The organism is Pelagimonas sp. KU-00592-HH (assembly GCF_040369695.1).
Taxonomy (GTDB): Bacteria; Pseudomonadota; Alphaproteobacteria; order Rhodobacterales; family Rhodobacteraceae; genus Shimia.
The window spans coordinates 1,174,642-1,230,923 of sequence record NZ_BAABWM010000001.1 but is presented as its reverse complement, the minus strand read 5'-3'; the positions used below and the strand labels follow the sequence as shown (position 1 = coordinate 1,230,923).

General features: G+C 60.5%; 55 protein-coding genes (1 of these 55 running past the window's edge). 30 read left to right on the top strand and 25 right to left on the bottom strand.

Going from position 1 to position 56,282, the window contains the following annotated elements:
- Positions 1 to 39 precede the first annotated feature (39 nt).
- Positions 40 to 771: a phosphonate metabolism transcriptional regulator PhnF gene (gene phnF, locus ABWV42_RS05965; protein ID WP_353339296.1), complete on the bottom strand. Its 732-nt coding sequence runs from the start codon at positions 769 to 771 to the stop codon at positions 40 to 42.
- A 102-nt stretch (positions 772 to 873) separates the two neighbouring features.
- On the opposite strand from phnF, the gene phnG reads away from it, so the two are divergent.
- From phnG to phnN, 7 genes are read left to right on the top strand one after another with little or no spacing between them, the layout of a single operon-like run.
- On the top strand, positions 874 to 1,317 hold the full coding sequence (gene phnG, locus ABWV42_RS05960) for a phosphonate C-P lyase system protein PhnG (RefSeq protein ID WP_353339295.1): 444 nt from the start codon (positions 874 to 876) through the stop codon (positions 1,315 to 1,317).
- Complete coding sequence (phnH, locus tag ABWV42_RS05955; RefSeq protein WP_353339294.1) at positions 1,317 to 1,883, top strand: phosphonate C-P lyase system protein PhnH; 567 nt, start codon at positions 1,317 to 1,319, stop codon at positions 1,881 to 1,883. Before phnG ends, phnH begins: the two co-directional genes overlap by 1 nt.
- Positions 1,883 to 2,968 (top strand): carbon-phosphorus lyase complex subunit, encoded by a 1,086-nt coding sequence (locus ABWV42_RS05950; protein ID WP_353339293.1) that lies wholly within the window; start codon positions 1,883 to 1,885, stop codon positions 2,966 to 2,968. Before phnH ends, ABWV42_RS05950 begins: the two co-directional genes overlap by 1 nt.
- On the top strand, positions 2,965 to 3,834 hold the full coding sequence (locus tag ABWV42_RS05945) for an alpha-D-ribose 1-methylphosphonate 5-phosphate C-P-lyase PhnJ (RefSeq protein WP_353339292.1): 870 nt from the start codon (positions 2,965 to 2,967) through the stop codon (positions 3,832 to 3,834). Before ABWV42_RS05950 ends, ABWV42_RS05945 begins: the two co-directional genes overlap by 4 nt.
- Entirely contained in the window at positions 3,831 to 4,601 is a 771-nt protein-coding gene (gene phnK / locus ABWV42_RS05940; RefSeq protein WP_255107488.1) for a phosphonate C-P lyase system protein PhnK, read from the top strand. Before ABWV42_RS05945 ends, phnK begins: the two co-directional genes overlap by 4 nt.
- A 10-nt stretch (positions 4,602 to 4,611) precedes the next feature.
- Positions 4,612 to 5,292 (top strand): phosphonate C-P lyase system protein PhnL, encoded by a 681-nt coding sequence (gene phnL, locus ABWV42_RS05935; protein WP_353339290.1) that lies wholly within the window; start codon positions 4,612 to 4,614, stop codon positions 5,290 to 5,292.
- Positions 5,292 to 5,834, top strand: coding sequence for a phosphonate metabolism protein/1,5-bisphosphokinase (PRPP-forming) PhnN (phnN, locus tag ABWV42_RS05930; RefSeq protein WP_353339289.1), 543 nt, complete (start codon positions 5,292 to 5,294; stop codon positions 5,832 to 5,834). Before phnL ends, phnN begins: the two co-directional genes overlap by 1 nt.
- Here the strand turns inward: phnN and ABWV42_RS05925 are convergent.
- Positions 5,816 to 6,514 (bottom strand): DUF1045 domain-containing protein, encoded by a 699-nt coding sequence (locus ABWV42_RS05925; protein WP_353339288.1) that lies wholly within the window; start codon positions 6,512 to 6,514, stop codon positions 5,816 to 5,818. The genes phnN and ABWV42_RS05925 overlap by 19 nt on opposite strands.
- A 49-nt stretch (positions 6,515 to 6,563) precedes the next feature.
- Between ABWV42_RS05925 and ABWV42_RS05920 the strand changes: the two genes are divergently transcribed.
- Entirely contained in the window at positions 6,564 to 7,709 is a 1,146-nt protein-coding gene (locus ABWV42_RS05920; RefSeq protein ID WP_353339287.1) for an alpha-D-ribose 1-methylphosphonate 5-triphosphate diphosphatase, read from the top strand.
- 31 nt (positions 7,710 to 7,740) lie between these two features.
- Here the strand turns inward: ABWV42_RS05920 and ABWV42_RS05915 are convergent, their stop codons facing one another.
- The 11 genes from ABWV42_RS05915 to ABWV42_RS05865 form a co-directional block, all read right to left on the bottom strand.
- Positions 7,741 to 10,404, bottom strand: a complete 2,664-nt coding sequence (locus ABWV42_RS05915) for a molybdopterin-dependent oxidoreductase (RefSeq protein ID WP_353339521.1) — start codon at positions 10,402 to 10,404, stop codon at positions 7,741 to 7,743.
- Positions 10,404 to 10,736, bottom strand: coding sequence for a nitrite reductase small subunit NirD (gene nirD, locus ABWV42_RS05910; protein ID WP_353339286.1), 333 nt, complete (start codon positions 10,734 to 10,736; stop codon positions 10,404 to 10,406). Before nirD ends, ABWV42_RS05915 begins: the two co-directional genes overlap by 1 nt.
- Positions 10,733 to 13,180 (bottom strand): nitrite reductase large subunit NirB, encoded by a 2,448-nt coding sequence (gene nirB, locus ABWV42_RS05905; RefSeq protein WP_353339285.1) that lies wholly within the window; start codon positions 13,178 to 13,180, stop codon positions 10,733 to 10,735. Before nirB ends, nirD begins: the two co-directional genes overlap by 4 nt.
- Before the next feature lie 2 nt (positions 13,181 to 13,182).
- Positions 13,183 to 13,602, bottom strand: coding sequence for a globin family protein (locus ABWV42_RS05900; RefSeq protein ID WP_353339284.1), 420 nt, complete (start codon positions 13,600 to 13,602; stop codon positions 13,183 to 13,185).
- A 5-nt stretch (positions 13,603 to 13,607) separates the two neighbouring features.
- Positions 13,608 to 15,296 (bottom strand): ABC transporter ATP-binding protein, encoded by a 1,689-nt coding sequence (locus tag ABWV42_RS05895; RefSeq protein WP_353339283.1) that lies wholly within the window; start codon positions 15,294 to 15,296, stop codon positions 13,608 to 13,610.
- A 5-nt stretch (positions 15,297 to 15,301) separates the two neighbouring features.
- Positions 15,302 to 16,375 (bottom strand): ABC transporter permease, encoded by a 1,074-nt coding sequence (locus ABWV42_RS05890; protein ID WP_255107471.1) that lies wholly within the window; start codon positions 16,373 to 16,375, stop codon positions 15,302 to 15,304.
- 106 nt (positions 16,376 to 16,481) lie between these two features.
- On the bottom strand, positions 16,482 to 17,846 hold the full coding sequence (locus ABWV42_RS05885; RefSeq protein WP_255107469.1) for a CmpA/NrtA family ABC transporter substrate-binding protein: 1,365 nt from the start codon (positions 17,844 to 17,846) through the stop codon (positions 16,482 to 16,484).
- Between the two features lie 262 nt (positions 17,847 to 18,108).
- Positions 18,109 to 19,284, bottom strand: coding sequence for a CmpA/NrtA family ABC transporter substrate-binding protein (locus tag ABWV42_RS05880; protein ID WP_353339282.1), 1,176 nt, complete (start codon positions 19,282 to 19,284; stop codon positions 18,109 to 18,111).
- Positions 19,281 to 19,865 carry an ANTAR domain-containing response regulator gene (locus tag ABWV42_RS05875; RefSeq protein WP_255107465.1) on the bottom strand — a complete coding sequence of 195 codons (585 nt, stop codon included), beginning with the start codon at positions 19,863 to 19,865 and terminating at the stop codon, positions 19,281 to 19,283. Before ABWV42_RS05875 ends, ABWV42_RS05880 begins: the two co-directional genes overlap by 4 nt.
- 150 nt (positions 19,866 to 20,015) lie before the next feature.
- Positions 20,016 to 20,756, bottom strand: a complete 741-nt coding sequence (locus tag ABWV42_RS05870; protein ID WP_353339281.1) for an SDR family oxidoreductase — start codon at positions 20,754 to 20,756, stop codon at positions 20,016 to 20,018.
- A 118-nt stretch (positions 20,757 to 20,874) separates the two neighbouring features.
- On the bottom strand, positions 20,875 to 21,708 hold the full coding sequence (locus tag ABWV42_RS05865; protein ID WP_353339280.1) for an alkaline phosphatase family protein: 834 nt from the start codon (positions 21,706 to 21,708) through the stop codon (positions 20,875 to 20,877).
- 450 nt (positions 21,709 to 22,158) lie between these two features.
- Here ABWV42_RS05865 and ilvD point away from each other — a divergent pair, with 450 nt between their 5' ends.
- The 4 genes from ilvD to hisG all read left to right on the top strand — a co-directional run bounded on the left by ilvD (position 22,159) and on the right by hisG (position 27,501).
- Complete coding sequence (ilvD, locus tag ABWV42_RS05860) at positions 22,159 to 24,009, top strand: dihydroxy-acid dehydratase (RefSeq protein ID WP_353339279.1); 1,851 nt, start codon at positions 22,159 to 22,161, stop codon at positions 24,007 to 24,009.
- Positions 24,010 to 24,221: 212 nt separating this feature from the next.
- Positions 24,222 to 25,712, top strand: a complete 1,491-nt coding sequence (gene hisS / locus ABWV42_RS05855; protein WP_353339278.1) for a histidine--tRNA ligase — start codon at positions 24,222 to 24,224, stop codon at positions 25,710 to 25,712.
- Complete coding sequence (locus ABWV42_RS05850; protein WP_255107457.1) at positions 25,712 to 26,797, top strand: ATP phosphoribosyltransferase regulatory subunit; 1,086 nt, start codon at positions 25,712 to 25,714, stop codon at positions 26,795 to 26,797. Before hisS ends, ABWV42_RS05850 begins: the two co-directional genes overlap by 1 nt.
- Entirely contained in the window at positions 26,794 to 27,501 is a 708-nt protein-coding gene (gene hisG, locus ABWV42_RS05845; RefSeq protein WP_255107456.1) for an ATP phosphoribosyltransferase, read from the top strand. Before ABWV42_RS05850 ends, hisG begins: the two co-directional genes overlap by 4 nt.
- Here the strand turns inward: hisG and ABWV42_RS05840 are convergent.
- A complete protein-coding gene (locus tag ABWV42_RS05840; RefSeq protein WP_353339275.1) occupies positions 27,498 to 27,929 on the bottom strand; it encodes a DUF1489 family protein in 432 nt (143 codons plus the stop codon). The two genes, hisG and ABWV42_RS05840, sit on opposite strands and share 4 nt — an antisense overlap.
- A gap of 201 nt (positions 27,930 to 28,130) precedes the next feature.
- Here ABWV42_RS05840 and ABWV42_RS05835 point away from each other — a divergent pair, with 201 nt between their 5' ends.
- Entirely contained in the window at positions 28,131 to 30,410 is a 2,280-nt protein-coding gene (locus ABWV42_RS05835) for an adenosylcobalamin-dependent ribonucleoside-diphosphate reductase (RefSeq protein WP_353339274.1), read from the top strand.
- A 72-nt stretch (positions 30,411 to 30,482) separates the two neighbouring features.
- On the opposite strand, the gene ABWV42_RS05830 is transcribed toward ABWV42_RS05835, so the two are convergent.
- From ABWV42_RS05830 to ABWV42_RS05785, 10 genes are all read right to left on the bottom strand, one after another.
- Positions 30,483 to 31,409 (bottom strand): 3-hydroxyacyl-CoA dehydrogenase NAD-binding domain-containing protein, encoded by a 927-nt coding sequence (locus tag ABWV42_RS05830; RefSeq protein ID WP_353339273.1) that lies wholly within the window; start codon positions 31,407 to 31,409, stop codon positions 30,483 to 30,485.
- A complete protein-coding gene (locus tag ABWV42_RS05825; protein ID WP_353339272.1) occupies positions 31,409 to 32,158 on the bottom strand; it encodes an SDR family NAD(P)-dependent oxidoreductase in 750 nt (249 codons plus the stop codon). Before ABWV42_RS05825 ends, ABWV42_RS05830 begins: the two co-directional genes overlap by 1 nt.
- Positions 32,151 to 33,572 (bottom strand): aminobutyraldehyde dehydrogenase, encoded by a 1,422-nt coding sequence (locus tag ABWV42_RS05820; RefSeq protein WP_353339271.1) that lies wholly within the window; start codon positions 33,570 to 33,572, stop codon positions 32,151 to 32,153. The genes ABWV42_RS05825 and ABWV42_RS05820 overlap by 8 nt, the downstream gene beginning before the upstream one ends.
- A 17-nt stretch (positions 33,573 to 33,589) precedes the next feature.
- Positions 33,590 to 34,519, bottom strand: coding sequence for a 3,5-dioxohexanoate:acetyl-CoA acetone transferase (kce, locus tag ABWV42_RS05815; protein ID WP_353339270.1), 930 nt, complete (start codon positions 34,517 to 34,519; stop codon positions 33,590 to 33,592).
- Positions 34,516 to 34,926, bottom strand: coding sequence for a cupin domain-containing protein (locus tag ABWV42_RS05810; protein ID WP_353339269.1), 411 nt, complete (start codon positions 34,924 to 34,926; stop codon positions 34,516 to 34,518). The genes kce and ABWV42_RS05810 overlap by 4 nt, the downstream gene beginning before the upstream one ends.
- Positions 34,927 to 34,940: 14 nt before the next feature.
- Positions 34,941 to 35,735 carry an SDR family NAD(P)-dependent oxidoreductase gene (locus ABWV42_RS05805; protein WP_353339268.1) on the bottom strand — a complete coding sequence of 265 codons (795 nt, stop codon included), beginning with the start codon at positions 35,733 to 35,735 and terminating at the stop codon, positions 34,941 to 34,943.
- Positions 35,732 to 37,267 (bottom strand): choline-sulfatase, encoded by a 1,536-nt coding sequence (gene betC, locus ABWV42_RS05800; RefSeq protein ID WP_353339267.1) that lies wholly within the window; start codon positions 37,265 to 37,267, stop codon positions 35,732 to 35,734. The genes ABWV42_RS05805 and betC overlap by 4 nt, the downstream gene beginning before the upstream one ends.
- A gap of 84 nt (positions 37,268 to 37,351) precedes the next feature.
- Positions 37,352 to 38,491 carry an aromatic ring-hydroxylating oxygenase subunit alpha gene (locus ABWV42_RS05795; protein ID WP_353339265.1) on the bottom strand — a complete coding sequence of 380 codons (1,140 nt, stop codon included), beginning with the start codon at positions 38,489 to 38,491 and terminating at the stop codon, positions 37,352 to 37,354.
- A gap of 111 nt (positions 38,492 to 38,602) precedes the next feature.
- Positions 38,603 to 39,622 (bottom strand): GlxA family transcriptional regulator, encoded by a 1,020-nt coding sequence (locus tag ABWV42_RS05790; protein ID WP_353339264.1) that lies wholly within the window; start codon positions 39,620 to 39,622, stop codon positions 38,603 to 38,605.
- Positions 39,623 to 39,783: 161 nt separating this feature from the next.
- Positions 39,784 to 39,984: a DUF1127 domain-containing protein gene (locus tag ABWV42_RS05785; protein ID WP_255107439.1), complete on the bottom strand. Its 201-nt coding sequence runs from the start codon at positions 39,982 to 39,984 to the stop codon at positions 39,784 to 39,786.
- Between the two features lie 329 nt (positions 39,985 to 40,313).
- On the opposite strand from ABWV42_RS05785, the gene ruvC reads away from it, so the two are divergent.
- The 16 genes from ruvC to ABWV42_RS05705 all read left to right on the top strand — a co-directional run bounded on the left by ruvC (position 40,314) and on the right by ABWV42_RS05705 (position 54,083).
- Entirely contained in the window at positions 40,314 to 40,820 is a 507-nt protein-coding gene (gene ruvC / locus ABWV42_RS05780) for a crossover junction endodeoxyribonuclease RuvC (protein ID WP_353339263.1), read from the top strand.
- Positions 40,817 to 41,497 carry a Holliday junction branch migration protein RuvA gene (gene ruvA / locus ABWV42_RS05775; protein WP_353339262.1) on the top strand — a complete coding sequence of 227 codons (681 nt, stop codon included), beginning with the start codon at positions 40,817 to 40,819 and terminating at the stop codon, positions 41,495 to 41,497. The genes ruvC and ruvA overlap by 4 nt, the downstream gene beginning before the upstream one ends.
- A gap of 3 nt (positions 41,498 to 41,500) precedes the next feature.
- Positions 41,501 to 42,526, top strand: a complete 1,026-nt coding sequence (gene ruvB / locus ABWV42_RS05770) for a Holliday junction branch migration DNA helicase RuvB (protein ID WP_353339261.1) — start codon at positions 41,501 to 41,503, stop codon at positions 42,524 to 42,526.
- Between the two features lie 144 nt (positions 42,527 to 42,670).
- Entirely contained in the window at positions 42,671 to 43,300 is a 630-nt protein-coding gene (locus tag ABWV42_RS05765) for a hypothetical protein (RefSeq protein WP_353339260.1), read from the top strand.
- Complete coding sequence (thpR, locus tag ABWV42_RS05760) at positions 43,300 to 43,842, top strand: RNA 2',3'-cyclic phosphodiesterase (RefSeq protein WP_353339259.1); 543 nt, start codon at positions 43,300 to 43,302, stop codon at positions 43,840 to 43,842. The genes ABWV42_RS05765 and thpR overlap by 1 nt, the downstream gene beginning before the upstream one ends.
- Before the next feature lie 61 nt (positions 43,843 to 43,903).
- Positions 43,904 to 44,293, top strand: coding sequence for a tol-pal system-associated acyl-CoA thioesterase (gene ybgC / locus ABWV42_RS05755; protein ID WP_353339258.1), 390 nt, complete (start codon positions 43,904 to 43,906; stop codon positions 44,291 to 44,293).
- Positions 44,294 to 44,406: 113 nt separating this feature from the next.
- Complete coding sequence (gene tolQ / locus ABWV42_RS05750; RefSeq protein WP_255107424.1) at positions 44,407 to 45,081, top strand: protein TolQ; 675 nt, start codon at positions 44,407 to 44,409, stop codon at positions 45,079 to 45,081.
- A gap of 3 nt (positions 45,082 to 45,084) precedes the next feature.
- Positions 45,085 to 45,561, top strand: coding sequence for a protein TolR (gene tolR / locus ABWV42_RS05745; RefSeq protein ID WP_353339257.1), 477 nt, complete (start codon positions 45,085 to 45,087; stop codon positions 45,559 to 45,561).
- 7 nt (positions 45,562 to 45,568) lie between these two features.
- The gene (tolA, locus tag ABWV42_RS05740; protein ID WP_353339256.1) at positions 45,569 to 46,630 is read left to right on the top strand and encodes a cell envelope integrity protein TolA; all 1,062 of its coding nucleotides are present in this window, start codon (positions 45,569 to 45,571) and stop codon (positions 46,628 to 46,630) included.
- Complete coding sequence (gene tolB, locus ABWV42_RS05735; protein ID WP_353339255.1) at positions 46,627 to 47,946, top strand: Tol-Pal system beta propeller repeat protein TolB; 1,320 nt, start codon at positions 46,627 to 46,629, stop codon at positions 47,944 to 47,946. The genes tolA and tolB overlap by 4 nt, the downstream gene beginning before the upstream one ends.
- A gap of 73 nt (positions 47,947 to 48,019) precedes the next feature.
- Complete coding sequence (pal, locus tag ABWV42_RS05730; RefSeq protein ID WP_255107416.1) at positions 48,020 to 48,535, top strand: peptidoglycan-associated lipoprotein Pal; 516 nt, start codon at positions 48,020 to 48,022, stop codon at positions 48,533 to 48,535.
- 13 nt (positions 48,536 to 48,548) lie between these two features.
- Positions 48,549 to 49,370, top strand: coding sequence for a tetratricopeptide repeat protein (locus tag ABWV42_RS05725; protein WP_353339254.1), 822 nt, complete (start codon positions 48,549 to 48,551; stop codon positions 49,368 to 49,370).
- Positions 49,367 to 50,614, top strand: a complete 1,248-nt coding sequence (gene tilS / locus ABWV42_RS05720; protein ID WP_353339253.1) for a tRNA lysidine(34) synthetase TilS — start codon at positions 49,367 to 49,369, stop codon at positions 50,612 to 50,614. Before ABWV42_RS05725 ends, tilS begins: the two co-directional genes overlap by 4 nt.
- Before the next feature lie 97 nt (positions 50,615 to 50,711).
- Positions 50,712 to 52,631, top strand: a complete 1,920-nt coding sequence (gene ftsH, locus ABWV42_RS05715; RefSeq protein ID WP_255107411.1) for an ATP-dependent zinc metalloprotease FtsH — start codon at positions 50,712 to 50,714, stop codon at positions 52,629 to 52,631.
- 85 nt (positions 52,632 to 52,716) lie between these two features.
- Complete coding sequence (locus tag ABWV42_RS05710) at positions 52,717 to 53,472, top strand: methyltransferase domain-containing protein (protein WP_502930939.1); 756 nt, start codon at positions 52,717 to 52,719, stop codon at positions 53,470 to 53,472.
- Positions 53,473 to 53,498: 26 nt separating this feature from the next.
- Entirely contained in the window at positions 53,499 to 54,083 is a 585-nt protein-coding gene (locus tag ABWV42_RS05705) for an MOSC domain-containing protein (protein ID WP_353339251.1), read from the top strand.
- A 73-nt stretch (positions 54,084 to 54,156) separates the two neighbouring features.
- Here ABWV42_RS05705 and ABWV42_RS05700 read toward each other — a convergent pair whose 3' ends face one another.
- On the bottom strand, positions 54,157 to 55,128 hold the full coding sequence (locus ABWV42_RS05700; protein WP_353339250.1) for a calcium-binding protein: 972 nt from the start codon (positions 55,126 to 55,128) through the stop codon (positions 54,157 to 54,159).
- 271 nt (positions 55,129 to 55,399) lie between these two features.
- Between ABWV42_RS05700 and ABWV42_RS05695 the strand changes: the two genes are divergently transcribed.
- A protein-coding gene (locus ABWV42_RS05695; RefSeq protein ID WP_353339249.1) for a formate--tetrahydrofolate ligase crosses the window boundary here: on the top strand, positions 55,400 to 56,282 show its 5' portion. The gene runs 794 nt beyond the window's last position; 883 of the gene's 1,677 nt are visible here — the first part of the coding sequence; the start codon lies at positions 55,400 to 55,402; the stop codon falls past the right edge of the window.

Below are 56,282 nucleotides of genomic sequence, written 5' to 3'. Positions count from 1 at the left end.
TGTCTAGTATGTCGCCTACGTGACAGGACGCCCAATGTTTTATGGCGCATCCGCCTCTGCAAGGGTCAGGGTTACCCGGTCTCCGGCGAACCACGAGACGCCGTATTCGATCGGGTTTCCATCGGGATCGACGTTGATGCCGACGGTGCGCAGGATCGGATCGCCTTCTTGAATGCGCAGGTGCAGCGCCTGGGTTGCGGTTGCCCGTTTCGCGGTCAGGCGCGTGGAAATGCGAGTGTAGTCAAGGATGCCACAGGCGTTCAATGCCGCCGTAACTGAATTCGAAAAGGTGATGTGATCGAGCATTTCGGGGAAGCGATCGGCGGGGAAGGCGCTTTTGAAGACGCAGATCGGCTGACCGTCTGCAAGGGACAGGCCTTCGTAGACATGAACCGGATCGCCCTTGTTCAGTTGCAGGGCCTCTGCCTCGCGCAGATCGGCGGCGCGTGTCTCGACCGAGAGCGTCTGTTTGGAGGGCAGGCGGCCTGACTTTTGGAGATTGCGGTGAAAGCGGACCCGTTTGCCGATGGGATAATCGGTGGGAGTTTGCGCCACGAAGACACCGGAGCCCCGCCGTGAATGCACAAGGCCGGATTCGGCCATGTCCTTCAACGCATGGCGCACGGTGTGGCGGTTTACGCCAAAGCGCGAGGAAAGCTCGGCCTCGGTTGGCAGCTTGTCGCCGGGGCCATAGCGGCCTTCGGCGATGTCGGCGGTGAGGCTGCGGGAAATGGATTCCCAAACGGGTGTCTTTTTCTGGAAGCGGTTCATGTCATCAAAGTTTCACGGATGCCGGGATTGTGCGACTCATCGGTCTGGGGTTATTATTTGTCTAGTTGTATAGTAAAATAGACAAATCGACAAGGTGTCTAGATGACCCCAGAAACAAATCGTCGCGCATGGATGAGCCTCTTGGCCAAAGCGCCTGCTGAACGGCTCAGGGTGTTGTGGGATGCGCAATCCTTTGCGCCGGAATTCAATTGGCTTCGTGCGCCGGAAATCGGCGCGACCATGGTGCGTGGGCGTACCGGCGGGACCGGGGCGCCCTTCAATCTCGGAGAAATGACCGTGACCCGGTGTTCGCTGCAGCTTGCCAGCGGTGAGGTCGGGCATGGCTATGTTCAGGGCCGTGACAAGGACAAGGCCAAGCTTGCCGCGCTGGTGGATGCGTTGATGCAGGGGGACAAGGCGGATGTCGTGAAGGCGGCGGTGCTCGAGCCTCTGGAGAAAGCGATGCTGGACGCCAGGGAAACGCGGGCAGCCAAGGCCGCGGCCACCAAGGTTGATTTCTTCACGATGGTACGGGGGGAAGACTGATGAACGCCGATGTATTGAAAGGCGGTTTTGCCAATGCGCCGGTGGATTCGGCCCATGCCTTTCGCGTGCTGATGAACGTGATGGCACGGCCGGGCACGATCGAGGATTTGGCGGGGGCCGTTCCGCCGGCTCCGCTGTCTGTGGCGGCGGGGGTTCTGATCCTCACGTTGTGTGATCCCGAAACGCCTGTTGCCTTGTGCGGTGCCGTGGATTGCGCGGCAGTACGCGACTGGATTTCGTTCCACGTCGGTGCGCCGGTTGTGGCGCCGGAACAGGCAATGTTCGCGGTTGGGCGCTGGGAAGACCTTGGGGTGCTGGATCGGTTTGCAATCGGTACGCCGGAATATCCGGACCGCTCGGCCACTCTGATTGTCGAGATGGACACTTTGGACAGCAACGGCGCGACACTGAGCGGGCCGGGCATCAAGGAGACATCTTCGCTGTCCCTGCCTGACGTGGCCGTGTTCCAGAAGAATGCGATGCTGTTCCCGCTGGGGCTTGATTTCTACTTTACCGAAGGCAGCCGCGTTGCCGCGCTGCCCCGCACAACAAAGGTGGTTGCCTGATGTATGTTGCCGTGAAAGGTGGCGAGCGCGCCATTGACAATGCGCATGCCTGGTTGGCCGAGGAGCGCCGTGGCAGTCTGGATGTGGCGGAACTTTCGATTGCTCAGATCCGTGAGCAGCTGGCGTTGGCCGTGAACCGGGTGATGGCGGAAGGGTCGCTGTATGATCCTGATCTTGCGGCCCTTGCGATCAAGCAGGCGCGCGGGGACATGATCGAGGCGATCTTTCTGATCCGGGCCTATCGCACGACCCTGCCGCGGTTTGGCTACTCCAATCCGATTGATACTGCCGGGATGGCTTGTGATCGCCGGATTTCCGCGACCTTCAAGGATGCGCCGGGCGGGCAGGTTCTTGGGCCGACTTTCGACTATACCCACCGTCTTTTGGATTTTGCATTGGCGGCGGAAGGCGAGGTGCCCGAAGCGCCGCAGGGTGAGGCGCGTACGGAGCCGACGCCGCATATCACCGGTTTCCTGAACCGCGAAGGCTTGATCCAGACTGAAGACGAAAATGATGACGTGCCGGGTGACCTGACCCGTGAACCGCTGGAGCTGCCGGCCGATCGCGCCTTGCGCCTTCAGTCGCTGACGCGTGGGGACGAGGGGTTTGTGCTGGGCATGGCTTATTCGACCCAGCGTGGCTATGCCCGCAACCACGCCTTTGTCGGCGAATTGCGCATCGGCAAGGTCGAGGTCGAGATGGACATCCCCGAGTTGGGCTTTGCCATCGACATCGGCGAGATCGAGGTCACGGAATGCGAGACGGTGAACCAGTTTGCCGGTTCAAAGACCGAGCCGCCGCAGTTCACACGCGGCTATGGGCTTGTGTTCGGTCAGTCCGAACGCAAGTCGATTTCGATGGCCCTGGTTGACCGGGCGCTTCGCTGGAAAGAGTTGGGCGAGGACAACATGGGCGCGCCGGCGCAGGACGAAGAGTTCGTTCTGTATCACTCGGACAATATCCAGGCGACGGGCTTTCTCGAGCACATCAAGCTGCCGCACTACGTGGACTTCCAGTCTGAACTTGAACTGATCCGCAAGCTGCGTCGCGAGGCGATGGGCGAAGTACAGGAGGCTGCGGAATGAGCGACTATAACTTTGCCTATCTGGATGAGCAGACCAAGCGGATGATCCGTCGGGCCATCCTCAAGGGGTTGGCCATTCCCGGCTATCAGGTGCCGTTTGCCAGCCGCGAGATGCCGATGCCCTATGGGTGGGGCACGGGCGGCGTGCAGGTGTCGGCGGCAACGCTGACGCCCGACGACAACATGAAGGTGATTGATCAGGGGGCCGATGACACGACAAATGCCGTTTCGATCCGCAAGTTCTTTGAAAAGACTGCCGGAGTTGCGACGACCGAGGAGACGGCCGAGGCAAGCGTGATCCAGACCCGTCACCGCATTCCGGAAGAGCCGCTGCGCGAAGACCAGATCCTTGTGTATCAGGTGCCGATCCCGGAGCCCTTGCGGTTTCTGGAGCCGTCCGAGGTGGAAACCCGCAAGATGCACAGCCTTGAGGAATACGGGTTGATGCATGTGAAGCTTTACGAGGACATCAGCCGCCACGGTGCGATTGCGACCTCTTATGCCTATCCGGTGAAAGTGGAGGGGCGTTACGTGATGGACCCGTCGCCCATCCCGAAGTTTGACAATCCAAAGATGGAAATGGCGGCCATTCAGCTGTTCGGTGCAGGACGAGAGCAGCGCATCTATGCGGTGCCGCCCTATACGCAAGTCGTCAGCCTTGATTTCGATGACTACCCGTTCGAAGCCACCAAGGCCGATGCGGCCTGTGATCTGTGTGGGGCTGAGGATAGCTATCTTGATGAAGTGATCATGGATGACGCGGGCGGTCGCATGTTTGTCTGCTCTGACACGGATTACTGTTGTTCGCGCCGCAAGGCCGGGTTCGTGGGCGCAAAAGGGACAGCCTTTGAGGAGGACGCAGCATGACACCGCTGCTCAAGGTTCAGAATATCGCAAAGTTCTATGGCGGGCGGATTGGTTGCACCGATGTGAGCTTTGATCTTTATCCCGGCGAAGTTATGGGCATCGTTGGTGAGAGCGGGTCAGGCAAGTCGACCCTGCTCAACTGTCTGGCGGGGCATCTCGCGCCGGATCGCGGCGAGGTTTTGTTCGAAACCCGCAGCGAAGGCATGAAGGACACGGTCACCATGTCCGAGCCGGAGCGGCGGATGCTGTCGCGCACCGATTGGGCCTTTGTGCATCAACATGCGCGCGACGGTCTGCGGATGAACGTGTCGGCAGGTGGCAACGTGGGCGAGCGGCTGATGGCGGTTGGCGCGCGTCACTATGGCGACATTCGTGACCAGGCGATTGATTGGCTGGGGCGGGTCGAGATCAACGAAAGCCGTGTTGATGACCGCCCGACGCAGTTCTCGGGCGGGATGCAGCAGCGATTGCAGATTGCCCGTAACCTTGTGACGGGGCCGCGTCTTGTTTTCATGGACGAGCCTACCGGCGGCCTGGATGTTTCCGTGCAGGCGCGCCTCTTGGACCTTTTGCGCGGGTTGGTGCGCGAGATGGGGCTGAGCGCGATTATCGTGACCCACGATCTGGCGGTTGTGCGCCTTCTTGCGGACAGGTTGATGGTGATGAAGGACGGTCACGTGGTTGAAACCGGCCTGACTGATCAGGTTCTGGATGATCCGCAACACGCCTATACACAGCTGCTTGTCAGCTCGGTTCTGCAAGTCTGAGGGTGAGATCATGATTGAAATTACCAATCTTTCCAAAACGTTCACGCTGCACAATCAGGGCGGTGTGGTGATCCCTGTGATGCAGGGGGCAAACCTTAGCGTGGCGCGCGGGCAATGCGTGGCGCTGACGGGGGCTTCGGGGGCCGGCAAGTCGACCCTGATGCGGATGATCTATGGGAACTATCTGGCGGCGTCGGGCAGCATCCTTGTGGATGGTGTGGACGTCACCAAGGCCGAGCCGCGAGAGATCCTGCAATTGCGGCGCGAAACGCTTGGTTATGTCAGCCAGTTTCTGCGGGTGGTGCCGCGCGTGGCGACCATTGACGTGGTGGCCGAGCCGCTTTTGGCGGTGGGCGTGGATGGGGATGTTGCAAGAGCGCGGGCGCGTGACCTTCTGAGCCGGTTGCGTATCCCCGAGCGCCTGTGGTCGTTGAGCCCGACGTCGTTTTCCGGTGGGGAACAGCAGCGGGTGAACATCGCACGCGGGTTCGCGCACGAATATCCCGCGATGCTTTTGGACGAGCCCACGGCGAGCCTTGATGCGGCCAATCGCGAAACTGTTCTGACGCTGATTGAGGAAGCCAAGGCGCGGGGGGCTGCGATCGTTGGTATCTTCCACGACGAAGCCGCACGTGACCGTGTGTGCGACCGCGAGATCGACGTGTCGGTCTATACGCCGCAGGCCGCCTGATGACGGCGCGATTAATAGCGGTGGTCGGCCCTTCCGGGGTGGGCAAGGACACGGTGATGGAAGCCGTGGCCAGCGCCGTGCCCGGCGTGTCCTTGGTGCGCCGCGTGATTACGCGACCGAGCCAGGCCGGTGGCGAAGATTTTGACGGTGTCAGCCGGGAAGAGTTCGACCGCCGGGTGGCGTCTGGCGCTTTCTGTTTGTGGTGGGATGCGCATGGCCTGTCCTATGGCATCCCGCGCAGCGAAGTTGAGGGCAAGCCGGATGGCAGTGTGGCGCTCGTGAACCTCTCGCGGGCCGTGCTGGACAGCGCGCGGGAGACGTTTGACGGGTTCCGCGTGTTGTCATTGATCGCGTCGCCCGAAACGCTTGCCGCGCGGCTTGGCGCACGCGGCAGAGAGAGCGCGGAAGACATCGCGCGTCGTCTTGAGAGGGCAGGGCTTAACCGTCCCGAAGGGGACGACGTGATCGAGGTTTGGAATGATGGCGCTCTGGAAGAGACCGTCGCCACCATCCTTGCTGCGCTCTACCCGGAGAGGGTGTAGCGGTGGATTTCGTGGAACATCCCATTCTCGTCTTCGCCAACCAGCGTGAGGTCGCCAACCGTGAAGGGCGTGGGCAGACATGCCGCGATGTGAGGCTGAAGAGCGGCTTTCGTCGTCTCGGCATCCTTGCGTCCCAAACGGCCGGTGAGGGTGATGTGAAAGCGGAATTCGTCCATCACGTAAGGATAGCCCCATTGCATCAGGAGGTCTTCCTGTCGGGGCGAGAGGTTGGCCTTGCGGCGGCGTTCAAGTTCGGCCTCGGACGGGCTTGCGCGGAAGGCGTCAAGCTGTTGCACCACGGACCCCGCGAGATCGGCCAGCGGGGTTTGATTGCCCTTGATCGTCAGCGCCAGGAAACCGCCGAGGCGCGTGAGTTCAAGACCCTCAAGAGACACGGCTGGCAACTGCGCGGCGAGGTCGGAGAAACCCGCCTTGAGCCCGTCTGCGGTCGTGCCTTCGGCCAGTCTGAATGGGGGTTTGATCGTCCCGTGAAGACCATATTTGCGCGGCGTGGCCGTTATCTCGGAGATTGGGGCGGGCAGCCCGGCAATCTCGGGATGCGGCACGGCGCAACCCGTTTCAATGTCCCAGCCCAACCATTGCGCGCCAAAAGTGGCAAGCGCGCCATTGGGGGGCGTGTAATAGATAGCGTATCTGCTAAATTGCGGCTTATCGTGCACCGGGGCCTCCATTGTTTACCCGCCACTGCCAAAACAGCGTAACATCCTGATGACACAAGACATGATCCTCGCCAATGCCACTTTGGTTCTGCCTGATGAGACCATACGGGGCAGTATCGTTGTTAAGGACGGCATGATTGCCGCGGTCGATAGCGGCACAGCGGTGCCTGCCGGCGCGGAAGACTGCGAAGGCGATTTCGTCGCGCCCGGTCTTATCGAACTGCATACCGACAACCTTGAGCGCCATATCCATCCGCGCCCCAAGGTTGACTGGCCACATCAGGCCGCGATCGTCGCACATGATGCAGAGCTGGCCAGTGTCGGTATCACCACGGTGTTCGATGCGATCCGGGTTGGGTCGATCATTTCCGATCCGAACAAGAAGTACGGCAAGTACGCGCGCCAGATGGCGAGCGAAATCCTGTCGATGCGCGAACATGGCGGGTTGAAGATCAGCCACCACCTGCATCTGCGGGCCGAGACCTGTTCGGAGACCCTGATCGACGAGCTTGCGGAATTTGGCCCGGAGGATCGTGTTGGCATCGTCAGCCTGATGGACCACACGCCGGGGCAGCGTCAGTTCACGGACATGTCCAAGTTCGAATCCTACATTCGCGGCAAATACGCGATGCCCGCTGACGGGTTTTCGGAATATTGCGATTTCCTGTTCGGTCTGCGCGAGAAGCTTGGCGAAAAACACGAGAAGGCGACGGTGGATGCAGCCAAGCGGTTTGGCGCGGTCCTGGCAAGCCATGATGACACCACCTCGGAACAGGTGGCGGTTTCGGCAAGCTATGGCATCCATTTGGCAGAGTTCCCGACCACGGTTGAGGCGGCGAAAGCATGTCGCGAGAACCAGATCGCCAATATCATGGGCGGACCCAACCTTGTGCGGGGCGGTTCGCATTCGGGGAACGTGGCGGCGATTGATCTGGCGGATCTCGACCTGCTCGACATTATTTCGTCGGACTATGTGCCTGCTTCTCTGTTGCTGAGCGCGGTTCAGTTGGGGCAGCATTGGGGCGATATGGCCAAGGGGCTGGCGACGGTGACGGCGACGCCCGCGAAGATGACCGAACTGCATGATCGGGGGCGTCTTGAGACCGGGATGCAGGGGGATTTGATCCGTTTCCGACTGACCGAGGGCGTTCCAGCGCTGCGTGCGGTCTGGAGCAAGGGCAACCGCGTGGCGTGATGGCAAGCCCCGCCAAAGGGCGGGGCCTGTCTTATTCCGCGGCGATCTTGGAGTGGGCCGCCTGTAGAATGGCCGCGAGCTCGGGGCGGCATGAGCCGCAATTCGAGCCCGCTTCCAAAGCGATACCAATCTGTTCGACGGTCATCAGGTTCTGTGCGGTGATGGCATCGGTGATGGTGTTGATACCCACGTTGAAACAGGCGCAGACGGTTGCCCCGGGGTCGGGCTGATCGGCACCGGGGAAACCTGCAAGGACGGCGGTGTCCGCATCACCCAATCGGCCGGAAACCCAGCTGCGCGCCACGGAGACCGGGGTTGGCGACGCGAAAAGGGCGCCGACCAGTTGGCCATCCTGATGGAGGGCGACGCGGGCCGTGCCTTTCTTCGGGTCGATCACGCTGGAGACTTCGGCATCCGTGGCGGCGAACAGGGATCGCGCATAGGCCTCCCAGTCGTCGGGGATGGTGTTGTCGGCCAGTTCCGTGCGCCAGCCGCCGGAATGGCGGGCCTTGGCCCAGTAGGTGGTGTCGGGGTCGATCGACTGCGCCGAGATTGCGAACCCATACCAGGCCGGGTTCAGCGGTTCGATGTGCACACGGGCCGCCTTGGAATCGGGCTGGCCCGAGATGGCATCGGTCTGGTTGTTCACGAGGCTGCTGATGCGTCCGTTGCCGGTGTATTCCGACGTCCAGTGGATCGGTGCGAAAACGCTGCCCTGTTGTACGCGGTCCGTGACCAGCACACGCAGGATCGCCGAACCCTGCGGGGAAGAGGCACGGGCGAGCGAGGCCGGTGACAGGCCGATGGCCACCGCGTCTTGTGGGTGTACCTCGAGAAAAGGTTCGCCCATGTGGCTGTTCAGGCGCGGCGACTTGGCCGTGCGGGTCATGGTGTGCCATTGGTCGCGGATGCGGCCTGTGTTGAGGCGGAAGGTGTTTGCCGTTTCCGATGCGGCCGGCGATTGCGAGACCGCCAGCATGTTGGCGCGGCCGGAGGGGGTGAAGAACTTGCCATCGCTGAACATACGCGAGCTTTGGCTGTCTTTGGTGGGGATGGGCCAGCGCGTAGGCGCGAACAGCGCGTAGTCTTTGTCGCTCAGGTCGCTTAGTCCCGAAATGTCAAAATCACGTCCGTGGCCAGCGGCGAGACCGGAAAGCGCCGCGTATTCGCGGAAAATTTCCGCCGGGGTTTCGTAGGCGAAGGCATCCGCCCACCCCATGCGGCGGGCCACGTCGCTGATGATGTCCCAGTCGTGGCGGGAGTCTCCGACCGGCGCGGTGATCGGGCGCTGGCGCGAGATCATGCGTTCCGAATTTGTGACGGTGCCATCCTTTTCCCCCCAGCCGGTGGCCGGAAGCACCACATCGGCAAGGCGGGCGGTGTCGGTTGTGTTCGAGAGGTCGGAGACGACAACGAAGTCGCAGCCGGAGATGGCATCGCGCACGGCATCTGCATCGGGCATGGAAACCGCAGGGTTGGTGCACATGACCCAAAGCGCCTTGATGTCTCCGCGCCCGACGGCTTCGAAGAGATCGACAGCTTTCAGACCTGCGACCTCAGGCATGGCGGGGGCATCCCAGAAATCACGCACGGTCATGCGATGGGCCGGGTTTTCAATGTCGAGGTGGCAGGCAAGCATGTTGGCCAGACCGCCAACTTCGCGCCCGCCCATGGCGTTGGGCTGGCCGGTTACGCTGAACGGTCCCATGCCGGGCTTGCCGATGCGGCCGGTGGCCAGGTGGCAGTTCAGGATCGCGTTGACCTTGTCGGTCCCCTGCGAAGACTGGTTTACGCCCTGGCTGAAGATCGTAACGGTTTTTTCGGTACCGATCCAAAGGCTCAGGAAGCGCGTGATGTCTTCGTGGCGCAGGCCTGTGGCGGCTACGGAATCCGAGCTGGCGGCGTTGAGGGCGTCTTCGAAACCGGTGACGTGATTGGCAATGAATTCGCTGTCGAGGGCGCCTTGCTGGTGGATTTCCGACAGCAGGTGATTGAAAAGCGCGACATCGGTGCCGGGGGCGATTGGAAGGTGCAGATCGGCAATGTCGCAGGTCGCGGTGCGACGCGGGTCGATGTTGATGACCTTCATCGACGGGCGCGCCTTTTTGGCCGCGACAATGCGTTGATAGAGCACCGGGTGGCACCAGGCGAGGTTGGACCCGACAAGCGTGATCAGGTCGGCCTGTTCGAGATCTTCATAGATGCCGGGAACGGTATCGGTGCCGAAAGCGCGTTTGTGGCCAGCAACAGTCGAGGCCATGCAGAGACGGGAATTGGTGTCGATATTGGCCGAGCCGATGAAGCCTTTCATCAGCTTGTTGGCGACATAGTAATCTTCGGTCAGGAGTTGTCCGGAGACATAAAACGCGACGCTGTCGGGACCGTGTTTGGCGATGGTGTCCTTGAACCGGTGGGCGACAAGATCAAGCGCGCTGTCCCAGTCGGTGCTTTGTCCGTCCACTTGCGGTGCAAGGAGGCGGCCGTCGGGTGACAGAGTCTCTCCGAGAGCCGAGCCCTTCGAGCAGAGACGGCCCAGATTGGCAGGGTGTGCAGGGTCGCCCTTGATCTTGGGGTCGCCGGCATCGGATTGGGATGCCAGAACCCCGCAACCCACGCCACAATAGGGGCAGGTGGTGCAGACCGTTGTGCCAGCAGTAATGTCCGAAACGGCGGCGGGAAAGTCTGCACCGTCCATCATGCGGCGACCCGGTTGGAAAGTTGCGAAACGTCCAGAAGGATACGACCGTCAACAACGCGGGCGGCGTAGGTGTCGATCTGGCCTTCGTCCGCACCCTGTGCTTCGCCGGTTTCAAGGCTGAAAACCCAGTTGTGCAGTGGGCAGGTGACCTTGCGGTCGTGGACGATGCCTTCGGACAGCGGGCCGCCCTTGTGGGGGCAGCGGTCCGCTGTTGCAAAGACTTCGTTTTCTGCCGTCCGGAACACGGCGACGCAGCCAACCTTGGTTTTCACGATGCGGGCACCGCGCTCGGGGATGTCGTTGATGCTTCCGATGTCGAGCCAGGTCATTCTGCGGCCTCCAGTGTCAGATCAGCCAGCGGCGCATAGGTCGCGGCCTTTTGGGGTTGTGCGTGTTCGGCCCAAGGGTCCGTGCGATAGACGCTTTGCGAGAGGTCGAAGCGGGCGACGAGCGCCTTGCGGTTCTCGAGGTCGTCGACCACCTGTTCCTTGCACCAATCAAGGCCGACCTTGGCGACCCACTTGAACACGCGGTCGAGGTACTTGGCCTGTTCGCGGTAAAGCTGGGTAAAGGCCGTGATGATCTCGATCGCTTCTTCCTCGGTGTCGACCTTGGTCAGGGCTTCGGTTTCCTTGACCTCCATGCCGGCCGCGCCAGCCACAGAGATTTCGTAGCCGGAGTCGACACAGATGACGCCGATGTCCTTGCAGGTGGCTTCGGCGCAGTTGCGCGGGCAGCCGGAAACGCCGAGCTTGAGTTTGTGCGGTGTCCAGGACCCCCAGAGTTCCTTTTCCAGCTTGATGCCGAGGCCGGTGGAATCCTGGGTGGCGACGCGGCAATGGTCGGTGCCGACACAGGTCTTCACGGTGCGAAGGCCCTTGGAATAGGCGTGTCCCGAAACCATGCCTGCCTGATTGAGGTCATACCAGATTGCCGGGAGGTCTTCCTTGCGCACGCCGAGAAGGTCGATGCGCTGACCACCCGTTACCTTGACCGTTGGCACGTTATACTTGTCCGCAGCATCGGCAATGGCACGCAGTTCGTCCGGCGTGGTGACGCCGCCCCACATGCGGGGGACAACGGAATAGGTGCCGTCTTTCTGGATGTTGGCGTGGTTGCGTTCGTTCACGAAGCGTGATTGCGGATCGTCCTGATATTCCACGGGCCAGTCGGCGAGCAGGTAGTAGTTGATCGCCGGGCGGCAGACGTGGCAGCCATTGGGCGTGGACCAGCCCAGCTCCTGCCAGACCGCGGCCTGCGACTTGAGTTCCTGCGACTTGATCAGGCGGCGCACATCTTCGTGGCTGAGATCGGTGCAGCCGCAGACAGATTGTGCTGCGGGGATGACGAAATCATCGCCAAGCGTGGAGGCAAGCACCTGTTCGACCAGGCCGGTGCAGGTACCGCAAGATCCGCTGGCCTTGGTTTGGGCGCGCACGTCTTCGAGGGTCGTAGCACCGCCATTGATGGCGTCAACGATCTGACCTTTGCATACGCCGTTGCAGCCGCAGATTTCTGCGTCAGCCGGTAAGGCTGCAACGGCCGCCATAGGGTCCACGGCGGCTCCCCCCTGGTAGGCGGGGCCAAAGATCAGGGTGTCACGCATGTCCGAAACATCGGTGCCATCCTTGATGAGACCGAAGAACCAGCTACCGTCAGCGGTGTCGCCGTACATCACGGCACCGATCAGCCGGTCGTTTTCAAGGACCAAGCGCTTGTAGACACCGCGGGCGGGATCACGGAAGACGATGTCTTCGCGGCCTTCGGCATCGGCAAAGTCGCCTGCGCTGAAGAGGTCACATCCCGTTACCTTGAGCTTGGTGGAGACCTCCTTGTTCACGAAGGCGGCGTCTTCCTGCATGAGGGTCTTGGCGATGACCTTGGCCTGATCATAGAGCGGGGCGACGAGGCCGAAGATGGCACCGTTGTGCTCCACGCATTCCCCAACAGCGAGGATGTCGGGATCAGAGGTGACCATCTGGTCGTTGACGAGGATACCCTTGTCCGTGTCCAGGCCGACCGATTGTGCCAGCGCGACATTGGGGCGGATGCCCACGGCCATGACCAGAAGGTCACAGGGCAATTCCGTGCCGTCATCAAGTAGAAGCGCCTTGACCTTGCCATCCTCGCCAAGGATTTCCTTGGAGTTGGCCGAGCACATGACGGTGATGCCCTTGTCTACCAGAGCCTTGCGCAGCAGGTACCCGGCGGCTTCGTCCAGTTGGCGCTCCATCAGGTGGCCCATGATGTGCACGACAGTGACCTCGACCCCGCGCGCTTTCAGACCGGCGGCGGCTTCAAGCCCGAGAAGGCCGCCGCCGATCACCACGGCGCGGGCGCCGGGCTGCTCGGAAAGGGCGATCATGCGGTTGGTGTCTTCCAGATCGCGGTAGGCGATGACCCCGTCGAGATCATGTCCGGGAAGCGGGATGATGAACGGGTTCGAGCCGGTGCCGAACATCAGCTTGTCGTAGGCCAGCACATCGCCGTTTTCCGCAGTGACGGTCTTTGCCTGACGGTCGATCGACACGATACGCTCGCCGAACCGGCAGGTGACGCCGTTTTCCTCGTACCACTCGGCGGTATGGGTGACGATCTCTTCGAAGGTCTTCTCGCCGGAGAGGACGGGCGACAGCATGATGCGGTTGTAGTTGCCGCGCGGTTCCGCGTTGAACAGGGTGACGTCGTAGGCGTCGGGTGCCTGTTCGATAAGGTGCTCCAGTGCACGGCCCGAAGCCATGCCAGCACCAATGATGATCAGTTTCTTTTTCATGATTACTCCGCTGCCGTCTTGTAGGCGGCACTTGTCATCACGCCTGCAAGGGTCGTGTAGGCGGTTGTCCAGGCGGCTTCGGTTTCAGCGTCGAAATCGTCGCCCAGCCCGGTTTTGAGCGTGTAGAGCAGCGCTGCCCCCACGGGTTCATAGTCTTCAGCTTTCACACCGTATTCGACATGTTTGATCGCCAGTTGCTCGGCAACGGGTACGATCTTGTCCAGATCGCGCAGGCTATTTACGACCACGCCAAGGGTGGTCATCAGCTTCATGCCCTGTTCGTCTATGTCACCCGTGAAATAGGGCTTCACATTCGGGGCGATCTCGAACAGGCGCGCATAGAAAATCTCTGCGGCTTGTGCTGTGATCGGGGCGACCTTTTTGAAGCTGTCCTGGACCAATGCGATCTGGGTTTCTTCCATGTGTCTTACTCCGCTGCGATGGCTTTGCTTTCGGCCTTTGGCTTGGGCTTTGCGCCGTGTTCATACTCCTCGAGGAAGTCGAGCACTTCCTGGCGGAATTCGTAGTAGTCGGGGTGTTGCAGCAGGGCCTTGCGGCTGCGCGGACGCGGCAGGTCAACATCGACGATCTTGCCGATCGTGGCCTGCGGGCCGTTGGTCATCATGACAACGCGGTCAGCCAGAAGGATGGCTTCGTCGACGTCGTGCGTGACGCAGATCGCGGTTACCTTGGTGCGGTCCCAGACTTCCATGAGAACTTCCTGCAACTCCCAGCGGGTAAGGCTGTCGAGCATGCCGAAGGGTTCGTCCAGCAAGAGCAGTTTGGGGGAAAGGGCAAAGGCGCGGGCGATGCCGACGCGCTGCTTCATGCCGTTCGACATGGAGTGCGCGGGGCGGTCCATCGCGTCGCCCAAGCCAACGCGTTCGAGGTAGTATTCTACCACGTCCTGACGCTCTGCCTGGCTGGCGCGGGGATAGACCTTGTCGACGCCAATCGCCACGTTTTCCTTGGCGGTGAGCCAGGGGAAGAGGTTGGGGGATTGGAAGACCACCGCGCGTTCGGGATCAGCCCCGACAACGCCGCGACCATCAAGATTGATCACGCCTTTGGAAATCTCGTTCAATCCGGCGGCCATCGTGAGAACCGTCGATTTACCGCAGCCCGAGTGACCGATCAGCGAGATGAACTCGCCTTTTTCGAGCTTGAGATCGAAGTCTTCGACAACGGTCAGCGGGCCCTTGGGGGTCGGGTAGATCTTATGCAGCTGCGAGAACTCGAGATACTTGTCGGTCCGCGTGCTTTCCTTGGCCTTCACGTCGGCCTGAGCCTTGGGCAGGTTGTGGATGGCGGTGACATTGGGCAGTTCCTTGGTCACGTCGGCCTTGGCCTCGATCCCCACGTCCATCAGGTACTTGGTGATGTCGGCGCGCAGTTGCTTGAAGCCGTCGTGGTGGTTCATTTCCATCCGGTCGCGCGGGCGGGGAATGGACACGCGGAACTCTTCGCCCAGGGTGCCGTCCGGGTTCAGGGCGATGATGCGGTCGGCAAGGATGATGGCCTCGTCCACGTCATTGGTGATGAGAACGCAGGTTTTCTTGTCGGCCTGCCAGATCGCTTCGATCTCGTCCGCGAGATTGGCGCGGGTCAGGGCGTCAAGCGCCGAGAGCGGCTCGTCCAGCAGCAGAACCTCGGGGTTCATGGCGAGTGCACGGGCGACGTTCACGCGCTGGCGCATACCGCCCGACAGTTCGGCGGGGCGACGTGCGGTGGCGTGGGATAGGCCGACCATGTCGACATAGTGGGCAACCTTTTCGGCTTTCTCGGCCTTGGGCATGTTCGGGAAGACCGAGTCGAGCGCCAGGGAGACGTTGCCGTTGACCGTAAGCCAGGGCATGAGCGAGTAGCTTTGGAAGATGACACCGCGTTCAGGGCCGGGGCCGGTGATCGGTTGGCCCTTGAAGGTCGCAGCGCCGGTCGAAGGTTGTTCGAGGCCTGCCATCAGGTTGATCAGAGTGGTTTTGCCGGTGCCGGAGAAGCCCAGCAGAACCAGGAATTCGCCTTCCTCGACCTCGAGATTGATGTTTTTCAGGACCTCGGTGCGGGCTGTGCCCTCACCGAAGCTTTTGCTGACGTTGTCGAATTTCAGAATGCTCATTGCGATCACCGGTTCGAGCTGAAGGTGAAGAGCGACTGGATGGCGTACATCAGACGATCAAGCAGGAAGCCGATGATGCCGATGGTGAAGACGGCCACCATGATCTTGGCCAGCGAGCTGGACGAGCCGTTCTGGAATTCGTCCCAGACGAATTTGCCGAGACCGGGGTTCTGGGCCAGCATTTCGGCGGCGATCAGCACCATCCAGCCAACACCGAGCGACAGGCGCAGGCCGGTAAAGATAAGCGGCAGGGCAGAGGGCAGGACCAGCTTGGTGATCTTGGTCCAGGTGTTCATTTTCAGAACCTTGGAGACGTTCACCAGATCCTTGTCGATGGAGGCCACACCTAGGGAGGTGTTGATCAGGGTCGGCCAGAGCGAACACAGGGTCACGGTGATCGCCGAGTTCAGGAAGGATTTCGAGAACAGGCCGTCATCCACGGTGTAGGTCGCCGAGACAACCATCGTCACGATGGGCAGCCAGGCCAACGGGGAGACCGGTTTGAAGATCTGGATCAGGGGGTTGATGGCGGCGTTGGCGGTCAGGCTCAGACCTGCGAGGATGCCCAGCGGGATCGCGACAATCGAACCGATCAGGAAGCCGAAGAAGACGGTTTTGATCGAGGTCCAGATCTGATCGTAGTAGGACGGCGCGCCGGTGTAGGCGATGTTCTTGACCTTCTCGGGCTGGCCCTTCTCAATGTATTTCTGGTTGCGGGCTTCGAGGCGGTCATAGAATTTGGCCTCTTTCGCGGCCTTTGCCTGCGCGTCCTCGTGCAGGTTGACGGCTTCGGACCAGACCTGTGCCGGACCGGGAACCGCGCCGAGAGATGTTTGAACGGTGGGTGCGAGCGACCCCCACAGGAACAGGAAGGCACAGATCGCCAGCAGCGGAACTCCAAGCAGGCGCCAGATTTCCTTGACCTGGGCGCGCGGGTTGTCACCGGCGAGGGCTTTCAAAACGGGTGTGAGGAAGCTGAGGCCAAGGACCTGGAACCAGGTGTCGGCCTTGTTGATGCGGGTAAACAGACGGGCGCGGCGGGCTTCCCGTTCTGCGAAATCGGGATCTACGGTTGTCATGGGCTTGCTTTCTGTTGGGGGAGGCGCGGCTCCCGTCGCGGGGCGGGTCAGACCCGCTCGCTTGCCCTCCCCCTGTGAGGGGGAGGGAATTGTGGCTCGCTAGAGATCAGCCTTGGACCTCGGTGCCGACGACTTTCTGTTGGCCTTTCAGACCAATCGGCAGGCTGTCGAGGTAGGCGTTCGGGGTTTTGCCGTCATAGGCAATGCCGTCGATGATGTCTTCGGCCGGGGTCGGTGCCTTGTAGCCGTCGCTATCCCAGGGGAAGTCGGCTTCATTGGCGAGACCTTCTTCAACCAGGAGCTTGGCAGCTTCGAGGTAGATTTCGGGCTTGTAGACCGATTTGGCGACCTCGTCATACCAGCTGTCCGGCTTGGCCTCGGCGATTTGACCCCAGCGGCGCATCTGGGTCAGGTACCAGACGGCGTCCGAATAGAACGGGTAGGTCGCGTTGTAGCGGAAGAACACATTGAAGTCAGGAACTTCACGCTTGTCACCCTTTTCGTATTCGAAGGTGCCGGTCATCGAGTTGGCGATCACTTCATAGTCGGCGCCCACGTACTCCGGTTGCGACAGGATCTTCACGGCTTCGGGACGGTTGGCGTTGTCGTTCTCGTCAAGCCACATCGCGGCGCGGATCAGGGCCTTGACCACGGCGAGGGTGGTGTTCGGGTATTCTTCGGCGAATTCTGCGGTGATGCCGAAGACTTTCTCGGGGTTGTTTTTCCAGAGTTCGTAGTCGGTGATGACCGGAACGCCGATGCCTTTGAAGACGGCCTGCTGGTTCCAGGGCTCACCTACGCAGTAGCCGTAGATGGTGCCGGCTTCCATGGTGGCGGGCATTTGCGGCGGCGGGGTCACCGACAGGAGAACGTCTGCGCCGATCTGGCCGGTGATGTTTTCGGGGCTGTAGAAGCCGGGCTCGAGGCCACCAGCTGCGAGCCAGTAGCGCAGTTCATAGTTGTGGGTCGAAACCGGGAAAACCATGCCCATGTTGAAGGGCTTGCCTTCGGATTTGTACTTTTCGACAACCGGTGCGAGCGACTTGGCCGAGATCGGGTGGATCGGCTTGCCTTCGGCGTCATGGGGAATGTGCGGCTTCATCTCTTCCCAGATCTGGTTGGATACGGTGATGCCGTTTCCGTTCAGGTCCATCGAGAAGGGGGTGATGATGTGCGCCTCGGTACCGAAACCGATGGTGGCCGCCAGCGGCTGGCCTGCAAGCATGTGCGCGCCGTCGAGTTGGCCGTCGATCACACCATCCAGCAGCACTTTCCAGTTGGCTTGTGCTTCCAGCGTCACGAAGAGGCCTTCGTCGTCAAAGAAGCCCTGTTCATAGGCGACGGCCAGAGGTGCCATGTCGGTCAGCTTGATGAAGCCGAAGGTCAGTTCGTCTTTTTCGAGTTCCAGTTCTGCCATTGCGGGTGTGACCATCATGGTGGTCGCCGCGAGGATGGATGCAATCCGTTTCATGTGTCTTTCCTCGATGTGGCCCTGTTCGCGGGCGGTAAAAAAACAAAAAAGCCGCTGACGCACACTGCCCTTCGAAGGCAGCGGGTCGAGCGGCTTTGCTCAGCGTTCCCAAGTCTATGGGAGGAGGTGACAACGGAACGCCATTGCTCCGTCTTGGGACCATTAAGGCGATTGAAGTGTCGGCGAACAAGGTTGGGGGATGCTGCGAGTGCGAATTTAATGCTGCAATGCCGCAATGTGCGAGGGATTGCATAATTTTTAATCAACTCGTCTGGCTCGAGTCGAAGATTGCACCGTTGAAAAAGCGGTCCGGCTGAAGAATCAGGGTGCCCGCCTTGGAGGCCACAGGGGTTGGGACAGAGATTGCGCCTTCGACTTTTTGGGATGCGCCGGGCATTTCCGCGCCGGTTGAGGCCAGGTGTTTTCTGTAGAGGTCGGAGCGGAAGACGTCCGATGCGGCCTTTGCGGCTTGCACGCGGTCCAGTCCGAAGCGCGTTGCCATGCGGTTGCCGATCCAGGCGGCCTGGGATTTCCACGGGAAGCTTGCCGCGCCTTCGAAAAAGCCGATCATGCGCGGAACACGGCGGGTTTCGCCTCGCTGCGAGATCACCATCTGCCCGGACAGGGCGCGTTCGATGATTTCCGCGCTGACCCCGAGGTATTCCGGCCACGACAGCACTTCGGCAATCGTCGACAGTTTGGTTGGATCACCCAGCCAGCGACCCGCTTTCCAGACCGCCCGCATAAGGCGCCCCGTCAGATCCTGTTCGGCTTCGGCCCAGTCATGGCGCACGGCCAGAACTTTTTCCGGAGCGAATTGCCAGATCGACTGGCCCGGCAGAATGAGTTCTCCATGTCCGTTTTCGACGGCAATGGACCCCCAAGGTTCACCGACGCAGAAGGCGTCAATTTCACCGGCCGCGATGGCCTGCGACATTAGCGGTGGGGGGATGGTGCGCACATCGAGGCCCTGCGGCGAGGGTAAGCCGATGCTGTCGAGCCAGTAGTACAGGAGTTCGGCGTGCATCGAAAACGGGAAGGGAACACCGATCCGGATGTCCTTGTTTAAGGCGGAAAGGGCCTGACCGGTTGTTGTGGCGTCGAGGAAATCGAGCCGAGCGCCGTTTGCCATGAGGTCCTGGGCCATCTCGCGAGAGACGCCGATGACGTTGCCGTTGATGGACAGAACGCACAGGGCATCAAAGCGCGTGGCCATTCCGCCGAGGCCGAGGGCCATTGCAATCGGAACCGGTGACAGCATATGCGCCGCTTCGATCTGGCCAAGCGCCAAGCGGTCCCGCAGGGTCGACCATGAAGGTGCGCCTTGAAGCGACAGGTCGAGCCCCTCTTCTTCTGCAAAGCCCAGTTCCCGCGCGATGACGAGGGGGGCGGCATCGACAAGGGGCATGAAGCCGACGTTCAGTGAAACCGTCCTCATGACAAAAGCTCCGCCGCAGTGACGAGGGCCTGGGCGACATCGACAAGCTTTTTCCCCTGATCCATCGCGGTCTTGCGGATCAGGGCATAGGCTTCGTCTTCGCCAATGCCGCGGTTGCGCATGACGATACCTTTTGCGCGGTCGATGATCTTGCGTTCTTCGAGGGCGCGTTTTGTTGCCTCGAGTTCGGTGCGCATGCGCTGGAAGACGTGAAACCGTGCAATGGCCGCATCCATGACCGGTTTGATCCGGTCGGCGCGCAACCCGTCTACGACATAGGCCGAAACACCGGCGTCGATGGCGGCCTTGGTCAGGCTGTCGTCGGAGCGGTCCACGAACATGGCGACGGGCCGGTCTAAGGGAGAGGAGGCGAGCGCCAGTTCTTCGAGCGTGTCGCGGGACGGGTTGGCGACATCAACCAGAACAATATCCGGGTCGAACTCGGCCACAAAGCGGGCAAGGCCGGTTGGTTCCGACAGAACCCGGATCTCGTGAGCGCCGGTTTCCAGAATGCTGTCAACGATGGCTTCGGCGCGATCCTTGTCCTGTTCGACAATGATTATGGAAAGAGATTCTGGCACGGCCCCGTTCTTGCCCCGCTTGTTCGCACGCTACGAGGCTAATGAGAGGAGCTGGGTGGTACCAGAGGTTCCGCTGCGATGCAGCATTCCCTTTCCGGAAATGTCTGAAATTTTAGGCGATCTGCTTGCTGGATGAGCGATTCTGAATCGCTAGATACAGCGCCCTCCGTCGACCTCCATGCAGGTTCCGGTGATCATCGAAGCTTCGTCCGAACTCAGGAAACAGGCGGCATTGCCCATGTCTTCAGGAGTGGAAAAACGTCCAATCGGAATTGTCGACAGGAACTTGCGGCGCATTTCGGGGGTGTCTTCCCCCATGAAGGACTTGAGCAGCGGGGTTTCCCCTGCCACCGGATTCAGGGCGTTTACGCGGATGCCAAAGGGGGCGAGTTCCACGGCCATGGTCTTGGTTGCGGTGTTCATCCATCCCTTCGAGGCGTTGTACCAGTTGAGGTTGGGACGCGGGCTGATGCCTGCGGTCGAGGCGACGTTGAGGATGGCCCCTTCGCCACGGGATTTCATCAATGGCACGAGATGGCGAGCCGTCAGGTAGACCGATTTGCAGTTCACGGCGAACACGGTGTCGAAGTCTTCTTCGCTGATAGTGTCCAGCGGTGCTGGCAGGTGGGTGACGCCCGCGTTGTTGACCAGAATGTCGACCTTTCCCCAGGCCGATTGGGCCGCGCCGATCATGGTGCGCACGCTGATGTTGTCGGCGACATCAACTTCTTGCGCCAAACCCCCGACCTCGGCAGCCATGTCTTGCGCCGCTTCGGCATTGATGTCCGCGATCATGACGGTGGCACCTTCGGCCACGAATTTCCGTACGATGCCCGCACCAAAGCCGGAAGCTCCGCCAGTGACGATGGCGGTCTTGTTCTCTAGTCTCACGATGTTCCTCCCTTGCGATCCGTTTCTCGGATCGTCTTGTGATTTCAGGCTAGGGGCTGTCGCGGCTTGTGGGAAGGAAAACATGGAAGGGCGGCCCGTTGGACCGCCCGCAACCTCTTCAGCCTTTCAGGAAGGACGGGCGCATCCCGGTATCCGGTTCAACGCCCATGCGCTCAAGGATCGTGGCGGCGATGCCAAGCTGGCTCAGGACCGTGTCGCCATCAGGGCCTTCTGCATCCCCGAAATAGTAGAAGGCGACATCCCGCATGATGTCTTCGGTGCCACCGTGGTGTTTGTCGGCGTTCATGCCGTGGTCAGCGGTGACCATGACCTCGTAGCCAAGTTCACGCCATGTCGGGACCGCGCGGGACAGGGCGTTGTCGATCATCCAGACCTGAAAGTGATACTCGGCGCTGGTGCCGCCATAGGTGTGGCCAAGGGTGTCCGCCGCGCATGTGTGCAGCAGCAGGTAGTCAGGCTGGTGGGCTTCGGCGAGGATCGTCATCTGCGCGCAGAGGTCGATTTCGGCGGGGGCAACGGCGTTGACCGGTCCATAGCCCTCCATCGAGTAGAAACGGGCGTGCTGGATGTCGGTGTCGGGATCGTGGTGTTCGATGGAACGCAGCCGATCCCAGGGGCGATCGACATAGAGGCGGTGATAGTATTCCTGGGCAACGGCAGCCGTGGTCTTGCCCGCGGACCGCGCAAGCGAGAAGACATTGGCCGAGGTCGATGCGCGCATGCCTTCGTTCGAGGCGATGCCGTGTTCGTGCGGCCATAGTCCGGTGTGAATGGTCTCGTACATCGGTCCGGACAGCGTAGGCAGGGCCGTCTGCATCTTCCAGCGCCGCGCCTGACCAAGTTCGACGGCGCCTTCGAGGTAGCCGCATTGGGACAGGGCAGCGTTGTAGCCAGTGCCGTCCATGATGACGAGGATGACTTTTCGATCCATTTGCGCGTTCCTTTTCGAGCTTCTTCCTGAAGAATGAATGGCGAGTGTGTTTTCCGGCTGGCCTAACTGCGACAGACCAGCCGTTTTCGTGCCGTGCGCTAGAGAATTTGGATGAAGAATTTGTGTCATGGGCGGGTGATTTCATCAATTGAGGGTGTTTTTTGCTATTAGGATTAAAATTTTAATGGCTTGCACTTGCTTATCGATGGCTTGCCTTTGCGCCGTACGTAACCGTCGGAGAATCGCTTGTTGATTGGAGAGGGGCAGGCTATTTCGGCCAGTCTTTTGCTCCGCCGAAAGGGACTCCTTTCAGGGCGATCGTGTTTCTTAGGAAAACAGGGGGATTCTGGTAATAAAATTGCCGTTCCGGCTTGCAAATGCGCATTTCTGATGGCACCCGTCGGGATCAACCCCATATGCAGGGAAACAGCTATCTCAAGGAGAGCCGCAATGCCTGATCTTCGCTCTAAGACGTCCACGTTTGGCCGCCGTATGGCAGCTGCGCGCGCCCTGTGGCGTGCGACCGGTATGAAAACCGAGGATTTCGGCAAGCCGATCGTGGCAGTGGTCAACTCGTTCACCGAATTCGTGCCCGGTCACGTCCACCTCAAGGACATGGGCCAGCTGGTTGCGCGCGAGATCGAGAAGGCGGGCGGTGTTGCCAAGGAAATGAACACCATCGCGGTGGATGACGGTATCGCAATGGGCCATGACGGCATGTTGTATTCGCTGCCCTCACGCGAAGTGATCGCGGACAGTGTCGAGTACATGGCCAATGCGCACTGTGCCGACGCGCTGGTTTGTATCTCGAACTGTGACAAGATCACCCCCGGTATGCTCATGGCGGCAATGCGCCTGAACATCCCTGCGATCTTTGTTTCGGGTGGTCCGATGGAAGCCGGTAAGGTGATCCTTCAGGACGGCGAGCACAAGGCCGACCTCGTGACCGCGATTGTGGGCGCGACCGATGAAGATCGTTCCGAAGAGGAAGTTGAAAAGCTCGAGCGCTCGGCATGTCCGACCTGCGGGTCCTGCTCGGGCATGTTCACCGCGAACTCGATGAACTGTCTGGCCGAGGCGCTGGGCCTTGCGCTGCCGGGCAATGGTTCGCTTCTGGCGACACACTCGAAACGTCGTGGTCTGTTCGAGGAAGCCGGTCACAAGATCATCGAACTTTGCGAACGCTGGTACAAGCACGGTGACGAGACCGCCCTGCCGCGTGGTATCGCCAATTTCGAAGCTTTCGAGAACGCGATGGCGCTGGATATCGCGATGGGTGGCTCGACCAACACGGTTCTGCACCTGCTGGCGATCGCGCATGAGGGTGGCGTTGATTTCACCATGGCTGACATGGACCGGATGAGCCGCCAGATCCCGCATCTGTGTAAAGTGGCGCCCTCGACGCCCAAGTACCACATGGAAGATGTTCACCGCGCCGGTGGTATCGCCCGGATCATGGGCGAGTTGGATCGCGAAGGCAAAATTCACCGCCACTGTGCCACGGTACATGAAAAGACCGTTGGTGAGTTCATCGACAAGTGGGATGTGCGCCGTGAAAGCGCAGGCAACGAAGCGCGTGACCTGTTCATCGCCGCGCCGGGTGGTGTGCGCACCACCGAGGCGTTCAGCCAGTCGCGCATGTATACGGAGCTTGATCTCGACATCGAAGACGGCTGTGTGCGTGATTTTGACAACGCCTATTCGGAAGAGGGTGGGCTTTGCGTGTTGTTCGGCAACATTGCCGAGCAGGGGTGTATCCTGAAGACCGCCGGTGTGATCAAGGAAATGTATGAGTTCGAAGGCACTGCGAAGGTGTTCGAATCCATGGAAGACGCGATGCACGGCATTCTGCAGAACGAGGTTCAGCCTTATTCGGTGGTCGTGATCCGGTATGAAGGTCCGAAAGGTGGGCCGGGTATGCAGGAGATGCTCTATCCGACCGCTTACCTTAAGTCGAAGAAGCTGGATACGACCTGTGCGCTGTTGACGGATGGCCGTTTCTCGGGCGGTACCGCTGGCCTTTCGATTGGTCACGCTTCGCCGGAAGCCGCCGAGAAAGGCGTGATCGCGCTTGTGGAAGACGGCGACAAGATCAAGATCTCGGTTCCCAACCGCACGATCCATCTGGATGTGAGCGATGAGGTTCTGGCCGAACGCCGTGCCAACCACCCGCAAGCCGACAAGAAGGTCTGGAAGGCCGAGGGTCGTCCGCGCGCGGTGTCGAAGGCCCTCAAGGTCTATGCCGCGCATGTTTCGAACGCGTCTTTGGGCGCGGTTCGTATGCTCGACGAAGAAGACTAAACACTTCTGAAGCCATGATTGGAACGGGGTCGCCTTGGCGGCCCCGTTTGCGTTTTCCGCGCCTTGTGCCAAGCGGTTTACCTAGGTGGCTTCCGTGCACCGGCATCCAGAAGAAAACCTAGGCGGGGCGCTTTGTCGTAAAGGCGTTGCTTGCCCCCGTGCAGGGCATTGGGTAAACGCACGGGCGAGTAAACCCGAAAGGACCATGAGACATGGCCAAAGTGAAGAAAGCCCCCCGCCCCAAGGCAGAGACGCCAAAAGGGTTCCGCGACTATTTCGGTGCCGAAGTGACCGAGCGCAGCCATATGCTGCAACAGATCGCCGGGGTCTATCATCATTACGGGTTCGAGGCGCTGGAATCGTCGGCGGTTGAAACCGTTGAGGCGCTGGGCAAGTTCCTTCCGGACGTGGATCGCCCCAATGAAGGCGTGTTCGCCTGGCAGGAGTTCGACGAGAACGACAAGGGCGACTGGATGGCCCTGCGCTATGACCTGACGGCGCCGCTGGCGCGGGTCTATGCGCAGCACCGCAATGATCTGCCGACGCCCTATCGCCGATATGCGATGGGGCCGGTCTGGCGCAACGAAAAGCCGGGGCCGGGGCGCTATCGCCAGTTCTATCAGTGTGATGCCGATACTGTCGGTACGGCGAGCATGGCGGCAGATGCCGAAATCTGCGCGATGCTGTCGGATACGCTTGAGACCGTTGGCATTCCGCGCGGCGACTATCTTGTGCGGGTGAACAACCGCAAGGTCATGAACGGTGTTCTGGAGGTCATGGGCCTTGGTGATGATCAGGCCGCGCGCGACAACGTGCTGCGCACCATCGACAAGTTCGACAAGGTGGGCGAGCAGGGTGTGCGCGAATTGCTGACCAAGGGACGTCTGGATGCCTCGGGGGCTTACATTGATGGCGTGGGTCTGAGCGCGGATCAGGCCGGGCCGGTGATTGCTTTCCTCACCTCGAAAGCGGCCGATGTGACCAAGACATTCGAGAACCTGCGCGGCGCGGTTGGTGCGTCGAGTGTGGGTGCCGAGGGTATTGCCGAGCTGGAGCAGATCGCAGAGCTGCTGGAGGCTGGCGGCTATGGCTCGGACCGGATCGAGATCGACCCGAGCATCGTGCGCGGTCTTGGCTACTACACCGGACCGGTCTACGAGGCCGAACTGACCTTTGAGATCTTCGACGAGAAAGGCCGCAAGCGGCAGTTCGGATCGGTGTCGGGGGGCGGTCGCTATGACGATCTGGTTAAGCGGTTCACCGGTCAGGCTGTGCCTGCGACCGGCGTGTCGATTGGCGTGGATCGCCTGCTGGCGGCGCTGCGCGAGAAAGGCCGCATGGGTGGCCGCAGTGTTGGGCCGGTGGTCGTGACCGTGATGGATAAGGGCCGGATGGCCGACTATCAGGCGATGGTGGCGGAACTGCGTAATGCAGGCATTCGCGCGGAAGTATACCTCGGCAACCCCAAGAACTTTGGCAACCAGCTGAAGTATGCCGACAAGCGCAACTCGCCCATTGCCGTTATCGAAGGCGGCGACGAGAAAGACCGCGGCGTGGTGCAGATCAAGGACCTGATCCTTGGCGCCAAGATCGCCGAAAGCGCGACGCTGGAAGAGTGGAAGGAACGCCCGAGCCAGTTCGAGGTGCCGCGCTCTGATCTGGTCGCCAAGGTGCGCGAAATCCTGGAGGGTCAGGAGAGCTGATGCCGAGAAAGGCGAAAATTCGCGCCCGGGCTGCCGGGTTGAAAGCCATGTTCGAAGCCGAGGGCGCACGGTCGGTCGAGACCAACGTATTGCAGCCTGCGGACTTGTTGCTGGACCTTTATGGCGAGGACATCCGCGGGCGTGCCTATGTGACGTCGGATACCTTGCTGGGCGAGCAGATGTTGCGCCCGGATTTCACGGTGCCGGTGGTGCAGATGCACATGGAACATGGCGCAGAACCTGCCCGCTATACCTATGCCGGGCAGGTGTTCCGGCGTCAGGAAGACGATATCGATCGCGACAACGAATATACGCAGGTAGGCTACGAGGTTTTCGAACGGGACAACCCCGCGGCGGCAGATGCCGAGGTGTTCGACGTGATCCGCAAGGCGCTGCGCGGGGCCGAGCTGAAGGCGTCGACCGGTGATATTGGCGTGCTGATGGCTGCCGTGCAGGGATTGGAGACAACCGAACGACGCAAGGCGGCGCTGATGCGCCATGTCTGGCGGCCGCGCCGTTTCCGCGCGCTGATGGATCGGTTCTCGGGGCGAAGCCCGGTGCCTGCAACGCGCAAGGCGCTGTTGGAAAACCCGGCACCGATGGAGAATGATTTCCCGCAGATCGGTTTGCGGTCGGCTTCGGAGATCGAAGCGCGGATCGGCTGGCTGCGTGAAGATGCCGAGGCGGCACCGCTTTCTTCTGGTCAGGTCGAATTGATCGAGGCGCTTTTGAACGTGCGCGAAACCATGCCGTTTGCGCTTGAGCAACTGCGTGACATTGCTGTCGACATGCCCGCGATCACCGAGGCCGTGTTCCGGCTCAAGGATCGCATTGATGCGCTGGCAGCGCGCGGTGTGGATGTGGATAACCTCGACTTTGAAACCAGCTATGGCCGGACGTCGATGGAATATTATGACGGGTTTGTCTTTGGTTTCCATGCACCGGGACGGCCGGACTTGCCGCCGGTGGCGACGGGCGGACGTTATGATGCGCTGACCCGTGCGCTGGGTCAGGGGCGCGAGATTCCGGCTGTCGGAGGCGTGATCCGTCCCGGTCTGCTTCTGGAACTGGAGGGTGCGCTATGACGATCAAGTTGGGTGTGCCGTCCAAGGGGCGGCTGATGGAAAAGACCTTTGACTGGTTTGGTGCGCGTGGGGTGTCCATGGCGCGAACCGGTTCGGACCGGGAATACGCCGGTGCGGTTGAAGGTGTCGAAGGTGTCGAACTGGTGCTGCTGTCGGCGGGGGAAATTCCGCGCGAACTGGCCGCGGGTCGTATTCACCTCGGCGTGACCGGTACCGACCTCGTGCGCGAGAAGTTGGGCCAGTGGGAACAGCAGGTTGAAGAGCTTGCGCTGCTGGGGTTCGGGCACGCTGATCTGATCATCGCCGTGCCGAACTGCTGGGTTGATGTGGATACGTTGGATGATCTGGATGCGGCGGCATCGGCGTTTCGTGCCGAACACGGGTTCCGGATGCGGATTGCCACCAAGTACCACCGCCTCGTACGCGAATACCTGATGGATGCAGGCGTGGCGGACTATCAACTGGTTGACAGCCAGGGCGCGACCGAAGGGACGGTGAAGAACCTGACCGCGGAAGGGGTGGCGGATATTACCTCGACCGGGGATACCCTGAGAGCCAACCACCTGAAGATCCTGTCGGATGCGCTGGTGCTGCAATCGCAGGCCACGTTGTTCCGGTCGCGCAAGGCGCAGATGGATGACGAGGAGCGTGCGGTTATGCAGGCGCTCAAGGTGAAGTTGGGATTGTCGTCGGGGCGCGTTTAACGCACCCCGATTTCCGCAAGGGCGGCGGCAAGTTCGACGGGGAGGTCGTCGTCCTGTTTGCGTGCATCTGAGAGATCAGCAGGGCTGTCTTCGGGTTTGAGGTAGCGCCAGCCCTGAAAAGGGCGGCGCAGCGCGGTTTCGGTGCGCACCAGTTGCGGATCAAGGACAATGGCGCAGCGGCGGATGCCATCGGCACCGATGACTTCGTCCAGGCGAAGAATTTTTTGCCGGCACTGGATCACGCCCTTGATTACCCAGTAGATCGAGCCACCTTGAAGGATCTCGGTCTCGCGTTTTGGCCACATGCGGGTGACGTGGCGGGGCAGGCCGTCTTCAGATTGCGCGACGCGGGAAGCCTGCCATTCGGCAAGCGTATCGACGCTTTCACTGCCGACGCTGAGCTTGATGAGATTGACGAAACCAGCCAAGATGTACCTGCTTGAGTGTGACTCGTGGGTGTCTGTATATAGTATATTTCAGTTTGGTAGATGCAAGGTGTTGTGTTACGCTAGGGCTTCGCGCTGATTAACTTTCTTTTTGTCAACCGCATCTTTTGCGTTGATGAAGACCCGAGGCGCGGATAACCAGACCGCCACTTTGCTGCCATCAAGACCATACAGGATTCGCACATGACTCGCTTCGCTGCCCCCATCGCCGAACAGATCTGGGATATGAAGTACCGCTTTAAACAGGCGGACGGAAAACCGATCGACATGACGGTGGAGGATTCGTGGAGGCGGATTGCACGGGATCTGGCGAAGGTTGAGAAAGATCCGGAAGCCTGGGAAGAGCGGTTCTATGGCGCGCTGGAGGATTTCAAATTCCTGCCTGCCGGACGTATCACCGCCGGTGCGGGCACTGCGCGCAACGTGACCCTGTTCAACTGTTTCGTCATGGGCACCATCCCGGACAGCATGTCGGGCATTTTCGACATGCTGAAGGAAGCCGCGCTGACCATGCAGCAGGGCGGCGGCATTGGCTATGATTTCTCGACCATCCGTCCGCGTGGCGCGGATGTGAAGGGCGTTGCGGCGGATGCGTCAGGCCCGTTGTCGTTCATGGATGTCTGGGATGCGATGTGCCGCACCATCATGTCGGCCGGGTCGCGTCGTGGTGCGATGATGGCGACCATGCGGTGTGATCACCCCGATATCGAACACTTCATCACCGCCAAGTCTGATCCGGCGCGTCTGCGCATGTTCAACATGTCGGTTCTGGTGACCGATGCCTTCATGGAAGCGGTGAAGAACGATGGCTCGTGGGAGCTGAAGTTCGACGATCGTGTCTATCACACCGTCGAGGCGCGTGATCTTTGGAACAAGATCATGCAGTCGACCTATGACTATGCCGAGCCGGGCGTGATCTTCATCGACCGTATCAACCAGAAGAACAACCTTGGCTACTGCGAAGAGATCGCGGCGACCAACCCCTGTGGTGAACAGCCGCTGCCGCCTTATGGCGCCTGCCTGCTTGGGTCGATCAACCTTGCGCGTCTGGTGAAAGACCCGTTCGAAGGTGGCGCGCGTCTGGATGAAACCGAGCTGACCGAACTGGTCGCGATGGCCGTGCGCATGATGGACAACGTGGTGGATGCCTCGCGCTTCCCGCTGGATGCCCAGGCTCAGGAAGCGCAGGCCAAGCGCCGGATCGGCCTTGGGGTGACTGGCCTTGCCGATGCCCTTTTGATGATGGGCCTGAAGTATGGCAGCGAGGATGCCGCTGCGCAGACCGAGGCTTGGATGAAAGCGATTGCGCGCGCGTCTTACTTGGCGTCGGTGGAACTGGCCAAGGAAAAGGGTGCCTTCCCGCTGTTTGACAAGGACAAATACGTCAACGGCGGCCTTGTGGCTGATATGGACGAAGACGTGAAGGCGGCGATTGCCGAGCATGGCATCCGCAACGCGCTTTTGACCTCGATCGCCCCCACCGGCACGATTTCGCTTTATGCCGGCAACGTTTCGTCGGGAATCGAACCGGTCTTTGCCTATGCCTATACCCGCAAGGTTCTTCAGAAGGACGGCTCGCGCACCGAGGAAGAGGTGGTCGACTATGCGGTGCAAATGTGGCGTGACAAGTTCGGCGACAAGGAACTGCCCGACTACTTCGTGAACGCCCAGACGCTTGACCCGCAGGCGCACGTGCGGATGCAGGCGGCGGCGCAGAAGTGGATCGACTCGTCGATCTCCAAAACCATCAACTGCCCCGAAGACATCTCGTTCGATGCCTTCAAGGATGTCTACATGCAGGCATGGGATACCGGCTGTAAGGGCTGCACCACCTATCGCCCGAACGACGTGACCGGATCGGTTCTCGCGGTGTCCGAAAAGTCCGAGGATGCGCCGGGCGAGAAGCCGGCGGATCACGTGGCGGACGGTGAAGTGATCTACATGTCCGAGCCGCTGCAACGGCCGCAATCGCTTGAAGGGGCGACCTACAAGCTGAAGTGGCCCGACAGCGAGCACGCGATTTACCTGACCGTGAACGACGTGATCATCAATGGTCATCGTCGCCCGTTCGAAGTGTTTATCAACTCCAAGAACATGGAGCACTATGCCTGGACGCTGGCGCTGACCCGGATGATCTCGGCTGTCTTCCGTCGCGGTGGGGACGTGTCCTTTGTCGTGGAAGAGCTGAAAGCGGTGTTTGATCCGCGCGGCGGTGCCTGGATGGAAGGCAAGTACATTCCGTCGATCCTCGCTGCGATTGGCGGTGTGATCGAGCGCCACATGATCGCCATCGGGTTTATCGAAGGCGAAGGCATGGGCCTCAAGACCGACCCTCAGGCCGAGGTGATGGCCGTGGGTGAAGCACCGCGCGGCAAGGCCTGCCCGAGCTGCGGCCAGTTCGACATGCGCATGGTCGAAGGATGCATGACCTGCGGCAGCTGCGGCCATTCCAAGTGCGGCTGATCGCAATGGATGATTTGAAATAGAAACGGGCGGGGAATTCCCCGCCCGATTTCGTTTCCGAGAAACCGTTGTTTAGCGCATCCCCACCGTGGCGCGTTGCATGGCGGTTATCAGGGCGTCACGTTTCGCGGAGAGATCAGCCGGGGTTTGGCCGTTGGTCGCCTCGGTGATCCCCGCGATGAGCCTTTCCGCAACTTCGGGAGTGAGATGGATCTGGCCAAGATCGTCCCACCAGCCGTTGAACGTGTCGGTGAAGTGATCGCAGAAGGCGCGCAGGCCGCCTTCTCCCGCCCCCAGATTGAACAGCATGGTTGGCCCCATGGCCGCCCACCGCAGGCCAGGACCAGCCCAGACCGCCTTGTCCACGTCTTCGACACTTGCGACCCCCTCCATCACGAGGCTGATTGCCTCGCGCCAGATGGCGGCTTGCAGTCGGTTGGCGACGTGGCCGTTCTTTTCCTTGTGCAGGCGGATGGTGACCTTGCCAACGGCCTCGTAGAAACGCTGGGCCTTTTCCACCACGCCCTTGGCTGTTTTCTCGTTGCCCAGAACTTCGACCAGCGGAATGAGATGCGGCGGGTTGAAAGGGTGGCCGAGAACAAAGCGGTCGGGGTTCTGCCAGCCGCCCTGCATCTGCGAGAGCATGAGGCCGGAGGCGGAGCTGGCGACTATGGCGTCGGCATTGAGGGCAGGTTCGATCTCGGCAAAGGTGGCGTGTTTGATCGGCAGGCGTTCGGGGACGTTTTCCTGAACGAATTTGGCCCCGACGACCGCGTCGGCCGCGCTTGGGTGGAAGGTGATGGCGTCGGGGGTGCCATGGTCGGTCAGGCCCATTTCGGTGAGTGTGGGCCAAGCGCGGTCGATGTATGCCCGCACGGATTTTTCGACATCCGGTGCAGGATCGAAAAGGGCGACCGAACGGCCCGATGCGAGAAAGAGCGCGGCCCAGCTGGCGCCGATGACGCCGCCACCCAGGCAGGCGGTGTGTTGGAAATCCATCAGAACAGTCCCGGATTGAGAGGGGAGGCGGCGGTCATGCCGCCGTCCACGGTGATACATTCGCCCGTGAGATAGGCGGATTGGTCAGACGCCAGCCACGAGACGATATTGGCAATATCGTCGGGTTCGCCAAAGCGGCCAACCGGATGGCGGGCGAGGGCATCGGACATGGCCTTGGCCGGGTCATTCGCGAGGGCAAAGCCGTCTTCGGCCATTTCGGTCATGATCCAGCCCGGGCGGATGGCATTGCAGCGCACCTTGGGCCCGTGATCCACGGCAATGGAGCGTGTCAGGCCATGCACGAAGGCCTTGGAGGCGTTGTAAAGCGCCATGGAAGGGTCGGAGACCATGCCGGAAATGGAGCCGATGTTGATGATATTGCCGCCATGGTCCGACATGTCGACCAGAGCAGCCCGGCACATGTTGAAGACGCCCTTGCAATTGACGTTCATCACCAGATCCCAGTCGTCATCATCACTTTGGGCGACGGTTTTTTCGACCTGAACGCCTGCGTTGTTCACAAGCAGGGAAACCCGGCCAAAGACGGTATTGGCATCCTTGATCAGATAGGCGGCGTCACCGGTCAGGGAGACATCGGCCTGTACCCAGTGAACGGCGGCATCAAGGTCATCCGGGCGTGGGCCGCGACCACAGGTGACGACGTTATAGCCGTCGGCGAGAAGGCGGTTGACGATGGCGCGGCCGATGCCGCGGCTTCCGCCGGTCACGATTGCTGTTGGCTTATCCATGGGCCACCATCACGTGACGGATCGCGGTATAAGCATCGAGGGCATAGACGCTCATGTCGCAACCTGTGCCAGAGCCTTTCATGGCGGCCCAGGGCATTTCGGGTGTTCCGACGCCGTGGGTGTTGACCCAGGTGAACCCATAGCGCAGGCGGCTGGTCATCTCCATGGCGCGCCCGACATTGGCCGTCCAGACCGAGGAGGCGAGGCCGTAGCTGCTGTTGTTGGCGATCTTGAGGGCCTCTTCGGCATCGGAGAAACGCGACAGCGTGACAACAGGTCCGAAGATCTCGTTGCGGGCGACTTCGGCGTTGTTGTCGACGTTAGCAAGAACGGTTGGGCGATAGAAGAAGCCGTCGCCGTCGCCCGCGCTTCCTCCGGTGACGACCTCGCAGGAGGTCGAAGCGCGGTCGACGAAGGCGGCGACGCGGTCACGCTGGGCGGCGGAGACCACGGGCCCCATCTCGGTTCCCTCGGCCCTTTGGGTGCCGATCCGGATTTCCTTCACCTGTGCTTCGACGGCGGCGACAAGCTTGTCATAGACCCCGTCCTGAACCATCACGCGGCAGGGCTGGGCGCAGTCCTGACCGGCGTTGAAGAAGCTGCCATAGCGGATTGTCTCGGCCACGGCGGCGATGTCGGCGTCGTCAAAGACGATGACCGGGGCCTTGCCGCCGAGTTCAAGGTGAACATGGCGAATCTGCTGGCTGGCGGCGCGCATGGCGGCCATGCCGGTCGCAGGAGAGCCGGTCACGGTGATGGCTTCCATTTGCGGCGCATTGATCAGCTGGTCGCCGATCGAGGGGCCACGGCCGTGGATCACATTCAGAACCCCCTTGGGCAGGATGTCGTGCAGGAGTTCGGCGGCGCGGAGGGTCGAAAGGGGGGTGATCTCGGAAGGTTTGAGCGTCACCGTGCAACCGGCGGCGATTGGGGCCGCGAGCTTCCATGCGGCCATCATGAGGGGATAGTTCCAAGGCGCGATGGCGGCGACGGGGCCAACCGGGTCACGGCGGATCATGCTGGTGTGACCGGCGACATATTCCCCGGCCGCTGAACCGGACATGGTACGCGCAGCACCGGCGAAAAAGCGGAAGGTGTCGATGGTCAGCGGCATCTCGTCATCGCGCGCCGAGGGCCAGGGTTTGCCGACGTCGCGGCTTTCCAGTTCCGCCAGTTCGTCTTGGTTGGCTTCCAGGCAATCGGCGATTTCGAGAAGGAGTGCGGCCCGCTCTGCCGGGGTGCTGCGCGAGAAGGTCTCGAAGGCGTCCTCGGAACTGCGCACGGCGGCATCGACCTGTTCGGCGCTTGCCTCGTTTACAGCGGCGATTTCAGCGCCGGTCGCGGGGTCGATCACGGCTAGGGCCTCGCCGTCACCCGCGACGCATTCGCCGTTGATTAGCATCTTGGTTTGCATGGTTTCCTTCCCTCGCTTCAGAACGCGACCTGATCGCCGCCCTTGAGGCCAAGGCGCTGGCGGGCCTCGTCGGGGGTGGCGACCGTGAGGCCGAGGTTTTCGATGATCTCGCGGATTTTGCGGACCTGCTGTGCGCTTGAGACGGCCTTTTGCCCGGGGCCGATATAGAGGCTGTCTTCGAGGCCGACGCGGACGTTGCCACCAAGCAGGGCGCTTTGGGTGGTGAAGGGCATCTGGTGGCGTCCGGCGGCCAGCACGGACCATTCGTAGCCATCGCCGAACAGCTTGTTGGCGATGGTGTGCATGTGCATGAGGTTGTCGAGATCGGCCCCGACGCCGCCGAGAATGCCAAAGACCATCTGGACGAAAATTGGGCCTTCGATCCATCCCTGATCCAGAATCCAGGCGAGGTTGTAGAGGTGGCCGAGATCATAGCACTCGAATTCAAAACGGGTGCCGTGCCCCTGACCCAGTTCCTTGATGCAGTATTCGATGTCTGCAAATGTGTTGCGGAAGATGAAATCGCGCGTCATGTCGAGGAACTCGGGTTCCCAGGCGTGTTTCCAGTTCGAATATTTGTCCTTCATCGGGAAGATGCCGAAGTTCATCGACCCAATGTTCATCGAGGCCATTTCGGGGCTGGCACGCGTGGCCGCGCGCAGGCGTTCTTCGCGGCTCATGCCAAGGCCGCCGCCCGTTGAAACGTTGATGACGGCGTCCGAGGCCTGCTTGATGCGCGGCAGGAACTCCATGAACAAGTCGGGGTTCGGATCGGGACGCCCATCCTCGGGGTTGCGGGCGTGCAGGTGGATGATGCTCGCACCTGCCTCGGCGGCTTCGATGCTGGCCTCTGCGATCTCAGTTGGTGTGATCGGCAGGTGTTCGGACATCGTGGGGGTGTGAATGCCGCCGGTTGGGGCGCAGGTGATTATGACGGGTTTGCTCATGTGTCGGACCCTTCGGGCAAAGCCCCCCACGCACCGCGATCATCGCCATCCACGATGGTGATCTCGTCGCCGGGGGTGGAAATGGCGATGTGGGAAAAGGCGCTGTCGGCGGTTGCGCCGTGCCAATGCGGATGGCCGGCAGGGATTACCGCGACATCGCCGGGTTCCATGACGTGCTCGCCGGTCGCGTCTGCCACGATGCCCCGCCCTGAAGCGCCGATCAGAACCTGATCGTTCTTGTGGATGTGAACGCGGTTGCGCGCTCCGGCGGCGAAATCAACCATATAGATGTCGAGCTGGCCGGTGTCGGGTGCGCCGGCGAGCAAGGCTGCACCGATGTCGCCCATCACGTAGAGATCACCTGTGGCGGGGTCTCGCGGGGCCTGACCGGACTTGATGAATTTCATGACAGCCTCCATGTTCAGAGCTTCATTTGCTGAACCTGCGCCGACAGGCCGCCGTCCAGCACCCAGAGTTGCCCGCTGGCATAGCGGGCTTCGTCCGAGGCCAGCCAGTTGACGAGGTTGGCGATGTCGTCGGGGGTCCCGTAGGTGCGCATCGGGTGCACGTCGCGCACCGCCTGTTGCAGCTGGTCGATGGATTTGCCGCCCGCGCCCGAGCCGTCGCCGGTGAAGAAACTCTGCAACATGGGCGTGTCGATATAGCCGGGGCAGATGGCGTTGACGCGGATGCCTTCGGGGCCATGATCGCAGGCCATGGCACGGGTCAGGGCGTGCACAGCGCCCTTGGTGGCACAATAGGCGGCGAGGCCGGGGTCAGCGATGAACCCATCATAGGAGCCAAAGTTGATCAGGCTGGCACTGGAACCGGATTTGGCCGCGGCGCGCAGGAGCGGCAGGGCGTATTTCGAGGTGAGGAAAGTGCCGGTGACGTTCACGGCAAAGCTCTGGTTCCATTCTGCAAGCGAGGTTTCTTCGATGGTCTTCTCGATCTCGATCCCGGCGGCGTTGACAAGGATGTCGAGTTTACCTTCCTCGGCTTGCACCCGTGCCATGGCTGCCTGCACTTCGCCTTTGTCAGCCACGTTCATACGGATGAAACGGCTGCCGTCATCGTCGTGCTGGTCCAGTGAACCGTTTTCCGAGAGGTCGTTGGCATAAACTGTGGCACCTTCGCGCAGAAAGCGGGCGACGATGGCGCGGCCGATGCCGCCACGCCCACCCGTGACAAGGGCGGTTTTTCCTTCAAGCATCATATTGCGGTGTCTTTCCTGTTCAGTCGGTAGTGTTCTGCGGCCACCGTCCAGTCCATGTGGTTGCGCACATATTGCTGGCTGGCGTCGGAGGGTGGGTTGTAGTCCCAGTGTTCACCTGCCCCGGCTTCCATCGCGGCGTGCAGGGCGCGGCGGGATTTCTGGGTGGCGATGATGTCGGAGCGCAGTTTCTCACTGTCCCAGCGGGTGGCGACTTCGGCAGCGAAAGCCTCTGACGCTGTCTCGTAGGCAGGGTCAGAGGCGCGGTTGGTGGTTTCCAGCGGGTCGATGGCGAGGTCGTACAACTGCGGAGGATCAGGATCGCAATGGATGTATTTCAGCGGGCCGCGCCGGATCATGAACACGGGATAGGGGGTCATCTCTGCGCAGTATTCGCCGATGGCCTCGTCGATGGGATCGTCTTCGCCACGGGCCAGCGGCATCAGGGAGCGGCCGTCGATGGGTTCGCCGATGATCGCACCGTCATTGCCCGCGATGTCGAGGAACGTTGGAAGGAGATCGACAAGCGAACAGGCGTTGGAGGCGGTGCCGCTGGCAATCCCGGGGCCGGCCATGATGAGGGGGACGCGGGCGGAGTTTTCAAAGAAGTTCATCTTGTACCACAGGCCACGTTCGCCCAGCATGTCGCCGTGATCGGCGGTGACGATGACCACCGTGTTGTCCAGTTCGCCGATGTCCTCCAGCGCCTTGACCATCGCGCCGACCTTGCTGTCGAAATAGCTCACGTTGGCGAGATAGGCGCGGCGGGCGCGGCGGATTTCTTCTTCGGTGAGGGGAACGTAGCTGGCTTCGATGCCATCCATGACCCGGCGCGAGAAGGGATCCTGCTCTTCTGGCGCGAGCGTGAATTCCGGCATGTCGATTTCATCGTCGGAATAGAGGTTCCACCATTCGGGCTTGGCGACATAGGGGTCATGGGGATGGATGAAACTTGCCACCATGCAGAAGGGGGCGTTGTTTCCGGCGGTGCGGTCGCGCCCGCGGTCGATCAGCCAGCGGCGGGCGGCGAATTCGACTTCGTCGTCATAGTCGGTCTGGAAGGTGGCAATGGCTTCGCCGCTTTCCTTGACCGTCTGCATGTTGTGATACCACTTGTCGATGCGTTCGTCGTGGGCTTCCCAATCCGGGGTCCAGGCGAAATCGGCGGGGTAAATGTCGGTGGTGACCCGGTCTTCGAACCCGTGTTTCTGATCCGGGCCGACAAAATGCATCTTGCCCGAAAGGCAGGTGCGATATCCGAGGGATTTCAGGTAGTGGGCAAAGGTCGGGACAGTGGCGCGGAATTCTGATGCGTTATCATAGGCGGCGATGCGGCTGATGTGCTGTCCGGACATGAAGGAAAACCGCGATGGTGCGCAGAGCGGCGAGTTGCAGTAGGCCGCGTCAAACCGCATTCCGCCATTGGCAAGCGCATCGATGTGTGGGGTCTTGGCAACCTTATGTCCGTAGGCACCACAGAAGTGCGGTGCCAGCTGGTCTGCCATGATGACTAGGATATTGGGGCGTCTGGCCATGTGTTTCCTCCCTGTTCAGCCAATGCGTTCCATGGGCCGCCCTTGGGGGCGGTTCGAAACACATCGGCTTTGGGCAGGGTGGTATCATCCGGCGGCCCGTTTGTAGGCGTCAAGAACTAGGCCATGGAAGTGATGCACCGCGTGTTCGGACATGCCCGATCCGTCGGGATCATTGACGATGCGCCCCTGCGTGAAGGCGGGGGTCATCATGCCTTTCTGGACGCTTTCGCAGATGGCGATGTCTTCGACCTGAAGCACTTCGTCGAGGTAGCGGATGCTTTCGATCTCGGCTTCGTTCGGTGTCTTTTCCTCAAGGAAGAAGTCATAGGTTTCCAGTGTCCGGTCCGGACCCGCCGGGATGATGTTGAGGATGATCATCGAGGACCGGCCGGGATAGCGCATGATGCAGGTATTGGGCCAAAGCCACCAGACCGCATGGGTTTTCACGGTGGCGTTGGAGACATCATAGGCGCTGTTGGCGCTTTGTCCCGCGTCTGCCATGTGGCTTGAGTAGATGCCGTGGGTTGTCACCTTGTAGGTGTCCATGTCGACAAGGGTGCAGAAATCCTTGTGCGCGGTGGGGCAGTGGTAGCACTCGAGGAAGTTGTCGACGACGTTTTTCCAATTGGACTTGATGTCATAGGTGAGGCGGTGCGCGAAGGTCAGCTCTTCGATGTCCGGCGCCCAATGGCGGATTTCGGTTTCGAGATCGCCTGAAAGGTTACGCAATGGCGGGGCGCTGCGGTCGAGATTGACATAGACAAAGCCACAGAATTCTTCGACTTGAACCTCGTCCAGGCAGATGTCTTTGGGTTGGAAATCCACCAGGGTTTCGGTGTGGGGCGCACGAACCAACTGACCATCCAGCTTGTAGACCCAGGCGTGGTAGGGGCACATGATGCGCGTGATGTTGCCTTCTCCGGAAAGAAGTTCGTGCGCGCGGTGCTTGCAGACATTGTAGAAGGCGCGCAATGCGCCTTCGCGGTCACGGACGATGGCGATGGGATGGCCCGCGATCTCGATAGCGACATAGCTGCCCGGATCACGCAGTTTCTCGACGTGACAGACCCATTGCCAGGTCTTGGCGATGATCTCTTGCAGGTCGACCTGATGCCAGGCGGGATCGGTGTAGGCTTCGGCCTTGAGCGAAAGCGACGCGGAGGCGTTTTTGTGATAGCCCCCGGCAATGGCATCGAATTGTTGCTTGGACGGCAGTTCCGTCATGGCTGACCTCATGTTCTGAAACTCGGTGGCACATCGGCCCTGTTCTCAGAATTGCGGCAGCTTGGAATTGACGGGAAACTTTTTTCGCCAGAAGTTTAGCAATATTGGACGTCAGGTTTTGGATTTGCTTTTGCGATGCATCGGCCACGCACGGAATTCGAAGGGAATGCGGCCTTCGCTTCGATCCTGAATCGGGGGCAGGCCAAAGCGGTCGCGGTAGGCGCGGCTGAAATGGATCTGGCTCGAGAAGCCGCTGGCAATCGCAATCTGGGCCATTGAAAGGGTCGTCTGGGTAACCAGCCCGCGGGCGCGATCCAGGCGGATGTCACGGTAGTAGAGTGCAGGTGTTTTGCGCAGGTATTGAGAGAAGAGACGGTTGAGCTGGCGATGAGAAATACCGGCCTTCTCGGCAATCTCCGGAATGTTCAGCGGTTCTTCGAGGTTGGTTTCCATCAGCTTGATGGCTTGGCGTACAACGTCGGGCACGGTTGCCCCCATCGGTTCGTTCCCGCTGGGGTTCTGAGGAGCTCCATGACCGCGGAATTCAGGGTGGAATATATAGCGGGCGGCGGCATTGGCGATATCGCTTCCGTAGGTGCTTTGCAGGATCTGGAGCCCGAAATCGACAGAGGCGACCCCGCCGCAACAGGTGATGCGGGGGCCGTCAAAAACGGTCAGGTCCTCGCTGAGTTCGATATCCGGATAGAGTTCCTGGAACGCGTCCATGTGCTCGTAGTGGACGGTGGCCTGACGCCCGTTGAGAAGACCGGCCTTGGCCAGGACAAAGGCACCGGTGTCGATGGCGCCGAGGGTGATGGATTGGCGGGATGCCGTCCGAAGGGCAGAGAGGATGGCCGGAGTTCCGTGTTCGTCGGGCGTCCAGCTGGATGAGACGATCAGGAAGTCGGTGCTGGTTGCGGGCAATTCGGCGAGGGCCTGAGTTTCGAGACTTGCGCCGTTGCTTGCCGTACAGGGGCCGCCGTGTTCCGAAGCGAATTCCCATTGAAACAGTCCCCGGCCTTCAAGGTAATTGGCAGCGCGAAAGGGATCGATGAAATTCATCGTGGCGGCCAGATTGAAATTCGGGGTCAGGATGAGCCTGATGCGAATATGGTCGGGAAGCGGTGCCATGCCGTGCCTGCGCTGGGTTTCGATTCCAGTCTAGCAAGTTCGGCAATCATTGCAGCCGTTGAAAGCGACATGGCTGCGTAAAAAAGAAAACCGCAGTCGTGTGACTGCGGTTTCTTTGATCCGAAGATCTGAAAACGGATGAAAACGTGTTTCGTTTCCCGTCAGCGGATGTTGTCGACGTCGAAGCGCGACAGACCGATGTCTTCGAGTTCGCGTTCGGTCAGACCGTTGAGGGCGTTGCGGGTGACGCGATCGTCGTTCCATGCAACGACGGCTGCTGCCAGGGTTGCGAAGGTCTGGCCAATACGGCCAGCGAAGCCAGCAGTTTCAAACTGCGCGCGGGTGGTGTCAAAAGCGGCCATATCAATCTTCCTTCTGTTTGGGTGATGGTCGTCGTTTTCGTGAAACCGCATTTAGGAGCCTATTTATTGCGCAACAAGGAGAAAAAACTGCATAGGTGATATGCAGTTTGTGCATGGATGAAAGATGCCGCAAAGGCCTTAAAAACATGGCGGAAACCGGCCTTGAAAGTGTCGCGTTTGACCCGCGGAATGGTCGTAATCAGACCTCGAAATGCAATGCCGACATAGCGGGCAATTTCCTATGCAATGTGTGCAAGGGTCTTGGCGAATGTTCCGGTTTTGTGCTAGTGGTTCAAAAATGCAACAAAACACGAGCAGTTGGATAAAAAATGCGGGTTTTGGGAATCGATCCCGGTTTGCGGAACATGGGATGGGGCGTGATTGACGCTGAGGGCAGCCGACTCAGTCACGTCGCGAACGGTATTTGCCACTCGGATGGCGAAGACCTGGCGACTCGGTTGTTGTCGCTTCACGAGCAGCTGACCGATGTTGTGGCCCGGTTCGAGCCGGATCATGCCGCCATCGAGAATACCTTCGTCAACAAGGATGCGGTTGGCACCCTGAAGCTGGGTCAGGCGCGGGGCGTGGCCCTTTTGGTGCCTGCGCAGGCGGGCTTGGTGATCGGGGAATACGCGCCCAACAAGGTCAAGAAGACGGTGGTTGGCGTTGGTCACGCGGAAAAGCATCAGGTGGAGCACATGGTCAAGCTGCAACTGCCCGGCGTGAAGATCAACGGGCCGGATGCCTCGGACGCGCTGGCGATTGCGATCTGTCACGCGCACTATGCCAAGGCGGGCGCAGGGCTTGAGGGCGCCTTGAGGAGGGCAAGCGCATGATCGGCAAGATTACCGGACGGATCGAATACCGCAGTCTGGATCATGTTCTGATTGACGTGCGTGGTGTTGGCTACATGGTATACGTCTCTGAGCGGACGCTGGCCGGGCTGCCGGGCAATGGCGAAGTCGTGGCGCTGTATACAGACATGTTGGTGCGCGAAGACCTGATGCAGCTGTTCGGGTTCACCACGCTTGTTGAGAAAGAGTGGCACCGCCTGTTGATGGGGGTGCAGGGCATTGGTGCCAAGGCGTCGATGGCGATCCTAGGGGCGCTGGGCGCAGAAGGTGTGAGCCGGGCAATCGCGCTTGGCGATGTGAATGCGATCAAGGCGGCCAAGGGCGTTGGGCCAAAGACGGCGCAGCGCGTGGTGATCGAGTTGAAAGACAAGGCACCGGGTGTGATGGCGCTGGGGGGAACGCTGGACGAGGCGGTTGGCGTGGCGGAGGCAGAGGCCGACGTGCTCGAGCCGGCAGCGCCCGCTCCGAAGCGGGTCGCGAAACCCAGGGCGTCTTCGAATGCCTCGGCGCAGGCTGAAGCGTTGTCGGCGCTGGGTAACCTTGGCTATGGTCCGGGAGATGCCGCCGCTGCGGTGGCCGAAGCGGCGGGCGAAAACGAAGGGGCGGATACCTCGACGCTGATCAAGGCGGCGCTGCGGCTTCTGGCCCCGAAGGGATAAGGCATGAGCGAACCAGATCCGACATTGCGCCCCGAACCGCGCCCGGAAGATGCCGACAGGGCGTTGCGCCCCCAGGCGCTTGGGGATTTCATCGGCCAGGCCGAGGCGCGGGCGAACCTGCGGGTGTTCATTGAAAGCGCGCGCCGCCGGGGCGAGGCGATGGATCACACGCTGTTTCACGGCCCGCCCGGATTGGGGAAAACTACGCTCGCACAGATCATGGCGCGAGAGTTGGGCGTGAATTTCCGCATGACCTCGGGGCCGGTGCTGGCCAAAGCGGGGGATCTGGCGGCGATCCTGACCAACCTTGAAGCGCGTGACGTCTTGTTCATCGACGAGATTCACCGTCTGAACCCGGCGGTCGAAGAAGTGCTCTATCCGGCGATGGAAGATTTCGAACTGGACCTTGTGATTGGGGAAGGTCCGGCGGCACGGACGGTGCGGATTGAATTGCAGCCTTTCACGCTGGTTGGGGCGACGACGCGATTGGGGCTGTTGACAACGCCGTTGCGGGACCGGTTCGGCATTCCGACGCGGTTGCAGTTCTATTCCGAGGACGAGTTGAACGAGATCGTGACCCGCAACGCGCGCAAGCTGGGCGTCCCCGCCGATGATGGTGGCGCGCGGGAAATTGCGCGGAGGTCGCGGGGGACGCCCCGAATTGCCGGACGGCTGTTGCGGCGTGTCGTCGATTTCGCACTGGTCGAGGGGGATGGGCACATCAATCGCGATCTGGCCGATGGGGCACTGACGCGGCTGGGGGTGGACAACCTTGGCCTTGATGGTGCGGACCGGCGGTATCTGCGGTTCATTGCCGAGAATTATGGTGGGGGGCCGGTCGGGATCGACACGATCTCGGCGGCGCTGAGCGAGAGCCGGGATGCCATTGAGGAAGTGATCGAGCCGTTCCTGTTGCAGCAGGGCCTGATCCAGCGCACGCCGCGGGGGCGGATGCTGGCGCAGAAGGCCTGGCGGCATCTGGGGCTTGAGGCGCCGCGGCGGAGCGATCACGGCGATCTGTTCAAGTAGGGGCCTTGCCCCTCTTGCCCCGGTCGGGGCAATTCCCCCCAGAGTATTTCATGTGCATTGAAGCCTGGTGTGCGGCCTGCCCGAGGGGTTGCTTTCCAGGGGCTGTCGGTGGAAACAGGGCGACGGAACCCAGAGGAGATCATTATGACGCCCGAGGCCGTGGAAGCCCTGTTCACCCGCAATGACGGAAGCTATGCCTTTGCCCGCTGGGGGCGACCGATTGCGCCGATTGTGTTCGGTGTGCAGGATCAGACGCTGTCGACGGTGAAGGGCGCGATCGAGGCTGTTGCGACGCTGGCCGGGGCGCAGATGGCCGAGACCGATCCCGAGCTTGGGTCGAACCTGATGTTCTTTTTCTTCCGCGAATGGGACGAGTTGCTGGGCGTGCCGGATCTGGATCGGTTGATCCCGGATCTGAAGGCACTGGTCGGGCGCCTGTCTGCGGCGGATGCGGCGCAGTACCGCGCGTTTCGGTTTGATGCTGCAGGGGCCATTCAGGCCGCGTTTGTTTTTGTCCGCATGAGCGGCGAGATGGCGAAGCAGTCGGCAGATGCGGTGGCGCTTGCACAGGCGGTTCAGGTGATCCTCATGTGGGGCGACCGGGCCTTTGCCGAAACGTCGCCTCTGGCGATCCTGCCCGACAGTGGCGCGACCGTGTTGCGCCCCGAGATCGCGGCGGTGATTGCGGCCGCCTATGACCGGATGATGCCGGTCTCGGCCGATGACGCCAGCCATGCGCTGCGCCTGTTTGCGCGGCTGCGGCTGGACGACTGATGCGGGCCTTTGTGGCCATCGACCTGCCCGAGGAGGTGCGGGATACGGTGGCCAGTTGGCAGGATGGACTTCGCGTCGGGCGCAGGGTGCCTTGGGAGAACTTGCACCTGACGCTGGCGTTTCTGGATGATCAGACCGAGTTGGACCTGCGGGCTTTGCATGAGCGGCTGGCCGAGATCGAAATGCCTGCGTTCGATCTGAGGCTTTCCGGTTTGGAGCTGTTTGGCGGCAAGCGGCCCCGGGTTCTCTACGCGAAGGCAGATGGTGGCACCGCCTTGATGGCCCTGCACAAGGCGGTGCGACGGGCTGCCGAAGAGGTTGGGATCGACATGCCGCGGGAACGGTTCCGCCCGCATGTGACGCTGGCGCGGTTTCGGCGTGACATGATGGAAGATGAGGCGATCAAACTCGGCCGGTTCATGGTATCGCATGGTGATGTGCAGGTGCCCACATTCGGGGTGGTCGGGTTCTGCCTGTTCGGGTCAACCCTGCACCCGGAGGGCGCGGTGCATGAGGTCCTTGCGAGATATGACCTGACTTAGGCTTGCGCAGGGCAGCGCTTCTTGGTTTGGTGCGCTCAGGCAAAGAGCAGCAGGTAGTATCATGACCCACAGGTTTCCCATTCGCGTCTACTATGAAGACACCGACATGGCGGGGATCGTCTACTATGCGAATTACCTGCGTTACATCGAGCGGGCACGCAGCGACTGGGTGCGCGAGATGGGGATCGATCAGAATGCGATGAAGGACGATGATGGCGTCGTCTTTGCGGTGCGTCGGGTCGAAGCGGACTATCTGAGCCCTGCGCATTTCGATGATGAACTGGTGATCGAGACCAATACGATCAACGTGACAGCGGCGCGTCTGGTGATGGATCAGGTTGTGAAACGGGGCGAGGAAGAGCTGTTCCATGCTGTTGTGACCATCGTTTGCATTGGTGAAAGCGGTCAAGCGGTGCGTTTGCCGGCAAATATTCGCCTGATGTTGCATTAAATGGCGGTGGAAACCTGCCAATGACGCCTATTTGATGGCTTTCCCCCTGCAACTGCTGTAGTTTTCCTGACAAAACAAGGCCCACAAACGGGCCAACAAGGCAGAGCAGGCATATGGAAGCAGCAGTCGACTTTTCGATGTGGGCGCTTTTTGCGCGCGCCACTCTTACCGTGAAACTCGTGATGCTCCTCTTGGTGGCATCGTCGTTCTGGTCATGGTCGGTGATCATTCAGAAAATCATCAGTTACCGCGCGGCGCGTGCCGAGGCGGCGCAGTTTGATCGCGCCTTCTGGAGTGGTGAGCCGCTGGACGGATTGTTTGACCAGATCGGCACCACGCCCAAGGGGCGGTCGGAACGGATTTTTGCCGCTGGGATGATGGAGTGGCGGCGCAGTCACCGTCAGGACGGGGGGTTGATTGCCAATGCCACCAGTCGGATCGACCGGTCGATGGACGTAGCCATCGCCAAGGAGGCCGAAGACCTACAGCGCGGCCTGCCGGTGCTGGCGACGGTGGGTTCGACCGCTCCTTTCGTGGGGCTGTTCGGGACGGTTTGGGGCATAATGAATGCCTTTATAGAGATCGCGGCGCAACAGAACACGAACCTCGCCGTTGTGGCACCGGGAATTGCAGAAGCCCTTCTGGCGACGGGACTTGGCCTTCTGGCGGCGATCCCCGCGGTGATTTTCTACAACAAGCTGAGTTCGGACAGTGACCGGATCATCGCGGGCTACGAGGCCTTTGCTGATGAATTCGCCACCATTCTCAGCCGACAGTTGGATTCCTGAGCCATGGGGGCCGGAGTGATCCAGGGGGCAGGCGGAGGCCACAAGCGGCGGCGCAGGACGCGACGCCGCTCTGCGCCGATGTCCGAAATCAACGTCACGCCTTTTGTAGACGTGATGCTGGTGCTGCTCATTATCTTCATGGTGGCGGCGCCTTTGCTGACGGTTGGCGTGCAAGTTGAACTGCCCAAGACCGCCGCCACGCCCCTGCCGGGCGAACAGGAAGAGCCGCTGACCGTGACGATTGCCGCCGATGGGGTGGTTTCGATCCAGACCACGCAGACAGAGATCGAACAGCTTGTGCCAAAGCTGCGCGCGATTGCGGCGGAACGGTCGTCGCAGCGGGTTTACCTGCGGGCCGATGGCAATCTGCCCTACGAGATGGTGGTGCAGATCATGGGGGCGCTGAATGCTGGCGGGTTTACGGATATCGGTCTGGTTACTGACATTGGAGGGCCGGGCCTGAACGGGCGGGGCGGCTGAGGTCACGGTGCATATCGGGCATTATATCTCTGGTGCAGCCCATGTCGGGGTGATCGGCTGGGTTATGTTCGGCGGCGTGTTCCGGTCGGATCCGCCGCCTTTCGAGGTGACGGGAGTGTCCGTCATCACCTCAGAGCAGTTCGATGCGCTGAATGCCGTGCAACGGGCGCCGGGACCGGAGACGGAAGTGGACGCACCGGTGGCACCGGATCTGCGCGAGGATGCGCCCGAGGTGCCGTCGCAGGTTGACCGCGAGGTGCCGACGGATGCACCGGACAACGCGCAGGTGCCCGAGCCGGATGTGACGCCGGACCTGAGCGATTTGCAAGCGCCGCAGCCTTCGGATGTGACGGACGATGCGCCCGATATTGAAGCGCCGGCCGAGGAAATGGCCGTGTTGATCCCGCGCGACGAGGTGCGGCCCGTGCTGCGCCCCGCCGATCGTGTCGCGCCCGAACCTGTGGCGCCGCCCGAACCTGATGTGCGTATTGATGATGCGGTGCGCGAAGCCACGGTTCCGGATGAGCAACCGGGCGAGGCGGTTGAAGAGCCGCAGGATGCAACGGCACCCGAGGCCGCGACGACAGAGATTGTTACTGAAGCCAAGGATCAGGTGGCCCTTGCGCCGAAACGGTCATTGCGCCCCGTGCTGCGGACACGTTCGCAACCCAAGCCATCGGTTTCGGCCGGGGCGGATGCGGCAGTCGCGGCGGCATTGGCCGAGGATACGACCCCGTCTGTGCCAAGCGGACCTCCCCTCAGTCAGGGTGAGAAGGATGCACTGCGGGTTTCGGTACAGAAATGCTGGGTCGTGGACGTGGGCAGCCAGTCAGCCAACGTCACCGTGACGGTGGGCCTGTCGATGACCCGCGAAGGTAAGGTGGACGGCGCGATCAAGCTGCTGAGCAGTGAGGGTGGCGATGAACGGGCCACGAAAACCGCCTATGAGGCGGCGCGGCGTGCTATCCTGCGGTGTCAAAGAGGCGGCTATAATTTGCCGATCGAAAAATATGATCATTGGCGTGACATCGAAATCACGTTTAATCCGGAGAAAATGAGGCTGAAATGATACGGGTTCTTGCAGCACTTCTAGTTGGTTTGTTTGTGGTTGGGCAGGCGGCTCAGGCGCAGAATGGGCCTCTTCGGATTGAAATCACGGATGGGGTGGTCGAGCCACTGCCCTATGCGGTGCCAAACTTCGTGCCGGAAAACAGCGCGTCGGGTGGCTATGCCAAGGAACTGGCACGGGTGATCGCGTCGGACCTGAGCGGGACGGGGCTGTTTCGTGAGATTTCCGAAAAAGCACATATCAGCAAGATCACCAATTTCGCGTCGCCCGTACAGTTCGCGGACTGGAAGGCCGTGAACGCACAGGCCCTGATCACCGGGGCCGTCAAGGTTTCGGGCAACCAGTTGGAAGTGAAGTTCCGTGTCTATGACGTTTTCGCTGGACAGGAGCTTGGCAACGGATTGCGTTTCAAGGGTACGGTCGATGGTTGGCGGCGCATGGCGCATAAGGTGGCGGATGCGGTTTACAGCCGGATCACCGGTGAAGGCGGGTACTTCGACAGCCGTGTTGTTTTCGTGAGCGAAACCGGCCCCAAGAGCGACCGCAAGAAGCGCCTTGCGATCATGGACTATGACGGCGCGAACCTTCAGTACCTGACGGATTCGAGCGCCATCGTGCTGGCGCCCCGGTTTTCACCGATGGGCGACAAGGTGCTTTACACCAGCTACGAGACCGGCTTCCCGCAGGTCTATATTCTGGATGTCGGCAGCGTGAAGCGCCGCGTCCTGCACAACGAAGAAGGTAGCATGAGCTTTGCGCCGCGGTTTGCGCCGGATGGCAAAAGCCTTTTGCTGTCGATCACGCGGGGCGGCAACACGGACATCTTCAAGATGGATATTGCCAGCGGGCGGCAGACGCGCCTGACCTCGTCACCGGCAATTGATACGGCCCCGAGTTTCAGCCCCGACGGCAGCCAGATCGTGTTTGAAAGCGACCGTTCCGGCTCGCAGCAGCTTTATGTCATGCCCGCCAATGGGGGTGAACCGCGTCGGATCAGCTTTGGACAGGGGCGCTATGGTACGCCCGTCTGGAGCCCGCGAGGCGACCTTGTCGCCTTCACCAAGCAGAACAAGGGGCGCTTCCACATCGGCGTGATGCGCACGGATGGTAGCGAAGAGCGTCTGTTGACGGCGTCTTTCCTTGATGAAGGGCCGACCTGGGCACCAAACGGGCGGGTGATCATGTTTACCCGCGAGACGCAGGGCGCGAATGGCTCTGCCTCGCTGTTCTCGGTTGATGTGTCGGGGCGCAACCTTAAAAAGGTAAAGCTGGCAGGTGGCGGATCTGACCCGGCGTGGTCGCCGTTGCAAAAGTGAGGCGCGTTTCAAAGAAGCGCACGGTGTGGTAGAACAGAAGAAATAAAAACATTTGGAAACGCGAGGCAAAGCGATGAGCAGTTTGACGAAGGTAGGGGCCTTGCTGGCAATGCTGGCACTGGGGGCCTGTTCGAATTCCGGTATTTTTGGATTGGATGACACGTTGGGCGATGGCACCGGCGCAACCGGCGAATATGCCGAGGGCAGCCCGGATGATCCGCGTTCGATCGCGCATTTCCAGGAACGTGTCGGAGACCGCGTGTTGTTTGCCGTGGACCAGTCTTCGCTGACATCTGATGGTGAGCTTGTCCTGCTGGGGCAGGCCAACTGGCTGCTGGAAAATTCGGCCTACAAGGCGGTGATCGAGGGGCACGCGGATGAGCAGGGCACCCGTGAATACAACCTTGCGCTTGGGGCGCGTCGGGCCAGCGCGGTCAAGGAATACCTTGTGTCGCGTGGTGTTGCCTCGAACCGTTTGACCACCGTCAGCTATGGCAAGGAACGCCCGCTTGAAGTGTGTTCGGCCGAAGCCTGCTATGCGCAGAACCGCCGTGCGGTGACCGTGCTGCAAGCGGACCTGAACTTCTGATCGGAGAAACGAGATGCGCTTGATTGCGGTTTTGCTTGTTGGGTTGGCGGTGATGCCGCGTTTTGCTGCGGCGCAGGATGCCGAAACGCTGGCGGATATTCGCCAGCAGTTGACGGTTCTTTATGTCGAGATCCAGAACCTGAAACGCGAAATGTCGACAACGGGCGCACCCAGCGGCGTGGACACCAGCGGCACCACCCTGAACCGCGTGAATGCCATCGAGACGGAACTGTCGCGACTGACGGGCCGGATGGAGCGGCTTGAGCAGCGGGTTCAGCGGGTTATCGAAGATGGCACCAACCGCATTGGCGATCTTGAGTTCCGCCTGGTCGAGTTGGAAGGTGGCGATGTGAGCGATCTTGGAGAAACCACCACGCTTGGTGGCGATCCCGAGATGCCCTCGTTTGGCACACCCGGAACCAGCGATCCGGTTGATGGTGGATCGGAACTTGCGATTGGCGAGACATCCGATTTCAATCGTGCCAAGGCGGCCCTTGATGGCGGTGATGCCCGCAGCGCGGCGGATCAGTTCGCGGCCTTTACCGATGCCTATCCCGGTAGCCCGCTGGAAGCCGAGGCGCATCTGCGGCGTGGGCAGGCGTTAGAGCAGCTTGGGGAAATCACTCCGGCGGCTCGAGCCTTTCTGGACAGCTATTCGCGCTATCCCAACAGCCCCGTTGCCGATCAGGCGCTCTATCACCTTGGCAAGTCTCTTGGCGCTTTGGGCAAGATTTCAGAAGCCTGTGTAACGCTTGGTGAGGTGCATGCCCGCCACCCCGGGTCGGACATGGTTGTTCTGGCCCAGAGCGAGATGCGCAATCTGGCGTGCAATTGAGCCGGGGGGATCAGACGCCGTCCGAAGCTCTGACGGCGTTTCTTCGTGACTTCGGGGGCAAACGTCTTGGTGTCGCCGTGTCAGGCGGCAGCGACTCGCTTGGCCTTTTGCATCTGGCGAATGACTGGGGCAGGGCGAACGGGCGAACCGTTTTTGCGGCGACAGTGGATCACGGTCTACGTGAAGAGGCAGCGGCCGAAGCGGCGCGGGTCGGAGAGATTTGTGCCGACCTTGGTGTCGCGCACCGTGTTCTTGAATGGCGTGATTGGGATCGGGAAGGCAATCTCCAGGCCGAAGCACGCGCCGCACGCTACCGGCTGTTGGCAGACTGGGCGCGGGAGTTGGAGTTGGACACTGTTCTTCTTGGCCACACGCAGGATGATCTGGCGGAAAACCTATTGATCCGCTTGTCGCGGCGGGCCGGGGTCGACGGGCTTTCGGCGATGGCCTCGTGGTTCGAAAGGGACGGGCAAGTGTTTGCAAGGCCCCTGCAGGGGGTGTCGCGTGAGGCCCTGCGTGAGGATTTGCGGTCACGGGGTATAGAATGGCTCGATGACCCTTCCAACGAGAACGCGGCCTTTGATCGCGTAAAGGCGCGGCAGGCCCTGTCTGTTCTGGCGCCTTTGGGGATTGATGCCGATGCGCTTGCCGATGTTAGCCGAAACCTTCGCGATGCCCGCGAGGCTTTGGAGTGGCAGGTCAACGTGCTCGCGGCACAAGCCGTAGCGCAGGACCGCGGTGATCTCGTGATGGATGTTCCGGCGATACAGGTCGCGCCTGTCGAGTTGCGTCGAAGGCTGTTGGTTGCGGTGGTTCGCTGGGTCTCTGGCGCGGATTATGCGCCGCGCAGGGCAAGCCTTTGTCAGGTCATGGCAAAAATCGAAGCAGGCGAGGGCACGACACTGTCGGGATGCCTTATGACCGTCGCCAAAGGACACCTTCGGGTCACACGCGAATATGCGGCCGTCGCGAAGAGTGTCGCGGCTGGGGAGGTTTGGGATGGTCGCTGGCAACTGGACGGACCGTGGCAAGACGGAATGGAAATCCGCGCCTTGGGCGAGGAAGGATTGCGCCAGATAGACGATTGGCGGGCGGCCAACATGCCTCGAACCAGCCTTCTGTCCACCCCATCCGTTTGGATGGGTGAGACACTCGTTGCCTCGCCAATATTAGGCTTTGGAGTAGGGTGGACGGCCAATATATTGGCGGAACGGGCGGATTTCCCGCCCGGGAAGGCGCCCTGACCGGAATATCGCATTGAACATGCTGACTTGATCTCTATTTATCAAGGAACACCGCTGTGCTAGGACACGCGGCAGTCGACGATTGGGAGTTTTTGCCTTGGGCAACGCACGCAATATTGCATTCTGGGTGGTTCTGTTTCTGCTGATCCTTGCCCTCTTCAACCTGTTCAGCGGCGGCAACAGCAGCCTGCAAAGCCGTGAAATCGGGTATTCGGAATTCGTGGCAGCCGTGGATGGCGGCAGCGTCAACAGCGTCACACTTGATGGCGAGACCGTGCGCTACAAGACATCTGACGGTGGTGATTTCGTCACCATCAAGCCGGAAGACGCGGAACTGACCGGTATGCTGATTGAAAAGGGCATTCCCGTGAAAGCGGAAAGCCAGCAGCAATCGGGCTTCCAGTCGTTCATCATTTCCCTCCTGCCCTTCCTGCTTTTGATCGGTGTCTGGATCTACTTCATGAACCGGATGCAAGGCGGCGGCAAAGGTGGCGCGATGGGCTTTGGCAAATCCAAGGCCAAGATGCTTACCGAGAAACATGGCCGCGTGACCTTTGATGACGTGGCGGGCATTGATGAAGCCAAGGAAGAGCTGGAAGAGATCGTCGAATTCCTGCGTAATCCGCAAAAGTTCTCGCGCCTGGGCGGCAAAATCCCCAAGGGGGCGCTGCTTGTTGGCCCTCCGGGTACTGGTAAGACGCTGCTGGCTCGTGCGATCGCGGGTGAGGCGGGCGTACCCTTCTTCACAATTTCGGGTTCGGACTTTGTCGAGATGTTCGTCGGTGTGGGTGCTTCCCGTGTCCGTGACATGTTTGAGCAAGCCAAGAAGAACGCACCCTGTATCGTGTTTATCGATGAGATCGACGCCGTGGGCCGCCATCGTGGCGCAGGCTATGGCGGTGGTAACGACGAACGCGAACAGACCCTCAACCAGCTTCTGGTTGAGATGGATGGTTTCGAGGCCAACGAAGGTGTGATCATCCTCGCCGCGACCAACCGGAAAGACGTTCTGGACCCGGCACTTCTGCGTCCCGGCCGTTTTGACCGTAACGTCACCGTGGGCAACCCGGACATCAAAGGCCGTGAGAAGATCCTGGGCGTACACGCCCGCAAGACCCCGCTTGGCCCCGATGTAGACCTGCGCATTATCGCGCGTGGTACGCCGGGTTTTTCCGGTGCTGATCTTGCCAACCTCGTGAACGAGGCTGCGCTGATGGCGGCGCGTGTGGGCCGTCGCTTTGTCACCATGGAAGACTTCGAGAACGCCAAGGACAAGGTGATGATGGGCGCCGAGCGCCGGTCGATGGTTCTTACGCAGGACCAGAAGGAAAAAACCGCCTATCACGAAGCAGGTCACGCCGTTGTCGGCCTCGAACTGCCCCTGTGTGATCCGGTCTACAAGGCAACGATCATTCCGCGCGGTGGTGCGCTTGGTATGGTCGTTTCGCTACCCGAAATGGACCGCCTGAACTATCACCGCGATGAGTGTGAACAAAAGCTGGCGATGACCATGGCGGGCAAGGCTGCCGAAGTTATCAAGTACGGTGAAGATCACGTTTCCAACGGTCCTGCCGGCGATATCATGCAGGCCTCGCAACTGGCACGTGCCATGGTGATGCGCTGGGGCATGTCCGACAAGGTTGGCAACATCGACTATGCCGAGGCGCACGAAGGCTATTCGGGCAACACGGCTGGATTCTCGGTCTCTGCCAGCACCAAGGAAATGATCGAGGAAGAAGTAAAACGCTTCATTCAGCAGGGCTATGACCGCGCGTTGCAAATCCTCAAGGACAAGAACGATGCGTGGGAACGTCTTGCGCAGGGCCTTCTGGAGTACGAGACCCTGACCGGTGACGAGATCAAACGCGTCATGAATGGTGAGCCGCCGCAGGCGGGTGGTGACGAAGGTGATGACGCTGACGAGGGCAACGCCCCGAGCGTGACCGCGATTCCAAAGACCAAGCCGCGCAGTAAACCCAGCGGCGATGGCGATATGGAGCCGGAACCCAGCGTATAAGAGACAGAAGGCCGGGTACTGACCCGGCCTTTTTTCTTGCTCTGATTTTTGGTATGCAATGGTATGCAAATCTTGAGGTGGGAGAATGACGGATTGGAACCCGGAAGACTATGGGCAGTTCGCGGATGTGCGGCTGCAACCGGCGTTGGATTTGCTGGCGCGTGTCGGAGCATTGCCCGCGGGTTCCGTGGTTGACCTTGGATGCGGCAGCGGTGTCATGGCTTCGGCTTTGAAGCACAGGTTCCACGCGCATGATCTTGTCGGTGTAGACAGTTCTCATGCCATGCTGGCCAAAGCAGAGGGCAAGGCATTTGATCAACTGCAATTGGCCGACATTGAAAACTGGCAGGCCAAAGAACCCGCTTTGATCTTTTCCAACGCGGCGTTGCAGTGGGTCAGCAACCACTCTGAATTGATGCCGAGATTGGCCGGCATGTTGGCAGAGGGTGGCACGTTGGCGGTGCAGATGCCGTTTCAGCATGGCGCACCGTCACATCGGGGATGGTCACAAGCCGAGCGATCGGTTTTTGGCGCGGAACGTACAGAGAGCAGGTTGAACGTACTTGCCCCAGAGAGGTACTTTGACCTCCTTTCTCCGTTGGGCGACATCAATGTGTGGATGGTGGAATACACGCAGCACCTGGCCGCAAGCGTCATGGGGCACCCGGTTCGGATGTTCACGCAAAGCACCTTTGGCAAACCTTATCTGGACCCATTGGCGTATGAGGACAAAGCGCGGTTGATCGCAGCCTATGAAGCCGCTATGGCCGAAGCATACCCGCTGCGGGCGGATGGATCGGTTTTGTTCCCGTTCCGGCGGCTGTTTTTCACCTTGCGCTGATAGAGCGCCCAAGGAGACAGGATACGATGCCAGCTTTGAAACCGACCGACTATTTTGCCGAAGTGCTTTGGCTGGGCCGCGTGGCCGATAGTGTCGAGGATCTGCGTGCCGAGCCAATGGACAGCATGGTCCTGCGCTACGAGGGTGTCGAAGGCGATTGCCATGCGGGTTTGACGCGCCCCTCCTGTAGCCGGGTCAAGGCGCAGCATCCGCGCGGAACCGAGATCGCCAACGTGCGCCAGCTTTCGATTCTGTCGGCCGAAGAGTTGGAAGAGATTTCCGATGCCATGGGCATTGAGGAGTTTGATCCGGCCTGGGTTGGCGCCACGATGATCCTTAAGGGGATTCCGGATTTCACGCATGTCCCGCCGTCTTCGCGCCTTCAGGCAGATAGCGGGGCGACGCTGGTGGTGGATATGGTAAACCGCCCTTGCGTTCTGCCAGGGCGGGTGATCGAAAAGGAAGAACCGGGCAAAGGCAAGGCCTTCAAAACCGCATCAGAAGGCAAGCGCGGTGTGACGGCATGGGTCGAACGCGAAGGTGCCGTCAAGGTGGGTGACATCCTTCGCCTGCATATCCCGGATCAGAGGGCCTGGGCCGAAGCAGGTTAATTCTGAAGATTGAGCCAAAGAGAAAGAGCCGCCTTTGGGCGGCTCCTGCTTGTTTCAAATTGTCTGTGTGACATCAGACAACCACGAGATCATCGACCAGAAGAGACAGATCATCGATCCCCCGAATGGTGATCTCGTCACTGCCGAAATCGAGCTTGACGTACTTACCCATGTCCTGACCGAAGGTGTCGAGAATGTCTTGGGCATTCGTAACGCCGCCGGTGAGACCGCTGGTAAGCCGGATGGTATCGATGTCATCCTGAAAGCCAAAGATCGTATCCACCCCGTCGCTCTCTCGGAAGGAGAAAGTATCAGCGCCCAGATTGCCGTTCAGGGTGTCGTTGCCGCGCCCGCCATCCAGCGTATCTCTGCCTTTACCGCCCAGAAGCTTGTCGTTTCCAAACGAGCCCTCGAGATGATCATACCCCTTGTCGCCATTTATTGTGTCGTTGCCAAATCCGCCATTCAACTCATCAGCACCCTTACCCCCCATAAGACGGTCACTTGTGGAGTTTCCGACGATGGTATCATTGCCGATCCCGCCGCTCAGGGTTGTATGTCCTGTTGCGCCGCGGATGTAGTCGTGTTGGGAGATCGAAACGCCGCCGAAGTCGGAGAGATTTATGGTTTCCCCCGGGGCAAGATCACCCGTGAGAAGCTGAGCCGTCGCACTGTTTATCCAGTTTTGGTATCCCGCGACACTCGTGAATCTCGGGAGATCGGCGCCTTCGAGCGAGAAAAAGCCCGCGTCATTGTCGTCAATTACGCTCAGGACAACTGTCTTGCGGAACCCGCCCCACGTGTATTCGCTCAACTCGGTGATAGAGTTCGAATCAATTTTAGACGAGTTGCCCATGTACATGTGGTAAAAATCACCGGAGATATTAGCGAGCGCGTTTAATACCAAACTGTAGGAAATGGTCGCATCGTTCCTTGGGGTCGTGATGCTGAATTCTGTTTGCGAAAACGATACATCATCAAATGTACCGTTCCTATCCCGATCAATGAACGTGAGTTTTGTTCCGCTGAATGTATATGTGGTCATGGCGATTTTCCGAAATGAGATTCAAAATCCTTGCCCCGGTTCTATCGGTTCATAGCTGACTCTCAATAGAGAAAAACCATACCTCGTACGCCTCTATCGTGTCTGTTGCGATCCGTTTCTCACTTGTTCCAAAGTTTCCAAAAAGCGACGTGACAGAGCTCCTTCGACGCAAGGAGTATTGGAAATGTCGGAATTGCAACCTGAGTCGGGAAGGCGAGGCGGTATGCAATGGCAGACTGAAATTTCGACAGCTGCTGGGACAGGGATTGCCATGAGCTACAAAACCGACATCGAAATCGCCCGCGAGGCGAACAAGAAACCGATCCAGGAAATCGGCGCCAAAATCGGCATCGACTCTGCTGATCTGCTGCCCTATGGCCACGACAAGGCCAAGGTGAGCCAGGAGTTCATCAACTCGGTTCAGGGCAAAGAGGACGGCAAGCTGATCCTCGTGACCGCGATCAACCCGACCCCGGCAGGTGAAGGTAAAACCACCACCACCGTTGGCCTGGGTGACGGCCTGAACCGCATCGGCAAGAACGCGATGATCTGTATCCGCGAAGCCTCGCTCGGCCCGAACTTTGGTATGAAGGGTGGCGCTGCAGGTGGCGGTTACGCGCAGGTTGTTCCGATGGAAGAGATGAACCTGCACTTCACCGGCGACTTCCACGCCATCACCTCTGCTCACTCGCTGCTGTCGGCGATGATCGACAACCACATCTACTGGGGCAACGAGTGCGAGATCGACGTGCGTCGCGTTGCATGGCGTCGTGTGGTCGACATGAACGACCGTGCCCTGCGTCAGATCACCGCCTCGCTGGGCGGCGTTTCGAACGGCTTCCCGCGTGAAACCGGTTTTGACATCACCGTGGCTTCGGAAGTCATGGCGATCCTCTGCCTGGCCACCGACCTGGCCGACCTCGAGAAGCGTCTGGGCGACATCATCGTGGCCTACCGCCGCGACAAGACCCCGGTTTACTGCCGCGACATTAAGGCAGAAGGCGCAATGACCGTTCTTCTCAAAGACGCGATGCAGCCGAACCTGGTGCAAACCCTGGAAAACAACCCGGCCTTCGTGCACGGCGGTCCGTTCGCAAACATCGCGCACGGCTGTAACTCGGTCATCGCAACCAAAACCGCGTTGAAAGTTGCCG

Coding starts and splice junctions, on each gene's coding strand:
- phnF (WP_353339296.1), bottom strand. CDS start 771: ATGAACCGCTTCCAGAAAAAGACACCCGTTTGGGAATCCATTTCCCGC.
- phnG (WP_353339295.1), top strand. CDS start 874: ATGACCCCAGAAACAAATCGTCGCGCATGGATGAGCCTCTTGGCCAAA.
- phnH (WP_353339294.1), top strand. CDS start 1,317: ATGAACGCCGATGTATTGAAAGGCGGTTTTGCCAATGCGCCGGTGGAT.
- ABWV42_RS05950 (WP_353339293.1), top strand. CDS start 1,883: ATGTATGTTGCCGTGAAAGGTGGCGAGCGCGCCATTGACAATGCGCAT.
- ABWV42_RS05945 (WP_353339292.1), top strand. CDS start 2,965: ATGAGCGACTATAACTTTGCCTATCTGGATGAGCAGACCAAGCGGATG.
- phnK (WP_255107488.1), top strand. CDS start 3,831: ATGACACCGCTGCTCAAGGTTCAGAATATCGCAAAGTTCTATGGCGGG.
- phnL (WP_353339290.1), top strand. CDS start 4,612: ATGATTGAAATTACCAATCTTTCCAAAACGTTCACGCTGCACAATCAG.
- phnN (WP_353339289.1), top strand. CDS start 5,292: ATGACGGCGCGATTAATAGCGGTGGTCGGCCCTTCCGGGGTGGGCAAG.
- ABWV42_RS05920 (WP_353339287.1), top strand. CDS start 6,564: ATGACACAAGACATGATCCTCGCCAATGCCACTTTGGTTCTGCCTGAT.
- ABWV42_RS05915 (WP_353339521.1), bottom strand. CDS start 10,404: ATGGACGGTGCAGACTTTCCCGCCGCCGTTTCGGACATTACTGCTGGC.
- nirD (WP_353339286.1), bottom strand. CDS start 10,736: ATGACCTGGCTCGACATCGGAAGCATCAACGACATCCCCGAGCGCGGT.
- nirB (WP_353339285.1), bottom strand. CDS start 13,180: ATGAAAAAGAAACTGATCATCATTGGTGCTGGCATGGCTTCGGGCCGT.
- ABWV42_RS05900 (WP_353339284.1), bottom strand. CDS start 13,602: ATGGAAGAAACCCAGATCGCATTGGTCCAGGACAGCTTCAAAAAGGTC.
- ABWV42_RS05895 (WP_353339283.1), bottom strand. CDS start 15,296: ATGAGCATTCTGAAATTCGACAACGTCAGCAAAAGCTTCGGTGAGGGC.
- ABWV42_RS05890 (WP_255107471.1), bottom strand. CDS start 16,375: ATGACAACCGTAGATCCCGATTTCGCAGAACGGGAAGCCCGCCGCGCC.
- ABWV42_RS05885 (WP_255107469.1), bottom strand. CDS start 17,846: ATGAAACGGATTGCATCCATCCTCGCGGCGACCACCATGATGGTCACA.
- ABWV42_RS05880 (WP_353339282.1), bottom strand. CDS start 19,284: ATGAGGACGGTTTCACTGAACGTCGGCTTCATGCCCCTTGTCGATGCC.
- ABWV42_RS05865 (WP_353339280.1), bottom strand. CDS start 21,708: ATGGATCGAAAAGTCATCCTCGTCATCATGGACGGCACTGGCTACAAC.
- ilvD (WP_353339279.1), top strand. CDS start 22,159: ATGCCTGATCTTCGCTCTAAGACGTCCACGTTTGGCCGCCGTATGGCA.
- hisS (WP_353339278.1), top strand. CDS start 24,222: ATGGCCAAAGTGAAGAAAGCCCCCCGCCCCAAGGCAGAGACGCCAAAA.
- ABWV42_RS05850 (WP_255107457.1), top strand. CDS start 25,712: ATGCCGAGAAAGGCGAAAATTCGCGCCCGGGCTGCCGGGTTGAAAGCC.
- hisG (WP_255107456.1), top strand. CDS start 26,794: ATGACGATCAAGTTGGGTGTGCCGTCCAAGGGGCGGCTGATGGAAAAG.
- ABWV42_RS05835 (WP_353339274.1), top strand. CDS start 28,131: ATGACTCGCTTCGCTGCCCCCATCGCCGAACAGATCTGGGATATGAAG.
- ABWV42_RS05830 (WP_353339273.1), bottom strand. CDS start 31,409: ATGGATTTCCAACACACCGCCTGCCTGGGTGGCGGCGTCATCGGCGCC.
- ABWV42_RS05825 (WP_353339272.1), bottom strand. CDS start 32,158: ATGGATAAGCCAACAGCAATCGTGACCGGCGGAAGCCGCGGCATCGGC.
- ABWV42_RS05820 (WP_353339271.1), bottom strand. CDS start 33,572: ATGCAAACCAAGATGCTAATCAACGGCGAATGCGTCGCGGGTGACGGC.
- kce (WP_353339270.1), bottom strand. CDS start 34,519: ATGAGCAAACCCGTCATAATCACCTGCGCCCCAACCGGCGGCATTCAC.
- ABWV42_RS05810 (WP_353339269.1), bottom strand. CDS start 34,926: ATGAAATTCATCAAGTCCGGTCAGGCCCCGCGAGACCCCGCCACAGGT.
- ABWV42_RS05805 (WP_353339268.1), bottom strand. CDS start 35,735: ATGATGCTTGAAGGAAAAACCGCCCTTGTCACGGGTGGGCGTGGCGGC.
- betC (WP_353339267.1), bottom strand. CDS start 37,267: ATGGCCAGACGCCCCAATATCCTAGTCATCATGGCAGACCAGCTGGCA.
- ABWV42_RS05795 (WP_353339265.1), bottom strand. CDS start 38,491: ATGACGGAACTGCCGTCCAAGCAACAATTCGATGCCATTGCCGGGGGC.
- ABWV42_RS05790 (WP_353339264.1), bottom strand. CDS start 39,622: ATGGCACCGCTTCCCGACCATATTCGCATCAGGCTCATCCTGACCCCG.
- ABWV42_RS05785 (WP_255107439.1), bottom strand. CDS start 39,984: ATGGCCGCTTTTGACACCACCCGCGCGCAGTTTGAAACTGCTGGCTTC.
- ruvC (WP_353339263.1), top strand. CDS start 40,314: ATGCGGGTTTTGGGAATCGATCCCGGTTTGCGGAACATGGGATGGGGC.
- ruvA (WP_353339262.1), top strand. CDS start 40,817: ATGATCGGCAAGATTACCGGACGGATCGAATACCGCAGTCTGGATCAT.
- ruvB (WP_353339261.1), top strand. CDS start 41,501: ATGAGCGAACCAGATCCGACATTGCGCCCCGAACCGCGCCCGGAAGAT.
- ABWV42_RS05765 (WP_353339260.1), top strand. CDS start 42,671: ATGACGCCCGAGGCCGTGGAAGCCCTGTTCACCCGCAATGACGGAAGC.
- thpR (WP_353339259.1), top strand. CDS start 43,300: ATGCGGGCCTTTGTGGCCATCGACCTGCCCGAGGAGGTGCGGGATACG.
- ybgC (WP_353339258.1), top strand. CDS start 43,904: ATGACCCACAGGTTTCCCATTCGCGTCTACTATGAAGACACCGACATG.
- tolQ (WP_255107424.1), top strand. CDS start 44,407: ATGGAAGCAGCAGTCGACTTTTCGATGTGGGCGCTTTTTGCGCGCGCC.
- tolR (WP_353339257.1), top strand. CDS start 45,085: ATGGGGGCCGGAGTGATCCAGGGGGCAGGCGGAGGCCACAAGCGGCGG.
- tolB (WP_353339255.1), top strand. CDS start 46,627: ATGATACGGGTTCTTGCAGCACTTCTAGTTGGTTTGTTTGTGGTTGGG.
- pal (WP_255107416.1), top strand. CDS start 48,020: ATGAGCAGTTTGACGAAGGTAGGGGCCTTGCTGGCAATGCTGGCACTG.
- ABWV42_RS05725 (WP_353339254.1), top strand. CDS start 48,549: ATGCGCTTGATTGCGGTTTTGCTTGTTGGGTTGGCGGTGATGCCGCGT.
- ABWV42_RS05710 (WP_502930939.1), top strand. CDS start 52,717: ATGACGGATTGGAACCCGGAAGACTATGGGCAGTTCGCGGATGTGCGG.
- ABWV42_RS05705 (WP_353339251.1), top strand. CDS start 53,499: ATGCCAGCTTTGAAACCGACCGACTATTTTGCCGAAGTGCTTTGGCTG.
- ABWV42_RS05700 (WP_353339250.1), bottom strand. CDS start 55,128: ATGACCACATATACATTCAGCGGAACAAAACTCACGTTCATTGATCGG.